This is a genomic window from Luteibacter sp. HAY1-4A, assembly GCF_056755355.1.
The window spans coordinates 1-56,303 of the sequence record NZ_JBNDHZ010000026.1; the positions used below are offsets into that span (position 1 = coordinate 1).

General features: G+C 66.9%; 54 protein-coding genes and 1 tRNA gene (1 of these 55 running past the window's edge). 36 read left to right on the plus strand and 19 right to left on the minus strand.

From position 1 onward, the window contains the following. Positions 1-225 precede the first annotated feature (225 nt). The 11 genes from miaA to ACPYOD_RS10535 all read left to right on the plus strand — a co-directional run bounded on the left by miaA (position 226) and on the right by ACPYOD_RS10535 (position 12,040). Entirely contained in the window at positions 226-1,182 is a 957-nt protein-coding gene (gene miaA, locus ACPYOD_RS10485) for a tRNA (adenosine(37)-N6)-dimethylallyltransferase MiaA (RefSeq protein WP_481301687.1), read from the plus strand. Between the two features lie 109 nt (positions 1,183-1,291). After that, complete coding sequence (hfq, locus tag ACPYOD_RS10490; protein ID WP_481301688.1) at positions 1,292-1,552, plus strand: RNA chaperone Hfq; 261 nt, start codon at positions 1,292-1,294, stop codon at positions 1,550-1,552. Between the two features lie 92 nt (positions 1,553-1,644). Then, positions 1,645-2,952, plus strand: coding sequence for a ribosome rescue GTPase HflX (gene hflX, locus ACPYOD_RS10495; protein ID WP_481301689.1), 1,308 nt, complete (start codon positions 1,645-1,647; stop codon positions 2,950-2,952). Positions 2,953-3,113: 161 nt separating this feature from the next. Next, positions 3,114-4,247, plus strand: a complete 1,134-nt coding sequence (gene hflK, locus ACPYOD_RS10500) for an FtsH protease activity modulator HflK (RefSeq protein WP_481301690.1) — start codon at positions 3,114-3,116, stop codon at positions 4,245-4,247. Beyond that, positions 4,247-5,116: a protease modulator HflC gene (hflC, locus tag ACPYOD_RS10505; protein WP_481301691.1), complete on the plus strand. Its 870-nt coding sequence runs from the start codon at positions 4,247-4,249 to the stop codon at positions 5,114-5,116. The genes hflK and hflC overlap by 1 nt, the downstream gene beginning before the upstream one ends. Positions 5,117-5,146: 30 nt before the next feature. Next, a complete protein-coding gene (locus ACPYOD_RS10510; protein ID WP_481301692.1) occupies positions 5,147-6,454 on the plus strand; it encodes an adenylosuccinate synthase in 1,308 nt (435 codons plus the stop codon). Between the two features lie 4 nt (positions 6,455-6,458). After that, a complete protein-coding gene (gene folC / locus ACPYOD_RS10515; protein WP_481301693.1) occupies positions 6,459-7,814 on the plus strand; it encodes a bifunctional tetrahydrofolate synthase/dihydrofolate synthase in 1,356 nt (451 codons plus the stop codon). A gap of 88 nt (positions 7,815-7,902) precedes the next feature. After that, complete coding sequence (locus tag ACPYOD_RS10520; protein ID WP_481301694.1) at positions 7,903-8,949, plus strand: SPOR domain-containing protein; 1,047 nt, start codon at positions 7,903-7,905, stop codon at positions 8,947-8,949. 36 nt (positions 8,950-8,985) lie between these two features. Further along, on the plus strand, positions 8,986-9,621 hold the full coding sequence (locus ACPYOD_RS10525) for a CvpA family protein (protein WP_481301695.1): 636 nt from the start codon (positions 8,986-8,988) through the stop codon (positions 9,619-9,621). A 12-nt stretch (positions 9,622-9,633) separates the two neighbouring features. Continuing rightward, the gene (gene purF, locus ACPYOD_RS10530; protein ID WP_481301696.1) at positions 9,634-11,112 is read left to right on the plus strand and encodes an amidophosphoribosyltransferase; all 1,479 of its coding nucleotides are present in this window, start codon (positions 9,634-9,636) and stop codon (positions 11,110-11,112) included. Between the two features lie 127 nt (positions 11,113-11,239). Then, positions 11,240-12,040, plus strand: coding sequence for a ferritin-like domain-containing protein (locus tag ACPYOD_RS10535; protein ID WP_481301697.1), 801 nt, complete (start codon positions 11,240-11,242; stop codon positions 12,038-12,040). Positions 12,041-12,137: 97 nt separating this feature from the next. Here ACPYOD_RS10535 and ACPYOD_RS10540 read toward each other — a convergent pair whose 3' ends face one another. The 9 genes from ACPYOD_RS10540 to ACPYOD_RS10580 all read right to left on the minus strand — a co-directional run bounded on the left by ACPYOD_RS10540 (position 12,138) and on the right by ACPYOD_RS10580 (position 22,928). Continuing rightward, positions 12,138-12,863, minus strand: coding sequence for a UDP-2,3-diacylglucosamine diphosphatase (locus tag ACPYOD_RS10540; protein ID WP_481301698.1), 726 nt, complete (start codon positions 12,861-12,863; stop codon positions 12,138-12,140). Then, on the minus strand, positions 12,860-13,624 hold the full coding sequence (locus tag ACPYOD_RS10545) for a peptidylprolyl isomerase (RefSeq protein WP_481301699.1): 765 nt from the start codon (positions 13,622-13,624) through the stop codon (positions 12,860-12,862). The genes ACPYOD_RS10540 and ACPYOD_RS10545 overlap by 4 nt, the downstream gene beginning before the upstream one ends. 65 nt (positions 13,625-13,689) lie before the next feature. Further along, positions 13,690-15,207 (minus strand): Ppx/GppA phosphatase family protein, encoded by a 1,518-nt coding sequence (locus ACPYOD_RS10550; RefSeq protein WP_481301700.1) that lies wholly within the window; start codon positions 15,205-15,207, stop codon positions 13,690-13,692. A 140-nt stretch (positions 15,208-15,347) separates the two neighbouring features. After that, on the minus strand, positions 15,348-15,854 hold the full coding sequence (locus tag ACPYOD_RS10555) for a hypothetical protein (RefSeq protein ID WP_481301701.1): 507 nt from the start codon (positions 15,852-15,854) through the stop codon (positions 15,348-15,350). Next, positions 15,851-16,996, minus strand: coding sequence for an MGDG synthase family glycosyltransferase (locus tag ACPYOD_RS10560; RefSeq protein ID WP_481301702.1), 1,146 nt, complete (start codon positions 16,994-16,996; stop codon positions 15,851-15,853). The genes ACPYOD_RS10555 and ACPYOD_RS10560 overlap by 4 nt, the downstream gene beginning before the upstream one ends. Then, positions 16,993-19,089 carry a polyphosphate kinase 1 gene (gene ppk1 / locus ACPYOD_RS10565; RefSeq protein ID WP_481301703.1) on the minus strand — a complete coding sequence of 699 codons (2,097 nt, stop codon included), beginning with the start codon at positions 19,087-19,089 and terminating at the stop codon, positions 16,993-16,995. Before ppk1 ends, ACPYOD_RS10560 begins: the two co-directional genes overlap by 4 nt. A gap of 57 nt (positions 19,090-19,146) precedes the next feature. Further along, on the minus strand, positions 19,147-20,424 hold the full coding sequence (gene phoR, locus ACPYOD_RS10570; protein WP_481301704.1) for a phosphate regulon sensor histidine kinase PhoR: 1,278 nt from the start codon (positions 20,422-20,424) through the stop codon (positions 19,147-19,149). A gap of 79 nt (positions 20,425-20,503) precedes the next feature. Continuing rightward, entirely contained in the window at positions 20,504-21,193 is a 690-nt protein-coding gene (gene phoB, locus ACPYOD_RS10575; RefSeq protein ID WP_331546514.1) for a phosphate regulon transcriptional regulator PhoB, read from the minus strand. A 118-nt stretch (positions 21,194-21,311) separates the two neighbouring features. Next, positions 21,312-22,928: a M48 family metalloprotease gene (locus ACPYOD_RS10580; protein WP_481301705.1), complete on the minus strand. Its 1,617-nt coding sequence runs from the start codon at positions 22,926-22,928 to the stop codon at positions 21,312-21,314. A gap of 156 nt (positions 22,929-23,084) precedes the next feature. On the opposite strand from ACPYOD_RS10580, the gene grxC reads away from it, so the two are divergent. The 3 genes from grxC to ACPYOD_RS10595 all read left to right on the plus strand — a co-directional run bounded on the left by grxC (position 23,085) and on the right by ACPYOD_RS10595 (position 24,872). Beyond that, positions 23,085-23,354, plus strand: a complete 270-nt coding sequence (gene grxC / locus ACPYOD_RS10585; protein WP_481301706.1) for a glutaredoxin 3 — start codon at positions 23,085-23,087, stop codon at positions 23,352-23,354. Further along, positions 23,354-23,743, plus strand: a complete 390-nt coding sequence (locus ACPYOD_RS10590; RefSeq protein ID WP_481301707.1) for a carboxymuconolactone decarboxylase family protein — start codon at positions 23,354-23,356, stop codon at positions 23,741-23,743. Before grxC ends, ACPYOD_RS10590 begins: the two co-directional genes overlap by 1 nt. Positions 23,744-23,849: 106 nt before the next feature. Further along, complete coding sequence (locus ACPYOD_RS10595) at positions 23,850-24,872, plus strand: isocitrate dehydrogenase (protein ID WP_481301708.1); 1,023 nt, start codon at positions 23,850-23,852, stop codon at positions 24,870-24,872. A 101-nt stretch (positions 24,873-24,973) separates the two neighbouring features. Here ACPYOD_RS10595 and ACPYOD_RS10600 read toward each other — a convergent pair whose 3' ends face one another. Together ACPYOD_RS10600 and thiD are read right to left on the minus strand one after the other, a co-directional pair. Then, on the minus strand, positions 24,974-25,897 hold the full coding sequence (locus ACPYOD_RS10600) for an aspartyl/asparaginyl beta-hydroxylase domain-containing protein (protein ID WP_481301744.1): 924 nt from the start codon (positions 25,895-25,897) through the stop codon (positions 24,974-24,976). Positions 25,898-25,997: 100 nt separating this feature from the next. Beyond that, complete coding sequence (gene thiD, locus ACPYOD_RS10605) at positions 25,998-26,771, minus strand: bifunctional hydroxymethylpyrimidine kinase/phosphomethylpyrimidine kinase (RefSeq protein WP_481301709.1); 774 nt, start codon at positions 26,769-26,771, stop codon at positions 25,998-26,000. Positions 26,772-26,892: 121 nt separating this feature from the next. Here thiD and ACPYOD_RS10610 point away from each other — a divergent pair, with 121 nt between their 5' ends. Beyond that, positions 26,893-28,620, plus strand: coding sequence for a hypothetical protein (locus ACPYOD_RS10610; RefSeq protein ID WP_481301710.1), 1,728 nt, complete (start codon positions 26,893-26,895; stop codon positions 28,618-28,620). 31 nt (positions 28,621-28,651) lie between these two features. Here ACPYOD_RS10610 and ACPYOD_RS10615 read toward each other — a convergent pair whose 3' ends face one another. From ACPYOD_RS10615 to ACPYOD_RS10625, 3 genes are all read right to left on the minus strand, one after another. Further along, positions 28,652-30,040 carry a PhoH family protein gene (locus ACPYOD_RS10615; RefSeq protein WP_481301711.1) on the minus strand — a complete coding sequence of 463 codons (1,389 nt, stop codon included), beginning with the start codon at positions 30,038-30,040 and terminating at the stop codon, positions 28,652-28,654. A gap of 82 nt (positions 30,041-30,122) precedes the next feature. Continuing rightward, positions 30,123-30,584, minus strand: a complete 462-nt coding sequence (locus ACPYOD_RS10620; protein WP_481301712.1) for a peroxiredoxin — start codon at positions 30,582-30,584, stop codon at positions 30,123-30,125. A gap of 25 nt (positions 30,585-30,609) precedes the next feature. Beyond that, a complete protein-coding gene (locus ACPYOD_RS10625; protein ID WP_481301713.1) occupies positions 30,610-31,185 on the minus strand; it encodes a glycine cleavage system transcriptional repressor in 576 nt (191 codons plus the stop codon). A 163-nt stretch (positions 31,186-31,348) separates the two neighbouring features. Between ACPYOD_RS10625 and dapA the strand changes: the two genes are divergently transcribed. Together dapA and ACPYOD_RS10635 are read left to right on the plus strand one after the other, a co-directional pair. Beyond that, positions 31,349-32,242: a 4-hydroxy-tetrahydrodipicolinate synthase gene (gene dapA, locus ACPYOD_RS10630; RefSeq protein WP_481301714.1), complete on the plus strand. Its 894-nt coding sequence runs from the start codon at positions 31,349-31,351 to the stop codon at positions 32,240-32,242. Positions 32,243-32,264: 22 nt separating this feature from the next. Next, on the plus strand, positions 32,265-32,858 hold the full coding sequence (locus ACPYOD_RS10635; protein WP_481301715.1) for a hypothetical protein: 594 nt from the start codon (positions 32,265-32,267) through the stop codon (positions 32,856-32,858). 152 nt (positions 32,859-33,010) lie between these two features. On the opposite strand, the gene fdxA is transcribed toward ACPYOD_RS10635, so the two are convergent. Next, positions 33,011-33,334, minus strand: coding sequence for a ferredoxin FdxA (gene fdxA / locus ACPYOD_RS10640; protein WP_481301716.1), 324 nt, complete (start codon positions 33,332-33,334; stop codon positions 33,011-33,013). 27 nt (positions 33,335-33,361) lie between these two features. Next, a tRNA-Glu gene (locus ACPYOD_RS10645) sits at positions 33,362-33,437 on the minus strand. Between the two features lie 180 nt (positions 33,438-33,617). Here ACPYOD_RS10645 and pcnB point away from each other — a divergent pair. The 8 genes from pcnB (at position 33,618) to ACPYOD_RS10685 (ending at position 41,798) form a co-directional block, all read left to right on the plus strand. After that, positions 33,618-34,979, plus strand: coding sequence for a polynucleotide adenylyltransferase PcnB (gene pcnB, locus ACPYOD_RS10650; RefSeq protein ID WP_481301717.1), 1,362 nt, complete (start codon positions 33,618-33,620; stop codon positions 34,977-34,979). Continuing rightward, the gene (gene folK / locus ACPYOD_RS10655) at positions 34,979-35,461 is read left to right on the plus strand and encodes a 2-amino-4-hydroxy-6-hydroxymethyldihydropteridine diphosphokinase (RefSeq protein ID WP_481301745.1); all 483 of its coding nucleotides are present in this window, start codon (positions 34,979-34,981) and stop codon (positions 35,459-35,461) included. Before pcnB ends, folK begins: the two co-directional genes overlap by 1 nt. Positions 35,462-35,546: 85 nt before the next feature. Continuing rightward, complete coding sequence (locus tag ACPYOD_RS10660; RefSeq protein ID WP_481301718.1) at positions 35,547-36,611, plus strand: GlcNAc-transferase family protein; 1,065 nt, start codon at positions 35,547-35,549, stop codon at positions 36,609-36,611. Positions 36,612-36,650: 39 nt separating this feature from the next. After that, complete coding sequence (gene panB / locus ACPYOD_RS10665; RefSeq protein ID WP_481301719.1) at positions 36,651-37,493, plus strand: 3-methyl-2-oxobutanoate hydroxymethyltransferase; 843 nt, start codon at positions 36,651-36,653, stop codon at positions 37,491-37,493. Positions 37,494-37,503: 10 nt separating this feature from the next. Beyond that, entirely contained in the window at positions 37,504-38,349 is an 846-nt protein-coding gene (panC, locus tag ACPYOD_RS10670) for a pantoate--beta-alanine ligase (RefSeq protein ID WP_481301720.1), read from the plus strand. A gap of 137 nt (positions 38,350-38,486) precedes the next feature. Then, positions 38,487-38,867, plus strand: coding sequence for an aspartate 1-decarboxylase (gene panD, locus ACPYOD_RS10675; protein ID WP_481301721.1), 381 nt, complete (start codon positions 38,487-38,489; stop codon positions 38,865-38,867). 92 nt (positions 38,868-38,959) lie between these two features. Next, on the plus strand, positions 38,960-40,594 hold the full coding sequence (pgi, locus tag ACPYOD_RS10680) for a glucose-6-phosphate isomerase (RefSeq protein ID WP_481301722.1): 1,635 nt from the start codon (positions 38,960-38,962) through the stop codon (positions 40,592-40,594). Positions 40,595-40,850: 256 nt separating this feature from the next. Next, positions 40,851-41,798 (plus strand): hypothetical protein, encoded by a 948-nt coding sequence (locus ACPYOD_RS10685; protein ID WP_481301723.1) that lies wholly within the window; start codon positions 40,851-40,853, stop codon positions 41,796-41,798. Positions 41,799-41,808: 10 nt separating this feature from the next. Here the strand turns inward: ACPYOD_RS10685 and parE are convergent, their stop codons facing one another. Both parE and ACPYOD_RS10695 read right to left on the minus strand, forming a co-directional pair. After that, the gene (gene parE / locus ACPYOD_RS10690) at positions 41,809-43,695 is read right to left on the minus strand and encodes a DNA topoisomerase IV subunit B (protein WP_481301724.1); all 1,887 of its coding nucleotides are present in this window, start codon (positions 43,693-43,695) and stop codon (positions 41,809-41,811) included. A 175-nt stretch (positions 43,696-43,870) separates the two neighbouring features. Then, the gene (locus tag ACPYOD_RS10695; RefSeq protein WP_481301725.1) at positions 43,871-45,670 is read right to left on the minus strand and encodes a M24 family metallopeptidase; all 1,800 of its coding nucleotides are present in this window, start codon (positions 45,668-45,670) and stop codon (positions 43,871-43,873) included. A 204-nt stretch (positions 45,671-45,874) separates the two neighbouring features. On the opposite strand from ACPYOD_RS10695, the gene ACPYOD_RS10700 reads away from it, so the two are divergent. The 9 genes from ACPYOD_RS10700 (at position 45,875) to truD (ending at position 54,129) form a co-directional block, all read left to right on the plus strand. Then, the gene (locus ACPYOD_RS10700) at positions 45,875-47,554 is read left to right on the plus strand and encodes a CTP synthase (protein WP_481301726.1); all 1,680 of its coding nucleotides are present in this window, start codon (positions 45,875-45,877) and stop codon (positions 47,552-47,554) included. Further along, positions 47,551-48,381: a 3-deoxy-8-phosphooctulonate synthase gene (gene kdsA / locus ACPYOD_RS10705; protein ID WP_481301727.1), complete on the plus strand. Its 831-nt coding sequence runs from the start codon at positions 47,551-47,553 to the stop codon at positions 48,379-48,381. The genes ACPYOD_RS10700 and kdsA overlap by 4 nt, the downstream gene beginning before the upstream one ends. Before the next feature lie 94 nt (positions 48,382-48,475). Continuing rightward, positions 48,476-48,859 (plus strand): hypothetical protein, encoded by a 384-nt coding sequence (locus ACPYOD_RS10710; RefSeq protein WP_481301728.1) that lies wholly within the window; start codon positions 48,476-48,478, stop codon positions 48,857-48,859. A 10-nt stretch (positions 48,860-48,869) separates the two neighbouring features. Beyond that, positions 48,870-50,168 carry a phosphopyruvate hydratase gene (gene eno, locus ACPYOD_RS10715; protein WP_481301729.1) on the plus strand — a complete coding sequence of 433 codons (1,299 nt, stop codon included), beginning with the start codon at positions 48,870-48,872 and terminating at the stop codon, positions 50,166-50,168. Between the two features lie 23 nt (positions 50,169-50,191). Continuing rightward, on the plus strand, positions 50,192-50,518 hold the full coding sequence (gene ftsB / locus ACPYOD_RS10720; RefSeq protein WP_481301746.1) for a cell division protein FtsB: 327 nt from the start codon (positions 50,192-50,194) through the stop codon (positions 50,516-50,518). Further along, on the plus strand, positions 50,518-51,207 hold the full coding sequence (ispD, locus tag ACPYOD_RS10725) for a 2-C-methyl-D-erythritol 4-phosphate cytidylyltransferase (RefSeq protein WP_481301730.1): 690 nt from the start codon (positions 50,518-50,520) through the stop codon (positions 51,205-51,207). The genes ftsB and ispD overlap by 1 nt, the downstream gene beginning before the upstream one ends. Further along, positions 51,207-51,680, plus strand: a complete 474-nt coding sequence (gene ispF / locus ACPYOD_RS10730; RefSeq protein WP_481301731.1) for a 2-C-methyl-D-erythritol 2,4-cyclodiphosphate synthase — start codon at positions 51,207-51,209, stop codon at positions 51,678-51,680. The genes ispD and ispF overlap by 1 nt, the downstream gene beginning before the upstream one ends. After that, complete coding sequence (mgtE, locus tag ACPYOD_RS10735; protein ID WP_481301732.1) at positions 51,677-53,104, plus strand: magnesium transporter; 1,428 nt, start codon at positions 51,677-51,679, stop codon at positions 53,102-53,104. Before ispF ends, mgtE begins: the two co-directional genes overlap by 4 nt. Positions 53,105-53,112: 8 nt before the next feature. Next, positions 53,113-54,129: a tRNA pseudouridine(13) synthase TruD gene (gene truD, locus ACPYOD_RS10740; protein ID WP_481301733.1), complete on the plus strand. Its 1,017-nt coding sequence runs from the start codon at positions 53,113-53,115 to the stop codon at positions 54,127-54,129. 68 nt (positions 54,130-54,197) lie between these two features. On the opposite strand, the gene ACPYOD_RS10745 is transcribed toward truD, so the two are convergent. After that, positions 54,198-54,740, minus strand: coding sequence for a Smr/MutS family protein (locus tag ACPYOD_RS10745; RefSeq protein ID WP_481301734.1), 543 nt, complete (start codon positions 54,738-54,740; stop codon positions 54,198-54,200). Between the two features lie 170 nt (positions 54,741-54,910). Between ACPYOD_RS10745 and surE the strand changes: the two genes are divergently transcribed. After that, a complete protein-coding gene (surE, locus tag ACPYOD_RS10750) occupies positions 54,911-55,693 on the plus strand; it encodes a 5'/3'-nucleotidase SurE (RefSeq protein ID WP_481301735.1) in 783 nt (260 codons plus the stop codon). 1 nt (position 55,694) lies between these two features. Then, positions 55,695-56,303, plus strand: partial view of a protein-L-isoaspartate(D-aspartate) O-methyltransferase gene (locus ACPYOD_RS10755; RefSeq protein ID WP_481301736.1) — the 5' portion only. Its footprint extends 75 nt past the window's final position; 609 of the gene's 684 nt are visible here — the first part of the coding sequence; its start codon is at positions 55,695-55,697; the stop codon falls past the right edge of the window.

Consider the following 56,303-nt stretch of genomic DNA (forward strand, 5'->3'; position numbering starts at 1 on the left):
GCATAAGCGTGTGGACAACTCCATTCCTCCCTTATGCGGCGAGCACTTGCGTTGCGCTGATCAAAAACGCGCCAGTGCTCTCTCGCTTATCCACAGCGGATGTGGATACTCACTGCATAAGCATGTGGACAACTTTGTTTCGGCCTTGCACGACATGCACTTGCGTTGCGCTGGTCAAGGCGTGGCCACCGCCGTAACCTTGCGTCGCCCACGCCACGCGCATCCATGACCGACCATCGCCCCCTCGCCATCTTCCTGATGGGCCCCACTGCTTCGGGCAAGACGGCGCTCGCCTGCGCGTTGGCCGACCGCTTTCCCGTCGACCTGGTGAGCGTCGACTCGGCCCTGGTCTATCGCGGACTCGATATCGGCTCGGCCAAGCCCGATGCGGCGACACTGGCGCGCTATCCACATGCGCTGGTCGACATCCGCGACCCGAGCCACGCGTATTCCGCCGCCGAGTTCAGGGAAGACGCGACCGGCGCCATGGAGCGCATCACCGCGAAGGGCAGGGTGCCGCTGCTCGTCGGCGGCACCGGTCTGTACTTCCGCGCCTTGCAGCATGGCCTGTCCGATCTTCCGGAAGCGCATGCCGCCACCCGCGCGCGCTTGTCCGCGGAAGCCTCGGTCGTTGGTTGGGAAGCGATGCACGCGCGCATGGCCGCCCTCGACCCGGCGGCCGGCGCGCGCATACGCCCGGGGGACGCCCAGCGCATCCAGCGGGCGCTGGAGGTCATGGAGCTGACCGGACGGCCGCTCAGCGAACTGCAACAGGGTGGCGCGACGGTCCGGTTTCCCTGGCGGGTGCTGAAGCTCGCCCTGCTGCCGGCAGATCGCGGCGTGCTCCACGAGCGCATCGCGCGGCGTTTCGACGGCATGCTGGATGCGGGCTTCCTCGACGAGGTGCGCGGCCTTCGAGCCCGCGGCGACCTCCATCCCGACCTCCCCGCGATCCGCGCGGTGGGCTACCGGCAGGCGTGGGAGCACCTGGAAGGCGAGTACGACGCCACGGAGTTCCGCAACCGTGGTATCTATGCCACTCGTCAACTCGCCAAGCGCCAGATCACCTGGTTGCGGAGCGAGGTGGACGCCCGAACGTTCGACCCGGACCGGGGGGATCCGTTGCCCGAGGCCGAGCGTGCGGTGGAGCAGTTCGTTGGAATGCCGAAGCCGTCACGGTAGCGGCTTCCAGCGGGCATTTAAAAGCAGTTAAGATTCCGGGCACTTGGGCCGGGGCGCCGCATGGCGTTTTTTACCCGGACCCGTACGAGTAGCGTAGGGGAGAAGAAGAATGTCCAAAGGGCAATCGTTGCAGGATCCATTTCTGAACGCACTGCGCCGCGAGCGCGTTCCCGTCGCCATTTACCTGGTGAACGGCATCAAGCTGCAAGGCACGATCGAGTCGTTCGACCAGTTCGTGGTGCTGCTGCGCAACCAGGTGAGCCAGATGGTCTACAAGCACGCCATCTCCACGGTGGTGCCGAGCCGGAACGTGCGGGTCGGCGGTCACGAAAACCACGGGGAAGCCGGTTCCGGCGACGGCGAGGGTTGAGGGGCCCTCGGCGGAATCCCATATGGGAACGACGGGTGCGCGTGAGCCCTCGGGCCACGCGCACCCCTTTCCACATGAGGTTATCTCCCTAAGTGTTCGATAGACAAAAGAAAGGCGATCGCGCCGTGCTGGTATTGCCGCATTCCCGCGGCGAAGGCGATGCGGTCCGTCGCGGCGAGGAATTCGCCGAACTGGTGTCCTCGGCCGGTGCCGAGATCCTGGCCAGCATTCCGGCGCGGGTCGAAGCGCCCAATCCCCGTTTCTATATCGGCAGCGGCAAGGCGGACGAAGTCGCCGAGGCCGTCCGCGCGCTGGATGCCGACCTGGTCCTGGTGGACCACGTGCTGAGCCCGGTGCAGGAGCGCAACCTCGAAAAACACCTGAAGGCGCGCGTCGTCGACCGTGCGGGCCTCATCCTCGACATCTTCGCCCAGCGTGCCCGTTCCCACGAAGGCAAGCTGGAAGTGGAACTGGCGCAGCTGAAGCACCTGGCTACCCGTCTGGTGCGGGGCTGGACCCATCTGGACGCCCAGCGCGGCGGTGCCATCGGCAACCGCGGTCCGGGCGAAACGCAGCTGGAAACCGACCGCCGCCTGCTCGCCGAGCGGGTGAAGATGCTGACGAAGCGTCTTGAGAAGGTGGGCGTGCAGCGCGACCAGCAGCGCCGGGCCCGCCTGCGCAACACCGTGCCTCGCGTGGCCCTGGTGGGCTACACCAACGCCGGCAAGTCCACGCTCTTCAACGCCCTGACCACTGGCGGCGTGTACGCGGCCGACCAGTTGTTCGCCACGCTGGACCCGACCGTGCGCAAGGTCGACGGCCTCGCCTGTGGGCCGGCCGTGGTGGCCGATACCGTCGGGTTCATCCGCGAACTGCCGCACGATCTCGTGGCCGCCTTCCGGGCGACGCTGGCCGAGGCGCGCGACGCCGACCTCCTGATCCACGTCAGCGACGCCGCCGACGAGGAGCGCGAGTTGCTCGGGCGCGTGGTGAATTCCGTGCTCGAGGAGATCGGTGCGGGCGACGTGCCCCAGCTGTCGGTGATGAACAAGATCGACCTCGTGGACACCGCTCCCCGTGTCGACCGCGGCGACGACGGCAAGCCGCGGCAGGTCTGGCTTTCCGCGGCGACCGGCGCCGGGCTGGCCGGCCTTCGCGAGGCGCTCGGCGAGCTGCTTGGCGGCGAACGCATTCGTGCGGGGCTTGAGCTTCCTCTCACTGCCGGGCGCCTGCACGCTCGCCTGAAGGCCGTCGGCGCCATCGCCGGGGAAGCCGTCGACGAGCACGGCTGGCACCTCGATATCGATGCGCCGCGCTCCGTCCTGGCCCCGCTGTTGAGCGACGGCGACCACTCCAGCCCGTTGCGCGACCTGATCGATCCGCCCGCCGCCGAGTTCTGAACGACCACTCGGCGGCAGCCATCTGGTAGAATTCACAGTGTTTGCGTGCCCCATCGGCGCGGCGACGGGTGTTCGCGCGCCTGACGCCTCTTCCGCCGTCGCGGGTCTGTCCCCAGGCTCAGAAGCCACCCACCTCCGGTCCCCGAAGGAGACTGCCGCCCATGGCTTGGAACGAACCCGGCAACGGCCAGAAGGACCCCTGGAACCGCAATCGGTCGAACGGGCGCAAGCCCGATATCGACGGTGCGCTGAAGAGCCTGAAGGCCCGTTTTGGCCGCTTCGGCGCCGGCAGCGGCGGCATCCTCGCCGTGGTGCTGGTCTTCATCGTGGCCTGGCTCCTGGTGTCCAGCTACACGGTGATCGACGCCCGCCAGGTGGGCGTGGTGCTGCGCTTCGGCCAGTTCTCGCGCATCCTCCCCCCGGGCTTCCACCTGAAGGCCCCGAGCCCCGTGGAAACCGTGACCAAGGTAGAGACCACCCAGGTCCGCTCCGTCTCGGACAACGTGTCCATGCTCACGCGCGACGAGAACATCATCGCCATCGACTTCAACGTGCAGTACCAGGTGTCCGACGCGCGCAAGTTCCTGTACTCCAACGCCGATCGCGAAGAGAACACCATCCATAACGCCGCCGAGGCCGCCGTACGCTCCGTGGTCGGCGCCAACATCATGGACAACATCCTGACCACGCCGGGCGTCGACACGCCGGCACCGACGCAGGCGCCCGTTGCCGGCGTCGCGCCGGCCGTGAAGGAAACCCTGCAGCAGCAGGCCCGCGACATCCTTCAGGACACGCTCGACAAGTACGACGCGGGCATCCTGGTCACAGGCGTCAGCTTCCAGAACGTGTCGCCGCCGAAGGAAGTGAAAGACGCCTTCGACGACGTGAACGCGGCACGCGAAGACAAGCAGAGCGAAGAGAACAAGGCCCGCGCTTACGAAAGCCAGGTGGTTCCGGTGGCCCGCGGCGACGCGGCGCGCATCGCCGCCGAGGCGGAAGCCGAACGCGTGGAACGCATCGCCCGTGCGAACGGCGACGTCGAGCGCTTCAACCTGCTCCTCAAGGAATACCGCGCCGCTCCCGAAGTCACGCGTCGCCGCCTCTGGCTGGAGACGGTAGAAGACGTGATGGCCGGCAACCCGAAGGTCATCGACGGCAGCAACGGCAAGAACATCATCCAGTTGCCCGTGGAGCCCAACAACGCCGCCGTGCGCAACGTGCCGGGTGTCGGCACGGTCATCCAGTCCGCCACGACGGACGCCAATCCGAATGCCTCGCAGGGGGGCGCCCAGTGATGAAGTTCGTTACCGGCATCATCGTCGCGGCCCTGATCCTGCTCGGGTTCAACAGCGTCTTCGTTGTGAAGGAAGGCGAGAACGCTCTGCTTCTGCAGTTCGGCCGCATCGTGCGGGCCGACTATGCGCCGGGCCTGCACTTCAAGCTTCCCGTCGTGCAGCAGGTCATGCGCTTCGACAACCGCATCCTCGGCCTCGACGCGCAGCCCGAGCGTTACTTCACGCTCGAGAAGAAAAGCGTCAACGTCGACTTCTACGTGAAGTGGCGCATTGCCGACAACGCGGCGTATTACCGCGCCACGTCCGGTGAGCAGGTGCAGGCCGTCCAGCGCCTCACGCCCATCGTGAAGGACGCCTTGCGCTACGAATTCAACGCACGTCCGCTGGAAGACCTGATCGCCGGCGGCCGCAAGGACATCACCGAGCGCGTGCGCCAGCAGACCGACGGCGTTGCCCGGAAGAACCTCGGCATTGCCGTGGTCGACGTGCGCATCAAGCGCATCGACCTGCCGGACGAAGTCAGCGGGTCCGTCTACAAGCGCATGCGGGCCGAGCGCCTGCAGCTCGCCAACGAGCTCCGTTACACCGGACAGGAAAGCGCCGAGAAGATCCGCGCCGATGCCGACCGCCAGAAGCTGGTGCTTCTGGCCGACGCCAATCGCGAGGCCACCAAGGTCAAGGGCGACGGCGACGCGCAGGCAGCGGCCATCTATGCGCAGGCCTATAGCCAGGACCCCGAGTTCTTCGCGTTCTATCGCAGCCTCGCGGCGTACCGGAAGGCTTTCGCCGACGGCAAGGGCACGTTCGTGCTGAAGCCCGACTCCGAATTCCTGCGCTACCTCAACGACGGCCCCGGCCGGCAGCGCTAATACCGAATCCTCATCAAAGAGACACAACACATGGGCAAGTCAGTCGTCATTCTCGGCGCGCAGTGGGGCGACGAGGGCAAGGGCAAGATCGTCGACCTCCTCACCGAGCGCGTGGGGGCGGTCGCACGCTTCCAGGGTGGCCACAATGCCGGTCACACGTTGGTGATCAAGGGCAAGAAGACGGTCCTCCACCTCATTCCCTCGGGCATCCTGCGCGACGACGCGCTGTGCCTCATCGGCAATGGCGTGGTGCTGTCTCCCGCCGCGCTGATGAGCGAAATCGCCGAGCTGGAAACGCAGGGCGTCGACGTGCGTCCGCGCCTGAAGATCTCGCCGGCCACGCCGCTGATCATGCCGTACCACATCGCCGTGGATAAGGCGCGCGAAGTCGCGTCCGGCGCGAAGGCCATCGGCACCACGGGGCGCGGTATCGGCCCGGCATATGAAGACAAGGTGGCCCGCCGCTCCATCCGCGTGGCCGACCTCATGTACCCGCACGAGCTGCCGGAGAAAGTGAAGGCCGCCGTGGACTACCACAACTTCGTGCTTACCCAGTGGCTGAAGGCCGAGCCGGTCGACTACCAGACCGTGCTCGACGAGGCCCTGACCTGGGGCGAATACATGCGCCCGATGGTCGACGACGTCGCCACCATCCTGCACGACGTGCGCCGCGACGGCGGCAACATCCTGTATGAAGGCGCGCAGGGCGCGCTGCTCGACATCGACCACGGCACCTATCCGTACGTCACCTCGTCGAACACCACGGTCGGCGGCGCACTGGCCGGCACGGGCGTGGGCGCGCGCGACATCGACTACGTGCTCGGCATCTGCAAGGCCTACGCCACGCGCGTCGGCGGCGGTCCGTTCCCCACCGAACTCAACGACGAGATGGGTGAGTTGCTGCGCAAGAAGGGCAACGAGTTCGGCGCAAGCACGGGCCGCCCGCGTCGCTGCGGCTGGATCGACCTCGTGGCACTGAAGCGCGCGGTGCAGATCAACGGCATCGACGGGCTCGCCATCACCAAGCTCGACGTACTCGACGGCCTGGAGACCATCAAGGTCTGCATCGCTTACGAATACCGCGGCAAGCGCCGCGAGCTTGCGCCGCTGGACGCGGACGGCTGGGCCGAATGCAAGCCGGTGTACCTCGAGTTCCCGGGTTGGGAAGAGTCCACCGCGGGTATCCGCGACTGGAACAAGCTTCCGCCCGCCGCGCGCGCCTACCTGCGTGCCGTGGAGGAACTGTCGGGTTGCAAGCTCGCGCTGGTGGCCACGGGTGCCGATCGTGACGACACCATCGTGCTCGACGACCCGTTCGGTGACGACGGCAACTGCTGATCCGATGAGCCGCACGCTCGGCGAGTGGCTCGCATACCAGGAGCGGACGCACCCGCGCGACATCGAGCTCGGGCTCGAGCGGGTGCGCGCCGTATGGGAGGCGATGGGCGCCCCGCGCCCCGCATCCATCGTGATCACGGTCGGCGGCACCAACGGCAAAGGGTCCACCGTGGCCCTGCTCGAAGGCATGCTGCGCGCCGCCGGTTACCGCACGGGGTGCTACACCTCGCCGCACCTGCTGCGCTACAACGAGCGCATCAGGATCGACGGTGACGATGCAAGCGACGACGCGCTCGTGGCCTCGTTCGAACGCATCGAGGCCGCGCGCGGCGACATCCCCCAGACCTATTTCGAGTTCGGCACCCTCGCGGCGCTGGACCTCATGGCGCGGGCGTCGCTCGACGTGGCCATCCTCGAGGTGGGGCTCGGCGGTCGCCTGGACGCGGTCAACATCGTGGACGCCGATGTCGCGGTGATCACCACCGTCGACCTCGACCATCAGGACTGGCTCGGCAACGACCGCGACAGCATCGGACGCGAAAAAGCGGGCATCGCGAGGGCAGGGCGGCCGGCAGTCGTCGGCGAACCGAATCCGCCGCAAGGCCTGCTGGACGCGCTCCGCGCCATCGGCGCGAATGTCGTCCGCGCTGGCGATGCATTCGACGCGCACGCCGACCTTGTAGGAGCCGCTTCCCTTGTGGGAGCCGCTTCAGCGGCGATCCCGCGGCAGCGGGCAAGCTCGCCGCAAGCACCCATCGCCGCTGAAGCGGCTCCCACAGGGTGGCGCTGGGAGCATCGCGACGGAACCTCGTTCGAACTGCCCTGGCCCGCCCTGGTCGCGCCGGTGCAGATCGCCAACGCCGCGGCCGCCATCGCCGCCCTCCACGCCCTCCGTCCCCGAATCGACGTGCCGGTCGCCGCCGTTCGTGCGGGGCTCTCCTCGGTGAGCGTTCCCGGCCGGTTGCAGCTCATCGCCGATCGTCCGCGCACGCTCGTGGACGTCGGTCACAATCCGCAGGCGGCGCGCGCGCTCGCCGCATGGCTGGACACCCAGTCCCATGGCGGGAAGGTGTTTGCCGTTTACGGTGCCCTCGCGGACAAGGACGTCGGCGGCGTCGTCGAGGCGCTGGGTTCGCGGATCGACCGGTGGTTCCTGGCTGGCCTGGATGCCGACACACCCAGGGGCCTCGAAGCCGACGCGCTCGCCGCGAAGGTCGCTGCCGCGCTACCGGACGCCGACGTCTCCGTCTTCACGAATGTCGCGGAAGCCCGAGTTGCCGCAGGGAAGGCCGCCGGCGAGGCCGATACGATCCTGCTGTTCGGTTCATTCTTCGTGGCATCGGCCGCCCTCGCGGGCTAGAGCACCCGTCGCTCCGCCAGCGCGGAGGGCACCCATTGCCGGGTATAATCGCCGTGATTCGCATTGCACCGGTCGTATGGAGCCTTCCTTGAAAACACGCCTGCTGGGTGCCGCTGTCCTGATCGCTCTCCTGGTGCTGATCGTGCCGATGTTCTTCTCCAGCACACCGCCGAAGACCGACACGGACCAGACCGTCAGCCTCGCCATCCCGCCGGCGCCTGACCGCGAACTGCAGACTCGTACGCTCGACGTCGCGCCCGCCGGTACGCCTGCCGCCGGCACGCCGCCCGCCGCGGCTCAGGCCGTGCAGCAGCCGGCCGCGCCGGCCACGGCACCGGCAGCCACCGTCACGCCGGGAAGCGGCAGTCGCCTGGCTTCGGTGGACATCGCTTCGCGCAAGCCCGCCGACGCCTTGCCCGAGGACCTCGCCGGTACGCCCGCCGCCAGCCCGCGTCCCGCCGCGGCGAAACCCGCACCTGCCGTTACGCCGCCACCGGCAGCGCCCGCCGCGGCAGCGCCGGCCCTGCCGGCCGGTACGGCCGCCCGCGGCAGCTACACCATCAACCTCAGCGCCTACGCCGATCGCGCCAAGGCCGACGCCCTCGTCCAGAAGGTGAAGGCCCTCGGCTACCCGGTGAGCACCGCCGCCACCAACCAGGCCGGCAAGGCGCTTACGCGGGTCAGCGCGGGACCGTTCGAAACCCGCGCCGCCGCTGAGGCGGCACGGCTGAAGATCGTCGCCGCCGCCCCGGGCGCGCCCGCCACCCTTTCATCCAGGGCCGAGTCGCAGACCGCCGACGTCCCGGCCCCGGCGCGCCAGGCCCCGGCCAAGCCCTCCAGCCCGACAGCCACGACGCCCGCGGCAGCGCCCGCCGTTCCCGCGGCAGCGCCCCGCGCCGGCGGCTTCGCGGTCCAGGTAGCCGCGGTCAGCAACGAGGCCGATGCCACGCGCCTGCGCGACAAGCTGCGCGGTGCGGGCATCCCGGGTTACGTGGACAGCATCGCCTCGGGCAGCGGCGCGAAGCTCTGGCGCGTACGTGCCGGGCCGCAGACCCAGCGAGACGACGCGGTACGGCTCAAAGACCAGATCAAGGCCAAGGTCGGCCTCGACGGCGTCGTCGTCACTGCGCCCTGACGGGCGCCCCGCCGTCGAACCGCCGAGGACCACCGAGTGAACTGGGCCGATTACGTCATCCTCGCCGTGCTGTTCATCTCCGTCTTGATCGGCCTGGCGCGCGGCCTCATCTCGGAAGTGCTTTCGCTCGTGATCTGGGTGGCCGCTTTCTGGCTGGCGTGGCTCTTCGGTCCGGAGGTGGCGCGGCATTTCGAGGGCAGCGTGTCGTTGCCCACGGCGCGCTACGCGATCGGTTACGGGCTCTGTTTCATCACGGTGCTGCTGGTGGGCGCCGTGCTGCGTTTCCTGATCTCGCGGCTGGTTTCGAGCACGGGTCTCGGGGGCGTGGATCGCCTGTTCGGGATGCTGTTCGGCCTGGCGCGCGGGGTGCTGATCGTCAGCGGCGTGGTGTTCCTGCTCGGCTTCACGGGGCTTCCGAACGAGCCGCTGTGGCGCGAGTCCACCATGCTCCCGCAGTTCGCCGCGCCGGCCGCATGGCTTGGCCAGCAGGTGCCGGCGAACGTGCGTGAATACATGCACCCGCCGGCGGCGCTGAAGGACATGAAGCTGCCTGACGTGAAATTGCCCAGCCGGGAAGAATTAATGAAACTGCGCGACCTCACGACGCCCGCGCAGCCCACGCAAGAACAGAACGCTCACCCCGCCGCCGCGACCACGGCGGCCTCTTCGTAGAAGGCAAGACCCATGTGCGGAATCATCGGCATCGTCGGTACCACGGAAGTGGCATCGGCCCTGTATGACGGCCTGACCGTCCTGCAACATCGCGGGCAGGATGCCGCCGGCATCGCCACCGTGGACGGCGCGCGCCTGCGCCTGCACAAGGGCAACGGGCTGGTCCGCGACGTCTTCAACTCGGCCGGCGTGAGCAAGCTGCGCGGACGCATCGGCATCGGCCACTGCCGCTACCCCACGGCAGGCTCGGAAGGCACCGAGGAGGCCCAGCCGTTCTACGTGAATTCCCCATACGGCATCGCCTTCGCGCACAACGGCAACCTCGTGAACACCGAGGTGCTGCGCAAGGAGATGTTCGAGGACGACCGCCGCCACATCGACACCGATTCCGATTCCGAAGTGCTGCTCAACGTGCTGGCGCACGAACTGCAGGTGGAAGATCGCGGCAACCTCACGCACGAACACGTCTTCAAGGCGGTGTCGCGCGTGCATGCACGCGCCCGCGGCGGATACGCGTGCATCGCGCTGGTACTGGGCTATGGCCTCATCGCGTTCCGCGACCCCAACGGCATCCGTCCGCTGGTGCTGGGCGAGCGCATCACGGCGGAAGGGCACGAGTACGCCGTGGCCTCGGAATCCGTCGCGCTCGACGTGCTCGGCTTCAAGCGCCTCCGCGACGTCGCCCCCGGCGAAGCGGTCATCATCACCGAGGGTGGCGAGCTGCTCGCGCAGCATTGCGCCGACGGCGCCGTGCACGCGCCCTGCATCTTCGAATACGTGTACCTCGCCCGCCCCGACTCCATGATCGAGGATGTCTCGGTCTACAAGGCGCGCCTGCGCATGGGCGAGAAACTCGCGGAGAAGATCCTTCGCGAGCGCGGCCCGGACCACGGCATCGACGCGGTCATCCCCATTCCCGACACCTCGCGCACGGCGGCCAGTTCGCTGGCGCAGGCGCTCGGCGTGCCGATGCGCGAGGGCCTGGTGAAGAACCGGTACATCGGCCGTACCTTCATCATGCCGGGCCAGGGCGAGCGCGTGAAATCGGTGCGCCGCAAGCTCAACGCCATCGACCTCGAGTTCCGCAAGAAGAACGTGCTGCTCGTGGACGATTCGATCGTGCGTGGCACCACGTCCAAGCAGATCATCCAGATGGCCCGCGACGCCGGCGCGAAGAACGTCTATTTCGCTTCGGCGGCACCGCCGGTGCGTTATCCGAACATCTACGGCATCGACATGCCAGCCGCGTCCGAACTGATCGCCGCCGGACGCACGGTGGAAGAAGTGGAGAAGGCGCTCGGTGCCGACTGGCTGATCTACCAGGACCTGGACGATCTCATCTGGGCGGTGAAGGACGGCAACGAGGAACTGCGCCATTTCGACACCTCGTGCTTCTCCGGCGAATACGTCACCGGCGTGGACGCACGTTTCCTCGAACAGCAGGAAGCCTTGCGCTCCGACGCGGCGAAGAACGAACGCCGCAGCGCGTGACGGCAGGGATAGGAGCGTGCTGTGGGAGCCGGCTATGCCGGCGATCCCGCGGCAGCGGGCCATGTTGGCGCGAGCTCCCATCGCCGCTGAAGCGGCTCCCACAGTTTGTCGACGGCATCTTGGTGCTATGAACGACCTTTACACAGCCGCTCGCCGCTGCCTCGACGCTACCGATCCGGTCGAGAAGGTGAGGCTCACGTTCGACACGTGGGCCGCGCTGGAAAGCGGGAGCCTCGCGCCCGATCCTTCCTCGCCACCACCGTTGCCGATCGGCCTGCCAGGACGGCCCGAACGGCCACGTCTGGTGCCGGCACGGGAACTCGCGCAGCGCGGACTCGGCACGGAAGCGGGCAGGGCGGCCCTGGTGCACGCCATCGCGCACATCGAGTTCAACGCGATCGACCTGGCCTGGGACGCGGTATATCGCTTCCGTGGCAAGCCCGCCTCCTACTATCGCGACTGGGCATCCTGCGCCAACGACGAGGCACGCCATTTCACGATGCTGTGCGGACGCCTCGCGGAACTGGGCCATGCCTATGGCGATTTCGACGCGCACAACGGCTTGTGGGAAATGGCCGAGAAGACGGCGCAAAGCGATACCGCCCGCATGGCGCTCGTGCCGCGCGTACTTGAAGCGCGAGGACTCGACGTCACCCCCGGCATGATGGAACGTCTGCGTCGTCAGGGCGACGAAAGGACGGTGGCTATCCTCGACGTGATCCTGCGCGAGGAAGTGGCGCACGTGGCCGCGGGAACACGCTGGTTCCACTGGTGCTGCGAACGCGACGGCATCGATCCGGAACGCACTTTCGCGCAACTTCTCGCCGACTACATGAACGGTTCGCTGCGTGGACCGTTCAATCTCGAGGCACGGCGAGAGGCCGGCTTTTCCGAATCCGAATTGGGTTGGCTGCAGACGCTCGGCTAAGTGAGCTTTTGTGGGAGCCGCTTCAGCGGCGATTCCGCGGCAGCGGCACGCTCGCGTGAGCACCCATCGCCGCTGAAGCGGCTCCCACACGAAAGTCTCAGAGCGTCAGGCCGCGCAGTTCGACGGTGTGGCCGTCGATACGCAGCACCGAGCCATGGTCGTACCAGTCGCCGAGCACGATCCGCTGCGCATCGGCACCGTCCAGCGCGAAGTCGTGGATGGCCGGGCGGTGCGTGTGTCCATGCACCAGCCGGCGAACGTTCGCACGCCGCATGGCGTCTTCCACGGCGCCCTGGTTCACGTCCATGATCGTCTCGTCGATGCGGCCGGTGCGCGACTTGCTGTCGCTGCGCGCTTTCGCGGCGAAGGCGCGGCGAGCTTCCAGCGGCATGGCCAGGATCTGCGCCTTCCATGCCTCGGTACGCACCTGGGCGCGCACGGCCTGGTATTCGGTATCGTCGGTGCAGAGTACGTCGCCATGCATCAGCAGCGTGGGTTCGCCTTCGATCGTGTGCACGGTGCCGTCGTCGAGCAAGGTCATGCCCGCGCGCTCGGCGAACGCGGGCCCGAGCAGGAAATCGCGGTTGCCGACCATGAAGTAGACCGGCACGCCCGCGTCGCGCAGGCCGCGTGTGGCGGCTGCGATGCGTCCCGGCAATTCGGCGTCGTCGTCGTCGCCGATCCAGGCCTCGACAAGATCCCCGAGGATGTAGAACGCATTCGCGGAACGCGCTTCATCGGAGCCGAGGAAACGTTCGAACAAGGTCGTGATGCCGGGACGTGCATCGTCCAGATGCAGGTCGGCGATGAACAGCGCGCTCATGCCGGCGTCGACGAGGCGGCGGGTTTCTTCTCGGCTTTCTTCGGCGTGGCGGATTTCGCAGGTTCCTTCGCGCCAGAGGCCGGGGCGGCCGTCCTGGCCGGCGCATTGGCCGGGCCAGCCGGTGTCGTCGCGGCCGCGGGCGTGGCCCTTTGCTCGCCGACCACGTTCGCCGATTCGATCACTACCAGCGGGTTCGGCACGTCTCCCACGAAAGGCCCCTGTGCGCGGGTGGGAAGCGCGGCAATCTTGTCGATGGTGTCCATGCCCGAGACGACCTTGCCGAACACCGCGAAGCCCCAGGTGAGGCTGCTCTGGTTGCCGACGTAGTCCAGCCGGCGGTTGTCGACGAGGTTGACGAAGAACTGTGCGGTGCCCGAGTTCGGGTCCGTGCCGCGCGCCACGGCCACCGTGCCGCGCAGGTTCGACAGGCCGTTGTCGGCCTCGCTGGGAATGGCGGCTCGGGTGCGGCGTTGCGTGAGGTCGCGGCTGTAGAGGCCGCCCTGCACCATGTAGCCGTTCACCACGCGATGGAACACGGTGCCGTCGTAGAACCCGTCGCGCACGTACTGGAGGAAATTGGCGACGCTCTTGGGTGCCTTTTCCGGATACAGCTCGAGGGTGAATTCCCCCTGGCTCGTATGCATGACCACTTTCGGATGCTCGACCGCGGCGGGAGGCGGCGTCGCCGGCTTGGCGGCCTGTTGCGCCAGGACGGCGGCGGGCAGGGCGAGGAGGGCGCTGGCGAGGACGGCTCTGAACATGGGCAACCGATCGTTACGTCGAAACATTCCCGCGATGATACGCCCCTTTGCCGGGCGTATCCCGCTCATTCGGTGACGATTTCGAGCTCCAGCCCCAGTTCGGCCAGCGGCTCGCGTTCCTGCTCCAGGTCGGCCTCGGTGAGAGGGTGCTGGTCCAGCCAGTCCGCGGGTAGCGACAGGCGCAGGCGCTGCCGGGTGGCAACGACACGAATGCGCGGCAGCGCTTCCGCGCGGCGGGCCCGACGGAACAGCACGCCGAGGCGGAGGATGGCGGTGATGTGCCGTGCCAGGGTCCGATAGCGCGCCGGCAGCGCCGAGATCACCGACTTCTCCGGCTTGCGCCGGTGCGATTCGACGATGGCCGCGAGCAATTGTTGTTCCTGACGCGAGAAACCGGCCAGGTCGGCGTTGCGCAGGATATAGCCGCCATGGCGATGGTGCTGGCTGTGCGCGATCGCAAGGCCCAGTTCGTGCACCCGTGCGGCCCACGACAGCCACTCCCGGGCGTCGTCGTCGAGCTTCCATACCTTGGCCACCTGGTCGAAGATGGCGAGGGCCGTGGTCTCGACACGGCGCGCCTGCGCGCGATCCACGCCATAGCGGGCCGCCAGAGAGTCGATGCTGGCCATGCGTGGATCGGTACCCGCCGAACGCCCGATGAGGTCCCAGAGCAAGCCCTCGCGCATGGAGCTTTCCGACACGCGCAGCCTGTCGATGCCCAGCGCGTCGAACGCGGCTTCGAAGATGGCCACGCCGCCGGCGAACACCGGAGCACGGTCCTCGGCAAGCCCAGGCAGCTTCAACGTGTCGGACGAACCTTGTTCGATCAGCGCCTCGCGCACCGCCGCCAGCGATTCCGGCGTGATGCCGTCGTCGGAGAGTTTCATGGCCCGCACCACGGCGCCGATCGACTTGGCGGTGCCCGAAGAACCATACGCATCCGCCCAGCCGGCTTCGCGGTAATCCTCGGAAAACTGCTGGAGCAGCACGCCGATTTCGCGGCGCGCGCGCAACCAGCGCTTGCGCGTGATCTTGCCACCCGGGAAGAAACGCATGGTGCTGGCGATGCAGCCGACCTGCACGCTTTCCGTGAGGACGGGCGAGGTGCCGCGGCCGACGATGAATTCCGTGCTGCCACCGCCGATGTCGATCACCAGCCTGTGATCGCGCGATGCGGGCAGGTCGTGCGCCGCGCCGAGGAAGATCAGGCGGCCTTCCTCGCGGCCGGACACGATTTCCACCGGATGTCCCAGCGCGGCCTCGGCGGCGGAGAGAAAGGCGTGCGGCGCGGCCAGACGGCGTACCGTGTTGGTGGCCACCGCGCGCACGTGGAGGGCGGGAATGCCCGCGATGCGCTGGCCGAAGCGGGCGAGGCTGGCGAGCGCCGCGGCCCGGTGGCTCGCGTCGAGCGTGCCGTCAGGACGCAGGCCTACCGCCATGCGTACGGAATCTCTCAGCCGGTCGATGACACGGGGCTCGCCGTGCTCGTAGCGCGCCACCACCATGTGGAAGCTGTTGGAGCCCAGATCGACAGCGGCGAGCAATTCGCCTTCGTTGATCTGCGATTTACCTGTCGATGCCATCGGCGAATTCTGTCACGGCTGGCCAAGTGTGTGTAGGAGCCGGCCTTTGTGTGGGAGCCGCTTCAGCGGCGATGGGTGCTTGCCGGAACGTTGCCCGCTGGCGCGGGATCGCCGCTGAAGCGGCTCCCACAGGAGGGGAATCAGAAGGGACCTTTCACCGTGCGCGACTTGGGCAACGCCGAAAGCACGAACAGCACAATGCACAGGAAGCCGAACACCCAGTAATCCGTCGGTGCGGGCCCCCACCAGTGGCGGTGCCACGGCACATCCACGGGATTGAAGCGGGCCAGGCCGAAAGCGGGATTCAGGGCGAACCAGAGGCCGTCCTCGGCCACCCAGAACAGCATCACGCAAGCAATCGCCCGCACCTGCGCGCGCCAGCTCCAGAAACCGCGGAACACCATCGGAAAATGGAAAAAGAGCGCGATGAAAGGGAACACCCACGCGTGGTATCCCGTCATGGCGCGCCCGCCCCACAGAAGATCCAGCAGCCAGTGGTTCTCCACGCGCCAGGTCGGCAGGCTGGTGGCCCAGCCGTGCGGACCTTCGATCTCGATCTCCACGTGCGCGAAGAAGAAGGCGAGCACGAGGGTGAAGAGCGCGGTCGCCACGGCGGCGGCGACGCGGCGACGCGGCGAATGGCTCATGCCTGGCCCACGTGGCCCAGGACGGTGGCGATCACGTCACGCGCGGCGTGGGGGCGGCCGATGGCACGGGCGTTCGCCGCCATCGTGGCGAGGCGCGCGGGCTCCGCCTGAAGGCGGGCGATCCGCCAGGCAAGCGATACCGCGTCGATGGCCTTCCACGCCGCGCCTTGTTCCATGAGGTAGTCGGCGTTCCGTTCTTCCTGGCCGGGAATGGGCGCGTTCACGATCATGGGCAGGCCCATCGCGAGACATTCCGAGGTGGTGAGGCCGCCGGGTTTCGTAATGGCAAGGTCGCAGCAGGCCATCAGGCGGTCCACATGCTGCGTGAAGCCCTGTGGAAAGAGGCGTCCGGGGTAGCGCGACGCCGCCAGCGTTTGCAGGCGTTCGAGCATCGCCGCGTTGCGGCCCGCGAGAACCACCAGCTGGAAATGGTCGCCTGTCGCGAGGAGTGCTTCCGCGAGATGGTCCAGGGCGCCCACGCCGGCACCGCCGCCCATCACGAGATAGGCCGGTCGCGCCGGATCGATGCCGAATTCCTCCGCGAGCGCGGCACGGTCATGGGGGCCGGCGAAGGCGGGCATCACCGGTATGCCCGTGGTGTGCACGCGCGCTTCCGGTAATCCCACCGTTCGCATGCGCTGGGCGATTTCGTCGTTGGCCGCGAAATAGCCGGTCATCCCGGGGATGATCCACATGCGATGCAGGTCGAAGTCGGTGACCTGCAACCAGACGGGAACGTCGATGCGGCCCTTGCGGATCTGCCGGGCGAGCAGTTCGGCCGGAAGGAAGTGCGTGCACACGATGGCATCCGGCGCGAAGTGCGCGATGGCCGTGCGCAGGCGCCGCGTGTGCAGGCGTTCGATGGTGCGGCGCATGCGCTGGGTGAGCGCATCGGGGTGCGTGTCGTCCGTGATGCGGTAGAGCATCCCCCACAACTGCGGATGGCGGGTGATCAGGCGCAGGTAGAAGTCGGCGTAGATGCGACGAAAGCTTGCGGGCACGTAGTCCATGACGTCGAGGTGGCGTGCCTCGACATCGTGTCCATCCGCCGCCAGTGTCGACACCGCCGCTTCGAGCGCCTGCGCGGCGCGAACGTGCCCCGCGCCCGCCGACACCGACAGGAGAAGGACGCGCCGCTTCACCCGCTATACGCCGCGAGCAAGGCTTGCTGCGCCGAATGCGGTGCCTCGCCCTTGGCCGGGTGGCTGCGCGTGTAGCGCCCGTCCCTGCCCAGGATCCACGCCTGCGTGTTGTCGCGCAGGTAGTTGTCCAGCGTTTCGTCGTACACGCGGCGGGCGAGTTCGGGCTGGAGGATGGGCACGCCGACCTCGATGCGCCGCATGAGGTTGCGTTCCATCCAGTCCGCGCTGGCACAGTACAGCTCGGGCGCGCCATCGTTGCCGAACCAGTACACGCGGCTGTGCTCCAGGAACCGGCCGACGATGGAGCGCACCCTTATGTTTTCCGACACGCCCGGGACGCCCGGACGCAAGGTGCATGCCCCGCGGATGATGAGATCGATCTGCACGCCGGCGATGGATGCGCGATACAGCGCCTCGACCACGTGCGCTTCGTTGAGCGCGTTCAGCTTCGCCACGATGCGGCCGGGACGTCCGTTGCGTGCGTGCTCCGTTTCGCGCTCGATCTTCCCCATGACGCTGGAGTAGAGCGTGAAGGGGGAATGCAGCAGGCGCTTCAGCTGGATCATCGGGCCCAGGCCGGACAGCTGCTGGAATACCTTGTGGATGTCCTCGCCGATTTCCGGGTCCGCCGTCATCAGGCCGATGTCGGTGTAGCCGCGGCTGTTGCCCTGGTGGTAATTGCCCGTCGAAAGGTGAACGTAGCGGCGCAGGCCGCCGCCTTCCCGGCGCACGATCAGCAGCATCTTCGCGTGCGTCTTGTAACCCACCACGCCATAGACGACCTGCACGCCCGCTTCCTGCAGGCGGTTGGCGAGGCCGATGTTGGCCTCCTCGTCGAAGCGCGCACGCAGTTCGACCACCACCGTGACGTCCTTGCCGTTCCGGGCGGCTTCCACCAGCAGGTCGACCAGCGGCGAGTCCTTGCCCGCGCGATACAGCGTCTGCTTGATCGCAAGGACACCCGGATCGTCGACCGCGCGGCGGAGCAGTTCCACCACCGAAGCAAACGACTCGTAGGGATGGTGCAGCAGCACGTCCCGCGTGCCGAGCACGTCGAACTCGTTCACGCTTTTTTCGAAAGCGGGCGAGAGGCGTGGCGTGAAACGCGGGAATTTCAGTTCCGGCCGATCGACCTGGTCGTAGATCACGCCGGCGCGGATGATGTTGACGGGGCCGTCGCAGCGGTAGACGTCCGTTTCCTCGAGCTCGAAGTTCGCAATGAGCATCTCGGTGATGGCACGCGGGCAGTCGGCCCCGACCTCGAGACGCACGGGACGCGCGTAGCCGCGGCCCGCCAGCTCTTCGCTCAGCGCGCGGGCGAGGTTCTCGACCTCGGCTTCCTCCACCACCAGTTCGCTGTTGCGAGTGACGCGGAACTGGTATGTGGCACACACCTGGAACCCAGGAAAAATCTCATCGGCGAACGCCTGCAACACCTCGGCCAGGAAGACGAAGTCGCCTTCGCCGCCAGAGACTTCCGCCGGCAAACGGATGATGCGCGGCAGCGAGCGCGGTGCGCGCACCAGCGCCATGTGTCCTTCCCGTCCGAAGGCGTCGCGGCCCTTGAGCACCACCGCGAGGTTCAGCGTCTTGTTGAGGATGCGCGGGAACGGATGCGCCGGATCGAGCCCGAGGGGCGACAACACCGGCATGATCTCGTTCTGGAAATAGCCTTGCAGCCAGCGCCGTTGCTTGTCGGTCCAGTCGTCTCGGGTAAGGAAGCGGATGCCTTCGGCTTCCATGGCGGGCAGCAGCTCATCGCGCCACGTGTCGAAGATTTCCGCGACCAACGCCAGAGCCCGCTCGCGGATACGCGCCAGGATCTCGCTGGAAGAAAGGCCGTCCGCGCCCGGCACCGCCACGCCGAGGGTGTGCTTGTGCTTGAGCACCGCTACGCGAACCTCGAAGTATTCGTCGAGGTTGTTGCTCACGATGGTGAGGTAGCGCAGGCGCTCCAGCACGGGTACGTCGGGATCGCGCGCCTGGGCGAGCACGCGGAAGTTGAACTCCAGCGCCGCCAGTTCGCGGTTGATGTACAGCTCGGGTGCGCCGAGGTCCACGGTCTTGCTCATGCGTTCCACTGTTTCGCTCATAGGGGCCGATGGTGGCTCATCGGCGATCTTGCGGGAAAGCGGCGACGCAGCAAGCCATCAGGGATGGATGCCGGCAACTTCCTGCAGTCGCGTCCCGTCCAGCAGGCGCTCGCTGCCGAAGACGCAGGCGAAGGTGGAGCCCTTGCCCGGCTCGCTCTCGATCGTCAGGCGCGCCTGGTGCAGGTTCAGCACGTGTTTCACGATGGACAGGCCCAGGCCGGTTCCGCCCGAATCGCGGGAGCGGCTCGAGGACACCCTGTAGAAACGCTCGGTGAGCCGGGCGATATGCGCCGCCGGAATGCCGAAGCCCGAATCGTGGACCGAGAACCGCGCGCCGCCCTCGGCCTCCGCCCAGCGGATGGCGATGCGTCCGCCGGTGGGGGTGTAGCGCACGGCGTTGCTCACCAGGTTGGAGAAGGCGCTGTGCAGGTCCTTCGGCGAACCGAGCAGGTCGTAGGACGTGGCGATGTCCAGCGACACGGTGTGCCGCCCCTGGCTGAGGGCCTCGGCTTCTTTGCGCAGGCTGGCCAGCAATGGCGGCATCTGCACGTGTTCCTCGGCCACGTGGTCCTGCGTTTCCAGGCGCGACAGGGTGAGCAGGTCTTCCACGATCTGGCCCATGCGCTTGGACTGGGCGCGCATCTCGTCGAGTACCGGTGCCAGTTCGGGTACGTCGTCCGGGTCGAGGAGTTCGAGGTAACCGTGGATCACCGTGAGCGGGGTGCGCAACTCGTGCGAGACGTTGGCGACGAAGTCGCGGCGAATCTGCTCCAAGCGGGTGAGGTGGCTGGTATCGCGCGCGAGCAGCAGGCGCTGCCGGCTGCCGAAGGGCAGGAGCGTGGCGGTGACGTGGCGGTTCGGGTGGCCCGGCGCGGTGACGTCGTTCAGCGGTTCACGCGCACCTTCTGCCAGCCATTCGGCCAGTTCCGAGTTGCGCAGCAGGTCAGCTATCGATCGGCCGCGGTCACGGGGCGCCCTGAGGCCGAGCAGGTCCTCCGCCGCGTGATTGAACCAGCGAACGTGCAGCCCATGGTCGAGGAGCACCACGGCGTCGGGGAGGGTGCCCGCCGCGCTGCGCAGGTCGCGCAGGCGGGAAGCGATTCGGCGGGTGCGGGTCATCAGACGGTCATGCTCAGGATGGGGCGTGGCGGACGATTGCAACATTGGCCGCGCCTTGTGACGGAACAGAGACAACAACACGACGGTTTGCGCCACGGCGACCACGGCGATGCCCGTGGCGGTCGAACCGGCGAGCGCGCCGACAAGCCCGCCCAGCACGAGCAGGGCGGCGCAGGCGGCGGGCAATCGCCAGGTGGTGATGAGACGGTCGGTCATGCGCTCGGTCGGTGACGGTCTGGTGTAACCCACCATAGCGCGGCTCGACGGCGAAAACCTAGGGATGCTCAGAGCATCCCTAGGTACTGGACGAGAACCGGTAGCCGGCGCCGCGAACGGTCTGCACCATGTCGTCCAGCTTCCAGGGTTCCAGCGTCTTGCGCAGGCGCCGGATGTGCACGTCCACCGTGCGTTCCTCCACGTACACGCTGCCGCCCCACACGTGATCGAGCAACTGGGCGCGTGAATAGACGCGCTCCGGGTGGGTCATGAAGAAGAAGAGCAGGCGGTATTCCGTGGGCCCGATGGGCACGGCGTCCTCGCCCGCGAACACGCGATGCGCCGGGCCGTCGATGCGCAGCCCGCCCAGTTCGACCACGCCGGAGCCGTCGTCGCCCTGGCTGCGGCGCAGTACCGCCTTGATCCGTGCGATCAGCTCGCGGGTGGAGAAGGGCTTGATGACATAGTCGTCGACCCCGGCCTCCAGGCCGTTCACCCGGTCCATCTCCTCGCCGCGGGCGGTGAGCATGATGATCGGGATCTCCCTGGAAAGCTCCTCCCGGCGAAGGCGCCTGGCCAACTCCAGCCCACTGGTGCCGGGCAGCATCCAGTCGAGCAGGATGAGGTCCGGGACCCGCTCCGAAATGGCCATCTGTGCGGCGCGGGCGTCGGCGGCGTGCGCCGCGTCCATGCCCGCCTTGCGAAGCGCGAAGGCGACCATGTCGCGAATCGAAGCTTCGTCTTCCACGATGAGGATGCGCTTATGCACGCTGTGACCATTCATTGGCTATGACGGTCATATTGCAGCCGTGCTGTGTTACACGGCAATGACAATCGTCACATTGGCCGGGAATGTGCCTACATGGCGCACAGGAGGAGCCCGGTTGCTACTGGCTGCGGCCGTCCGGGTTGTCATCGGTAGCCACCCGCTTCTTCCGTAGCTCCAGGAGGAGGGGCGTGAGGTCGCTGATGCGGGCCTGGATGCGCGAGCGCTGGTAATAATCGAGGTCGTCGCGCTTGAGCAGGCGGCGCAGCTGCTCCATCGCGTCGAACGGGCGGCCGGAAAGGTAGGCGCTGTCGGCGTAGGCCTCGGCAGCCCGCACGGTGTCGCCCGACCGTTCGCTGGCCCGGGCGAAGGTACGGAATATCTCGGGATCGTCGCTGTCGTCGAGCAACGGCCGGAGCATGGCGGTGGCGGCCCGGGCGTCGTCGGTGCGGCCGCTGTTGGCCAGCGCCCGCGCGTATCCCAGGGCCACGGCCCTGTTCCGGGGCGAGTTGTCGTGCAGGGCCTTGTAGATGGCCGTGGCGTTGCCGTGCCTGCCTGCGTCTTCGTAGGCGTCGGCCATGGCGAGCCGGATCACCACGTTGTCGGGCTGGCTGGCGAGCAACGGCTGGAGCTGGTCGACCGCCAGGGCCCCCTGGTTGCTTCGGATGAGGGCAAGCGCGTAACCGTACCGGTTGGCGGCGGTGTCGAAGTCCTTGCGCTTGAGACTGGTGGCGTAATAAGCGGTGAGCTTACGGGCATCGCCCGAGAGCACACGCACGCGCTCACGCATCAAGGCATAGGTGTCGCCCACGCTGTCCTTGGGGGCCTTCGACGCGGCGCTGACCAGGGTGGTGGGGTCTTTCACGAAAAGCACCGGTGCCGTGCTCTTTTCCCAGGTGGCCTTGTCGAGGGTGGGCAGGCGCGGTTTGTTCGCCTGGCGCTCCTCGAGCACCCGGGCCCGTGCCTTCGCGTCGCTGATACGGGCGAGGGTGACCGGGTGGGTCTGCAACAGGGCGGGCAGGGCTTCCTCGCCCTCGCCGACGCGGAGCGTGTCCTGCATGCGGCCGAAGAACCCCGCCATGGCGTTCGGGTCGAAACCGGCGTTGGCGAGCGTCTGGATGCCGACACGGTCGGCTTCGACCTCGTCCTTGCGGGTGAAGTTGATCTGCCGCTGCAGCAACAGGCCCTGGCCGCCCATCAGCACCGCCGGCGCGGCATCGCCGGCCCCTCCACCCGCGCCGGCGGCGATGGCGCCGAGCAGTACGAGGGCCATGAGCGGGGCGTTCTTCTTGGAGTCTTCGAACGCGCGGTAAAGGTGGTTCTGGGTGATGTGACCGATTTCGTGCGCGATGACGCCGGCCAGTTCACTTTCGCTGCTGGTGATGTCGATGAGACCGGCATTCACGCCGATATAGCCACCCGGGGCCGCGAAGGCGTTGATCTGGTCGTCGCGCACGATGAAGAACGCGAAATGGTCCTTCGGCCGGTCGCTCGCGGCGACCAGGCGATAACCCAGGTCGTTGATGTACTGGTCGAGCAGCGCGTCGTCGACGGTCATGTCCAGCGCGTGCATCTGGCGCAGCATCATCGCCCCGTACTGGTCGGCCTCGCGGGGGCTGATCAGCGCATTGGCGGAGCTGCCGAGGTCGGGCAGGCGGACGGCGTCCTGGGCGCCCGCGATGGAGGTCGCGAGGGCGATGGCGGCGGTGAGGGCGAGACGGGAAAAGGACGGGCGCATAGGTCGAACGACGATACCATCACCAAACGATGAGATGCCTTCCACGGGCGGGGCGGTGGGATGGCTTTGACCACGGTGCCGGCCGCGGGTTCGCCTGCCTTGCAAAATCCGCTCGTGGCCGCCATCTTGCGCCCATTCCGACCGGAGAAACCCTCCATGTCCACCCCCGACATCACCATTTATTCGACCGCCGTGTGCCCCTATTGCGTGGCCGCCAAGAACCTGCTGAAGGCCAAGGGCCTGGCCTGGAACGAAGTGCGCATCGACCTGGACAACGCCCAGCGCGACGTGATGCTGCAGAAGAGCGGCGGCCGCCGCACGGTGCCGCAGGTCTTCATCAACGGCACGCACGTGGGCGGGTTCGACGACCTGGCCGCGGCCGACCGCAGCGGCCGCCTGGCCGAGATCCTCGAGGCGACGCACTGATGGCCGGCGATCGCGTGGAGGAATTCACCGCGTTCCGCAAGCGGATGAACGAGCGGATCCTCGCCGAGGACAACCAGGTGGTGCGGCGCTTCTTCGCCCTCGACACCCAGACATACCGCGAGGGCGCCCTGGATGTGAAGACCAAGGAGATGCTGGGCCTGGTGGCCTCGATGGTGCTGCGCTGCGACGACTGCATCAGCTACCACGTGGCCCAGTGCAAGGAAGCCGGAGTGAATCGCGACGAGTTCTTCGAGGTGTTCAGCGTCGGGCTCGTGGTGGGTGGGTCCATCGTGATCCCGCACCTCCGCCGCGCCGTGGATTTCCTCGATTCCCTGGAAGGCGAGGCCTCCGCCGACGCGGCTGCCTGCGCGGACCACACGGCGGCCTGAACCGCCCGATCCTTGAAGGAAGCGGGGCAGATCGCCGATAATTGGGCGATTTTCCTCCCCGCCCGCGTCCCATTCGCGCGCTTCGCTTCCCTTCAGGAGTTTCCCCATGAGCAAGACCATTGCCGTGATCCCCGGCGACGGTATCGGCCCAGAGATCATGGACGCGACCATCCGCGTCCTCGACGCGCTCGACTGCGGCCTCACCTACGACTACGTGGACGCCGGCGTGGTGGCGCTCGAGAAGCATGGCGATCTCCTCCCGCAGGCCACGATCGACGCCATCGCCAGGCACAAGGTGGCCCTGAAGGGCCCGCTGACCACGCCGATCGGCGGCGGCTTCACCTCGATCAACGTGACCCTGCGCCGCAAGTTCGACCTGTACGCCAACGTGCGTCCGGCCATCAGCTTCCCCGGCACCAAGGCGCGCTACGAGAACATCGACATCATCACGGTGCGCGAGAACACCATGGGCGCGTACATGGCCGAAGGCCAGACGCGCGAAGGCGAGGGCGAGAACGAGGTGGCCGTGTCGGTCATCCGCAACACCCGCCCCGGCATGGAGCGCATCTGCCGCTACGGCTTCGAGATGGCGCGCAAGAAGGGCCGCAAGAAGGTCACCGCCGTGCACAAGGCGAACATCATGAAGACCTCGTCGGGCCTGTTCCTCGACGTGGCGCGTGAAGTCGCGAAGGATTACACCGATCTCGAATTCAGCGAGATGATCGTCGACAACGCCTGCATGCAGCTGGTGATGAATCCGTACCAGTTCGACGTGATCGTCACCACGAACCTGTTCGGCGACATCCTCTCTGACCTCTGCGCCGGCCTCGTCGGCGGCCTTGGCCTCGCGCCCGGCGCCAACATCGGCAAGGACGCGGCCATCTTCGAGGCCGTGCATGGCTCGGCCCCGGACATCGCGGGCCAGAAGAAGGCGAACCCCTGCGCACTGCTGCTCGCCGCGGCCGACATGCTCGACCACCTCGACATGGTCGCCAAGGCCACGCGCCTGCGCAGCGCCATCCGCGACGTCATGGACGCCCGCGACCGCACCACGCCGGACGTGGGTGGCACCGGCACCACGGACACCTTCGGCGACGCCATCGTCGAGCGGATCCGCGCCACGGCGTAAGTTGTCAGTCCGTCGACGCACGAAAGCCCCGCCATCGAGCGGGGCTTTTTTTAGGTTCTTCGCAGAAGTCCGGGGAATGCGCGTTGGAAGCCCGCGCCGCTTCAGCGAACGAGCGGATACGGCGCGAGGAATATGAGCCAGATCAACAGCACGATGCCGATGTACTTCAGCACGCGGAACAGCTTGGGATTCGCTTTCTTGAAGCGGCGCGTGCGTTCGCGGCCACGCTGGTTCAGCGCGAACATGCGATTGACGAAGCCGACCTGCTCCTTGCCGTCGTCGCTGTTGGGTGACGCGGTGATGGAACCCATGAACGCGCCCACGCGTTTGTTGACGGCGGTCATGAGGCCGCTCTTGAGCGGACGTTCCACATCCGCGAACAGGATTACCCGGGTCTGGTCGGTACGGTTCTCGGCCCAATGCACGTAGGTTTCGTCGAACACCACGTCCTTGCCGTCGCGCCACGCGTGCATCTCGCCGTCGACGAAGATCCGGCAGTCGTCGGAATTCGGCGTGATCAAACCCAGGTGGTAGCGCAGAGACCCCGCGAAGGGATCGCGGTGAGGGTTGAGTTTGCTGCCCGGGGGGAGGAGGGCGAACATCGCCGCCTTCACGCTGGGAATGGTGTTCAGCAGTTTCACCGTTTCCGGGCACAGCGCCTCGGCGGAAGCGAGCGGCTCGCCGTACCACTTCAGGTAGAAGCGCTTCCAACCCTGCTTGAAGAAGGAATTGAACGAGGCGTCGTTGTGCTTCTCCGCCGAACGGATGAAGCCCTCGTCGAACAGGTGCAGGGCCTCCTCGCGAATCGTGCGCCAGTTGGCCTGGAGGAGGTCGAGCTGAGGGAAGCCGCTACGGTCGAGGATCGGCCGCGCGGGCACCGCCGAGAAGGCATACATCAGCAGGTTGTACGGCGCGAAGATGGCCGAGTGGTCGACTAGCTGGCGGTCGAAGCGCAAGCGCGAGCGACCGCGCAGGTGCACCAGCAACACGCACAGCGTGAACAGGATCAGCACGTACAGGACGATGAAGCGTGGCCCGAGGAAATTCATGCGATGGACTCTGGGGAAACGGGCGATACATACGGCCGCGCGGGGCCCGTATCAACGTTCCTAGGATACTCCGGGCTCAGTGCCCGAGCACGTGGGCGGTGCCGCCACCCGGCCGCCAGGCGCGCCGGAAGGCCTTGTTCACCCAGGTGAGCGCCGCGCGGGCCGCGGCACGCGGAGGCTTGCCGCGAGCCAGCTCGGCCGCGAGGGCGGAGGCCAGCGTGCAGCCGCTTCCATGGCCTTCGAACGGCAGGCGCGGATGGCGGATCTCCAGCACGCCGTCGGTGTCGTAGTAGCGGTCCACCACGTCCCGTCCACGTGCATGCCCTCCCTTGAGGAGAACGGCCCGGGCGCCAAGGGCGAGCAGATCGGCCCCGGCGGCATCGATGTCGCGCCCCATGGGACGACCTAGCAAGGCCTCGGCCTCGGGCAGGTTGGGCGTGATCACGTCGGCCAGGGGGATGAGCCGGTTCACGAGCGCATCCATCGCATCCTCGTCCAGCAATCGCGCGCCGCTGGTGGCGATCATGACCGGATCGACAACGAGCCACGCCGGTTTGCGCCGCCGCATTTCCCGTGCCACGAGGTGGGTGACGGCGGCGCTGCCGAGCATGCCGGTCTTGACGGCGGCGACAGGGAAGTCGTCGAACACGGCATCGATCTGGCTGCGGATGTGGGGGAGGGGCAGGGTATGCACTGCAACGACCCCGCGCGTGTTCTGCGAGGTGACCGCGGTGATGGCGGTGAGGCCGTGCGTCCCCCGCGCGTGGAAGGTCTTGAGGTCGGCCTGGATGCCTGCACCTCCGCCCGAGTCGGAGCCGGCGATCGTAAGCGTATTGGGCTTGGAAGGCATACGCCCAGCATAGCCGAGGCCGCAAACGCGCGACGGTGCCCTACGTCTTCAGACGTATTGCTGGCACGCCTGCGTGGGCAGACTGTGATGTTGCGCGGCCAAGGATGGCTGGAGGTTCGACATGTCCAGGGAAAACAGGCTTGTGCCAAGGATCGTGGTGATGCTCGCGCTGATGGTTGCGGCATGCGAAGCGATGCCCAGCGACCTCGCCGGCGGAGAAGCACGAGGTGAAGACGTCGCCGCCCGGCTGCTCGAGCGCTTCAACGACACGGCCACAGGTTGCGTGGACTCCGCGGTGGCACCTGCGTTCCTGTGCAGCGGGGTTATCCTGCGCCCGTCGAAAGTCACCGACCAACGGCTCCATGCCTGGAATCCCACGCCGGAGGAACAGGTTTCCGGGGGCATGGCGGCCACCATCCTGCGCCGCGACATGGGCTTTTCGAAGCTCGCCCGGGGCGATACACACGGCCTCGTGCTCTACCCCGCCCTCGGCACGCCAGCAGGCAAGTTGCGGCCCGAGGTCGTCTGCGTGTTCCCCGCGTATGCGCGTTCGGAAGAACGTGACAAGCCAGGCTGCGGAAGGCATCCCACCTACTACAACCAGACGCGCTATTGCCAGGGGCAGGGCATTGCGACCGCGGGCGCATGGCTTGCCCATGTGCGACTGGCGCCAGGTGGCGATATCGGCCGTTACCAATGCAGCTTCGATGTGCGCAAGACGACCGCCGATACGACTCGCATCTTCGCCCAGGTGCCGCTCATCCGAACCGCCCTCGCCGAACAGGTGTTCGGCGAAGCGCCGGAACTGCTCTATGCGACATGGCCATCGGACGTCTCGACGCAGGTGCCGGTCGAAGCGATGTTCTATATCGCGGGAAGTAGCGGCCTGACGGCGGCCCAGAGCGACCAGCGAGATTTCTTCCACAAATCGGGCGGCAGCATCCTGCCCATCATCCGGATCACGCTGCCGACAAGGCCAGGTGGCGACGCCGAGTTCGATTTCCTCGTGTCGGACCAGATGCCGCTCTCTCGCAGCGGCGCAGCGCTGGCCGACGACCTGGAAGCGCGCGTTCGCTCGACGGTGACCGACTGCGGCGGCGCCACCCGGCCCGTGTTCCTGTGTACGGGGGTACTCCTGCGGGCAACTCGCGCCGGGAACTATCACGCATGGACGCCCAGTCCCAAGTCCGCAGCCAACAGGGGGATGTCTTTCACCTACCTCCGCCACGATTTTCCCGTTCAGCAGCTCTACCAGTCGAATGGCTTCGTCACCTATCCCCAGTTCGCCGCGCCCGACGCGAGGACACCGGCACAGGTGCGCTGCATTTACCCGGTGGATGGCTGGACAGGTGCCCGGAGCGACGCGTGCGGCCCTTCATCGAATTACCCCGCGGCCAGCAAACCTTGTCAGGATCACGTCCCTCCGATCGTGACCGCGAAGGCATGGGTTGCCCATTTCCAGAGCGTCGCATCAAGTCTCGACGTCTCGTACAGGCATTCGCATCAGTGCGGCTTCCGCATGGACATGGGGACACCGGCGAGCGCCGCGATCTTCCTCGAAGCCGCCAAGGGGATGGCGCTGGCACTGGCCGATCCCGCTGACGAGTTCACGCGTTACAACGAGGTGATCGTGCAGCCATGGGCGGCTGACATAGGAGCGAAGGTGCCGATGGAAGCGTTCTTCTACGTGGCCGGCCAGAATGGATTGGCGAACGCGCAGGCTGACCAGAAGGACTTTCAGGCCACGCTCGGTATCCGCTTGCCTATCGTCCGTCTTGTCCTGCCCGTACAAGTAGGGCGGCGAGCCTTCGAATTCGATCCGGCCGACCAGGTCGTGCCGTACCCGTGACGATGGACTCGCCGCCCCTCCAGCGGTATCGCTAGAGCGCTTCCGACGCGAAGTCAGCCAGCCTCGACCGTTCACCCCGCTTCAGCGTGATGTGCCCCGAGTGCGCCCACATCTTGAAGCGGTCCACGGCGTACGTGAGGCCGGAGGTGGTCTCGGTCAGGTATGGCGTGTCGATCTGCTCCACGTTGCCGAGGCAGACGATCTTCGTGCCGGGACCGGCGCGAGTGATCAATGTCTTCATCTGCTTCGGCGTGAGGTTCTGCGCTTCGTCGATGATGAGGTAGCGGCTGAGGAACGTACGGCCGCGCATGAAGTTCAGGGAGCGAATCTTCACCCGCGAGGCGAGCAGGTCGTTCGTGGCCTGGCGCCCCCACGATCCGCCTTCCTCCGGATTGGCCAGCACCTCGAGGTTGTCGGTCAGGGCGCCCATCCATGGCGTCATCTTCTCTTCCTCCGTGCCGGGGAGGAAGCCGATGTCCTCGCCCACCGAGACGGTGGCGCGCGTCATGATGATCTCGCGGTAACGCTGCTGGTCCATGACCTGCGCAAGGCCAGCGGCGAGGGCCAACAGCGTCTTGCCGGTGCCGGCGGTGCCGAGCAGGGTGACGAAATCCACATCTGGATCCATCAGCAGGTTGAGCGCGAAGTTCTGTTCCCGGTTGCGCGCCGCGATGCCCCAGACACCATGCGCGGCGTGGCTGTGATCGTCGAGCAGCACCAGCTTCGCCTTGCGTGCGTCCTCGTCGCCCGTGAGTTCGAGCACGCGCAATTCCACGTCGTTCTCGCCGGGCATGTAGAGGCACTGGTTGGGATACCAGAGCTCGTCGTCGCGAACGCTCACTTCGTAGAAGGTGCGGCCGCGCTCGTTCCAGGAGCGCAGTTCGGGGTGGAGGCTCCAGAAATCCTCGGGCAAGGCATCCGAGCCCGTGAACAACAGCGCGAAGTCATCGAGTGCGCGGTCGTTCTCGTAATCTTCCGCGGTGATTCCGTAGATGGACGCCTTGATGCGAAGGTTGATGTCCTTCGTGACGAGGATGACCGGACGGTCCGGGAACTGGTCGCGCAGGTCGATCACCGACGCCAGGATCTGGTTGTCGGCCTTGCCGTTGCCGTGCCCGGCGCGCTGCTGGAAGAACAGCCTGCCCACCGCGCCGCGTTTCAGGTTGACCCCATGCGGGTTGGTGAGTTCGAGCCCGTCGCGAATACCGTGGCCGTTGCCGCGCTCGATCAGTTCGTTGAGGAACCGGCTTACCTGGCGTCCATTGCGGGAAACTTCCGATCCGCCTTTCTTCTTCTCGTCCAGTTCCTCCAGCACCGTCATCGGTATGAAGACGTCGTGTTCCTCGAAGCGGAACAGGGCGGTCGGGTCGTGCAGAAGCACGTTGGTGTCGAGGGCGTAGATGCGCTTGCTTCCGGTCATGCGGAAGTGACCTCATGCGGAGGTTGCGGATGCCGGCCGCACGGCGACGGCCGGAGGGGAAAGCCGCGTGTCGCGGTATCCGTCACGCGGGTGGAACACTCTCGAGGACGGCCTGCGCATGGCCGGGGATCTTGATGCCGCGCCATTCCGCGGCCAGGCGGCCGCTGGGATCGATGAGGAAGGTGCTGCGAACCACGCCCATGTAGCGCTTGCCGTAGAGCACCTTCTCGTGGATGACGTCGAATGCCTTGCACCAGGTTTCGTCGGCATCGGAAACGAGCGGGAACGGAAGCTCGTACTTGGCAGCGAAATTCGCATGCGAACGCACCGAGTCCCGCGAGACGCCCACGACCTCCGCATTGCGGGCCTTGAAGGCGTCGTAGAGATCGCGGAAATCCTTCGCCTCGTTCGTGCAACCCGGCGTGTTGTCCTTGGGGTAGAAGAACACGACGACCCATCGGCCCTGGAGCGAACGCAGGGACAGCGTGGTGCCGTCGCCGAGGATGCCTTCGAGTTTGGGAAGCTTCTTGCCCTTGCCGGTCATGCGTACGTCTGTCGCTCCTCGTGGTTCAGAACTTTACCGGGTCCATGATGGCGTCGAGGTTCAAGCCATCGCACAGTTCGAGGAAATCGTCGCGCAACGCGGCGATGTGCGTTTCCGCGGGAATGCCGATGGTGATCTGCGCCTGGAACATCTCGGCGCCGGTCTGCATCGCCTGGTAACGCATGGATGAAAGCTGCTCCACGCTGATGTCGCGGCGGGAGAAGAATTCGATGATCTTCACCAGGATGCCGGGACGATCGGCGGCGATCACCTCGACGAGATAGGGGAGGAGGTGCGCGGTGGGCTCGCGCGGCGTGGTGCGGTAGTGGACGATCTGCAGTTCTTCGTCGCGTCCGAGCTTGCCCAGCGAGGTTTCGAGCTTGGCCACGGCATCCCAGGCACCGGCTGCCAGCAGCATGACGGAGGTGTCGTTGCCGATGGTGGAGACGCGGGCGTCGGCGAGGTTGCAACCGGAGTCCGCGATGCGCTTTGCGAGCGCCAGGATCGGCGCGCGATGCGCCGGCGACAGCGTCGAAATGAGGAGCTGGTTGTCGGAGGCGGCGTTGCGTGCTGCGGAACGATTCAAGGCGGGTTTACCCATGGCGCGTCCCGCGGGGCGCGGAACCAACGCTTTGGGGGCAGCTTACTTGCCCGTGTCGCACGCTAGCAAGACACACGTGCTCCCAGGCCGTCACGGCGCCGAATGGACGCGCCGGAACGGCCCCGGTAACATGCGAGAGGCTGATGACACAACGGGTTTCGCCTTGGATATCTCAGGAAGCATCACCGCGCTGGCGACGCCGTTCGCCGCCGACGGCTCACTCGATCTCGACGCCTTCGCGCGGCTGCTCGACCAGCAGCTGGCCGGCGGCACGCAGGGGGTGGTCGTGGCGGGCTCCACGGGCGAGTCGCACTTCCTGGAGCACGACGAGTTCGAGCGCCTGCTCGGTTTCGCAGTGGAGCGAGTGAACGGCCGCGTTCCCGTCATTGCCGGTACCGGCGAGGCGGGCACGGCGAAAACCATCGCCACCACCCGCCGCGCGAAGGCTCTCGGCGCCGACGCCGCGCTGGTGGTTGCGCCGTTCTACGTGCGGCCCACGCAGGAAGGGTTGCGCCGGCATTTCCTCGCCGTGGCCGACGAGGGTGGATTGCCCGTCATCCTCTACAACGTGCCCCCGCGCACCGGTTGCGACATCGCGCCCGAGACCGTGGCCGCGCTGCGCGACCATCCGGCCATCGTCGGCATCAAGGAGGCGCGGGGCGACGCCGAGCGCATCCGGGCCATCGCGGAACTTATCCGTGCCGATTTCGTCTACCTCAGCGGCGACGACGGCACGGCCCCAGAGGCCATGCTGGCGGGCGCCGCGGGGACTATCTCCGTCGTGGCCAACCTCGTGCCGGAAGCCTTCCGCACGCTTTGCGATGCCGCCCGTGCGGGTGACGCGGGGCGTACCCGGGACGCCGCGGCCCGGCTTGCCCCACTGGTGGATGCCCTCAATTGCGCGCCCAACCCCATCCCCGTCAAGGCCGGCCTGGCCGCGCTTGGGCTGGGTTTGGCGGCTCCACGCCTGCCTTTGGTAGAGCTCGAGCCCGGTCCGGCGCTGGCACGACTACGCGAAACCCTTGCGGCTCTGGCACCATTGGCGTCTGCCGCCTGAAGCACAACCCTACGGAACTCACATGAAGAAAACCTCGTACGCGCTGGTCGTCCCGGCACTGCTCCTCTCCGTCCTGGTCGTTTCCGGTTGCGGCGCGTTCCGCTCCAAGAAGGACTGGGAAAGGTCCAAGCAGGAAGCTCCGCTGGAGATCCCGCCGGGTCTCGACACGCCTTCGACGAGCGCCGCGCTGGTCATTCCCGACGTGGGTGCGGGCGCTTCGTCTGGCGGCGCGGCCAACCAGGGCGCGGCGCCCGTGTCGGACGGCTTCGTCCTGGCCGACGATGCCGACGCCGCGTATCGCCGTATCGGTGAACTCCTGAGCGTGGGCGATCTCGGTACGGTCACATCCCACGACGACGCCACGCACACCTACCAGATCGCCGTGAACCGCGGTAAGCCGGAAGGCCGCCCGGGCTTCTTCCGCCGCATGTTTGGCGCCGGCAAGAATGCCGACCAGGACGCCAAGGACGCCCCGGCATCCGCCTCGGGCGCCGCGCACGCCGTGCAGCTGGCCATCACGCCAAGTGGCAGTGGCAGCGAAGTTCGCGCCCAGGGCGATGCGGACGGCGTCCGCCGCGTCATCGATGCGTTGAAGTCGCGGATGGGCAGCAAGTAAGCACACGACGCCCTACGTAGCAAAACGCCGCCCTCGGGCGGCGTTTTTTGCCTGGTACTTACGCGGAACGTGTCGAATTCGCTTGTTGCCGACAGGGACATTCCGGAGTAACGCCAAGACCGCTCAAGTAGCGTTGCGAGCGGGTTGCGGACTCAGCGCTGGAGGAGGTCGATCTTGCCCGGCTTGCCTTCCCATTCTTTCGCATCGGGGAGGCCGTCCTTGCGCTCGGTGATGACGGGCCAGTCCTTCGACAGGTCCGCATTGAGCGCGACGAACGCCTCCTGCCCGGCCGGAACGTCGTCCTCGGGATAGATGGCGTTGATCGGGCATTCCGGCTCGCAGAGGGTGCAGTCGATGCACTCGTCCGGATTGATCACGAGGAAGTTCGGGCCTTCGTGGAAGGCGTCCACCGGGCAGACCTCGACGCAGTCCGTGTACTTGCACTTGATGCAGTTGTCGGTAACGACAAAGGTCATGCGAACGGTTCGGCGCCGGAAGGAAAGTGGCGCTCCCTACGAGGTTCGAACTCGTGTTCCCGCCTTGAGAGGGCGGTGTCCTGGACCACTAGACGAAGGGAGCGGGTCGTACATGGAGTACGAAGCGCGTTAGTATAGCGGAATTCGGCGGGTCGGCAACGGCTTTCACTGCGGCTCGTCGAACCGGGTCGAATTCGTTACATTTGGCCCATTCATCCCGACCGGCAGCCGGTGGGGGCAGCCACTTGAAGGGCGCTGGGGCGCTCGCCAGGACTTCGACCGCTTGAATCCCGATACCAGGAGTGACGTTTCGCCGGTGCTGCGCATCATACCGCGCGACCAGCACTCCATTTCCCGCAAGAACATCAGCAAGGCCGCGTTGCGCGTGCTGTATCGCCTGCACGACGCCGGCTTTGCCGCATACCTCGTCGGCGGCGCCGTGCGCGACCTGCTGCTGGGCGGGCACCCGAAGGATTTCGACGTCGCCACCGACGCCACGCCCGACGAGGTGAAGGGCCTGTTCCGCAACTGCCGGCTGATCGGCCGCCGGTTCCGCCTGGCCCACGTCGTGTTCGGCCCGGAGATCATCGAGGTCGCCACCTTCCGCGGCACCGGTGAGGAAGGCGGCGAAGGCGACCGCCACATCGTCGACGGGCGGATCGTCCGCGACAATATCTGGGGCACGATCGAGGAAGACGCGGTGCGTCGCGACTTCCGGGTGAACGCGCTCTATTACGACATCTCCGACTTCAGCGTGCGCGACTACGTGGGTGGCATGCGCGATCTCGAAGACCGCACCATGCGCCTGATCGGCGACCCCGAGTTGCGCTATCGCGAGGATCCGGTGCGCATGCTGCGCGCCGCGCGTCTCGCGGCGAAATTGGGGTTTACCATCGATCCGGCAGCCGCCGCACCGTTCGCGTCGCTCGGGCACCTCCTGGCCGACGCCGCGCCGGCTCGTCTGTTCGACGAGTCGCTCAAGCTGTTCCTGGCCGGCCACGGCCTGAAGAGCTTCAAGATGCTCGAGGCCTGTGGCCTCCTGAAATTCCTCTTCCCGGCCACCGCACGGGCCCTGGAGCGCGGCGACAACGCCTTGCGCGCCCTGGTCGAGCAGGGGCTCGCGAACACCGACGCCCGCATCGCCGAAGGCAAGTCGGTCACGCCGGCCTTCCTGTATGCGGTGCTCCTCTGGGGCGAGGTGCGCGATCAGGCCCATGGGTGGATCGCGCAGGGATACGACGACAACGAGGCATGGCAGCGCGCCGCCGTGCACGTGGTGGGTGAGCAGTGCCAGCGGGTCGCCATCCCGCGCAGGTTCACCTTCACCATGGAAGAAATCTGGGCGTTGCAGCCGCGCTTCGAGCAGATCCACCGCAAGCGCGTCTTCCGCCTGATGTCCCATCCGCGCTTCCGCGCCGCCTTCGACTTCCTGCTGCTGCGTGCGCACGAGTCGCCGCGCATGCGGGAACTCGGCGAATGGTGGGCGCATGCCCAGCAGCTTCCGCCGGAGATGCTGGCCGCCGCCCTGGGTGGCGGTGGCGTACCTGCCCACGAGCCGGCCGCGGCTTCGGGCGCGCCGGCGAGGAAGCGTCGCCGGCGGCGCAAGCCGGTGGGGCGTGGCAAGGGCGATTCGGGCGGCACGTGATCGCCCGCGCCTTCATCGGCCTGGGCGGCAACCTCGGCGATGCGCGACACACCCTGGAATCGGCCATCGCCCGGCTCGCGGATCATCCGGACCTCGCGTTGACCGGACGTTCGGGTTTCTACCGCACCCCGCCCTGGGGCGTCGTGGACCAGCCGGACTTCGTGAATGCCGCCATTGCCGTCGATACGGCACTGTCGCCCCATGCGCTGCTCGACCTGCTCCTGGCAACGGAGCGTGCATTCGGCCGCGTGCGGGACGGGGAACGCTGGGGACCGCGCACCCTGGATCTCGACCTCCTTCTCCACGGCGCGACGATCGTCCACGACGCGCGCCTGGATATCCCGCATCCGCGCATGGCCCAGCGTGCCTTCGTGCTGCTGCCGCTGGCGGACATCGATCCCGCGCTCATGATTCCCGGGCACGGCCCCGTGGCGAATTTGCTGGAAACGCTTGATACACAGGGCTGCGAACGTCTTTCCTGAGCGCGCCACTGCGGCGTAGCATGGTTCGGCGCCAGGACGGCGCCTGGTGGAATCCCGCATGGACGAGCAGGGGAATATGATTTTCATGCAGATTCCCTCCTATCGGGACCCCGAACTGCTGCCCACGCTTGTGGATCTCGTCGACAAGGCGCGGCATCCACACCGGTTGCACGTCTCGGTGTGCTGGCAGCACGATGAAGGTGAGCGTCCCAGCGACTTTGAGTCCGGCGGATTCACATTGAGCAGCCGCATCGCCTTCGGTCGCCTGCATCACGAGCTTTCGCGTCGCGGCGCCGCCGTGCGGTTTTTCGACTACGCCATGCACGAGTCGCGCGGCTGCGGATGGGCGAGGGCCAGCGCGCAGCAAGGCTTTTCGAACGAGCGCTACACGCTGCAGCTGGATTCGCACCATCGCTTCGCGCGCCATTGGGATGCCACCCTCGTGGCGATGCTCGAAGGCCTGCGTTCCCGCGCACACCCACGCCCCGTGCTCGTCGGACATCCACCCGCTTACGAACCGGGCGATTCGTTGCCCGAACACTGCGATTACGGCTATCAGATCGATTTCGTGGAGTTCGGCGGCCCCGGTGTCGTGCGCACCCGCTCCACGGTCATCGATTCCCCCGCGGGAAGGAGGGCGCCGGTTCCCGCGCGCTTCTTCAGCGGCGGATTCGCCTTCGCCGACGGCAGCTTCGTTCGCGACGTGCCCGCCGACCCCGACCATTACTTCAACACCGAGGAGATCACGCTCGCCGTGCGCGCGTACACGCATGGCTATGACCTCTTCCATCCGCACCGGCATGTGCTCTGGCATTACTACGGAAGAGAGGGCATGCCGAAGGTCTGGGACGACCAGGCCAGAGCCCTGGCGCGCGGCGAAACCGCGCTGAATGGCGCGCAGCTGGGCAGGCAGGCCATGCTCGCGGCGGAAGCGGCCTTCGGCATGCGTGACGCGCCGCAGCCGGGGCCGGTGCCCTGGCTCGGCCGGCACCGCAGTCTCGAGGATTACGAGCGCTACGCCGGCATCTGTTTCGCCCGGCGCGCGGCAACACCCGAGGTGTTCGCACGCATCGCACCGTCGGATGCGGATCAGGCCCTGTCGCGTGCGGAATGGGAGGCAAAACTCAGGCCGGCCATGGGTCTTCCTTGAGATACCGCGACTTTGGGCGGACAATTCCGGTTTCCACCCATGAGGCGACAGAGCGTGTACGTCGAAAATGCGAGTGCGCCGGCGCGCAAGCCGGTGACCGTGCCGGGCCTGAAGGCGATGAAAGCCGAGGGCCGGAAGATCGTGATGCTCACCGCCTACGACGCGAGTTTCGCCTCGCAACTGGAATCCGCCGGGATCGACGTGGCCCTGGTGGGCGATTCCCTGGGCATGGTGGTGCAGGGCCGGGCCAGCACGTTGCCGGTCACGATCGACGACATGGTCTACCACACGGCGGCCGTGTCCCGCGGGCTTTCTGCCACCCTGCTGGTGGCCGACCTTCCGTTCATGAGCGACCGCGACGTGGCCACGGCGATGGACGCCGCCGCGCGGCTGGTCGCCGAGGGCGGGGCGGCGATGGTGAAGATCGAGGGTGCCGGCCGCGTCTGCGAGCTGATTTCGGTCCTCGCCGAACGCAACATCCCGGTGTGCGCGCACCTTGGCCTCACGCCCCAGTCCGTGAACCGCCTGGGAGGCTACAAGGTGCAGGGGAAAACCGAAGAAGCTGCTACGCGCCTGCTGGCCGACGCCAAGGCCGTGGAAGCCGCCGGTGCCGATCTCCTGGTGCTCGAATGCGTGCCCGCGGCGCTTGCGGCACGCATCACGGCGGAGTTGTCCATTCCCACCATCGGCATCGGTGCGGGAGTGGATTGCGACGGCCAGGTGCTGGTGGTGTACGACCTGCTAGGCCTGACCCCGGGGAAGCGGCCCCGATTCTCCAAGGATTTCCTCGCTGGCCGTGGTTCCATCCAGGCCGCCATCGCCGCTTTTGCCGAGGACGTGCGGGAGAAGCGTTTTCCCGGACTCGAGCACAGCTTCACCTGAGGACACCAGCATGCAGACCGTTACCGATGCCGCAGCACTCCGCGCCGCGATTCGGGGCTGGCGCACCGCGGGCCAGACCGTCGGTTTCGTGCCGACCATGGGCAACCTCCACGCCGGCCATCACTCGCTGCTGAAACTGGCGCGTGCGCGTGCCGACCGGGTTATCGCCAGCGTCTTCGTCAATCCGACGCAGTTCGGTCCCGGGGAGGATTTCGAGCGGTATCCGCGCACCCTGGCCCAGGACCAGGCCGGGCTGGCGGAGGCGGGTTGCGACATCCTGTTCGCGCCGGACGTGGCCACGATATATCCGTTCGGCCCCGCCGCCAGCGTCAGCATCCATGTGCCGGTCATCACCGATACGCTCGAGGGCGCGCATCGCCCTGGCCATTTCGATGGCGTGGCCACCGTGGTGGCGAAGCTCTTCAGCCTCGTCCAGCCTGACCTCGCGGTGTTCGGGCAGAAGGATTTCCAGCAGCTCAAGGTCATCGAGCGCATGGTCCGCGACCTGTCCTTGCCGGTGAAGGTGATGTCCGCGCCGACCTTGCGGGACGCCGACGGCCTGGCGATGAGTTCGCGCAACCAGTACCTGTCGGCACAGGAACGGACCCGCGCCCCCTTGATCCACGCCACCCTCCTGCAGATGCGCGACCTCTTCCAGCAGGGGCATGCCCGGCAACCGCTGGAGGCCGCGGCCAGGGCGCGTCTGGAGCGCGCGGGCTTCGTCCCCGACTACGTGGCTATCCGGCGGGTGGACGACCTCGCCGAGCCCGGTGCGGACGAACGGGAAGGGCTGGTCGCCCTGGTGGCGGCCCGCCTGGGCAGTACCCGGCTCATCGACAACCTGCCGTTCGACTGAAGCCCTTCACAAACGGGGACTTGCGTTTCCGGGCCGGGTCCCCCATAAAGCGCACCGACAGAGGAAGCCCACGCGACGGACGGGCAACCCTCCGTTAGAATGGGCGTTTTGCAGCAACCCCATCCCCAGAGACCGCCATGCACCTCAACATGCTCAAGTGCAAGATCCACCGGGCCACGGTGACTCACGCAGAGCTGAACTACGAAGGTTCGATCGCCATCGACGGCATTCTTCTCGACGCCGCGGGCATCCGCGACTACGAGCAGATCCATGCCTGGAACATCAGCAACGGCGAACGCTTCGTGACGTACGCGCTTCGTGCGGAAGAGGGCTCGGGCATCATCTCGGTGAACGGCAGCGCGGCGCGCCGTGTATCCGTCGGCGACCTCGTGATCATCGCTGCCTTCGCGGGACTCTCGGAAGCGGAGCTGGCCAAGTACCAGCCCGATCTCGTGTACGTTGACGAAAACAACATCATCACCCACACGAACCATTCGATTCCGAAGCAGGCGGCCTGAGCCGCCTGCCGCTCGCGCGGCATCCATACAATCCACTTACGCTGCACTGCGGTAAGATTCCCGCTTCCCTCCGTTGCAGCCAAGTGGAAGCCATGGAATCAAAGCACGCCCCGTTGCCCTCGTTCGAGGAACACGCCTCCCGCCTTACCGGCACCCATCTCCGTGACCTCGTGCAGGACGACGCCCGTGGCGAACGTCTGCGCAAGCGCATGGGCCCCATCCTTCTCGACATCTCGCGGCAGAAGCTCGACATAGCCGCGCTCGATGCCGTGGGTGCCTATATCGAAGGCACGGGATGGAAGGCCGCACGCGATGCGATGTTCGAGGGCAAGCACATCAACACCTCCGAAGATCGCGCCGTGCTGCACACCGCGCTGCGCGGTGGCGCGTCGCGACATCCGGCGGCACCGGCGGAGGTTCGCAAGGACGTCGCCGACGCGCTCGACAAGATGGAGATCCTCGTCAACGCCGTGCACAAGGGCGAAGGCGCGTCGGTCGGACTGATCAGCGGCGTCACCGATGTGGTGAACATCGGCATCGGCGGGTCGGACCTTGGCCCGCGCCTCGCCGTCCATGCGCTGGAACAGTTCCACGTAAAGGGCATCACCAGCCACTTCCTCACGAACGTCGACGGCCAGGCCGCGACCGACCTGATGAAGAAGCTCGATCCGGCGCACACGCTGGTCATCCTCGTATCCAAGAGCTTCAACACGCAGGAAACCCTGCTCAACGGCGGCGTTTTCCGTAACTGGATCCTCAAGGCCAACGACGGCGACGAAAAGAAGACCTCGAAGCATTTCATCGCCGTGAGTTCCAATGTGGAGGCGGTGCAGAAGTGGGGCGCATCGCAGGTGCTCCCCATGTGGGACTACGTCGGCGGCCGCTTCTCGCTGTGGTCGGCCGTGGGCGCCTCGATCGCATTTTCCATCGGCATGCAGGGCTTCCGCGACCTTCTCGCCGGCGCCGCCGAGGCCGACGACCATTTCCGTACCGCGGAGTGGAAGGACAACCTTCCGGTTCTCCTCACCATCGCGGAAATCTGGAACCGCAACATCCTGGGCCGCAGCAGCCGCGCGGTCGTACCGTATGTCGATTCGCTGGCCGACCTTCCTTCCTACCTCCAGCAGCTGGAGATGGAAAGCCTGGGCAAGCACGTGCATCCGGACGACGGCAGCGAAGTGCGGCAGCCCACGGTTCCCGTGGTCTGGGGAAGCATCGGCACCAACGCACAGCACGCGTACTTCCAGGCGCTGCACCAGGGTACGGACACCGTGCCGCTGGAATTCATCGGCCTGGTGAAGCCGGCGCACCCGCTCCGCGAGAACCACGACGTGCTGCTGTCCAACTTGCTGGCGCAGGCCGCGGCGCTTTCGCTTGGCAAGACCTTCGAAGAGGCGCTTGCCGAGGCGAAGACGGGTACCGAAGCGGAGCGCCGCGCGCTCGCGGCGCAGCGCACCTTCAAGGGCGACCGTCCGAGCACGGTGTTCATGCTCGACTCGCTCACGCCGCATTCGCTGGGTGCGCTGATCGCGCTGTACGAACACAAGGTGTTCGTGCTCGGCCATCTGTGGGGCATCAATGCCTTCGACCAGTGGGGCGTGGAGTTGGGCAAGGTCATCGCGAAGCAGATCTACCCGTCATTCGCCAATGACAAGGACCCGGGCGACCTCACTCAGTTCGACGGCGCCACGCGCGCCTTGATAAGCGCCATTCGAGCGCGCCGTTGATCTGGAAAAACACTTAGGCGCTGAAACGGCCGCAAGCAAGAATGCCCTCGGAGACCCCGAGGGCATTTCTTTTATGTGCCATAGCGCCTGCGGACGAAGAATCATTCGAATCCACATAGTGTCTGCTTCGGTCCGGCCGGAAAAGCAGCTGCGAGGCTTACATCGTTCGACACATGGCGATCGGTGCGCGGCCGGCGCAAAGTGATGCGCGAAGGGCTTCCAGGGACGGGAGCTCGATGCCAGGGAAGGTATCCACATGGCCACTCCGCACAGATGGCTCGTCGCTGCATCGCTGGCGATGGCGGCGCTCGTTGTTCCGCTTTACGCAACGGCTTTTGCCGGATACCCAAGCAAGGATTTTTCCGGGGCTGCAGTTCAGAATCGATTGCAGCAGCGCTTCGACGAAAAGATCTACGACTGCGGAAAGGACGATGCAGGCCATCCGCATCCGGCATTCCTGTGTTCCGGCATCCTCATGCGAGCCACAGAGTATTCGAAGGCCTATCGCTCCTGGATTCCGAATCCCGCGACGGCGGGTTGGGGCGTCTCCTTTTCATGGCTGCGACAGGACTCGAACTTTCCCGAAAACTTCCCGACCGGCCATGGGTTCATCGTGTATCCGTGGTTCGGCACACCCAAGAAGGGATACGAGCACCTGATGGTGCGCTGTATTTACCCGCAAGATGCTTGGACAGGGGCACCCGACAGGTGCAACTCCAAAGGAGGCAAGCCCATCTGCCAGAGCCAGGGCGTCTATTCGGACACGGCATGGTTCGAACGGAAATACACGGCCGATCAGAACCAGTGTGCGTTCGGTGTAGAGGACAACCGATATACCAACACGGCCGAAGCCTTCATGCAGGCCGTGGACGTTCGTCGCAAAAGGCAGTTGTTCGTGCGCAACGAAGTGATCGTGGCGGCATGGCCCCAGGACGTTGGTGCGCGCATGCCGATCGAGGCCTTCTTCTATAGGAACAATTGCTTTGTGACCGACAAGGACTGTGGATGGTCGGCGACCAGCCTGAAGTTGAGCGCGAAAGAGGCGATTCCGGCGCGCATCCGCGATGCGCAGAACGACCAGAAGGATTTCCTGGCGGCAACGGGCCGCTGGGTACCGGTCATTCGCTGGATACCGGCAAGCGCCATCGGCGCACGGGCATACTTCAACTACAAGGCGGAAGATCAGGCGGTCAGGGAGCCATGATTCGCGACGCTCACACCTCGAGCGTCGCCAGGTCGCCCTTTTCCTCGAGCCACTGCTTCCGGTCCCCGGCGCGCTTCTTCGCCAGCAGCATGTCCATCAGCTTCAGCGTGCCGTCGTCGGTGTCGACGGTAAGCTGCACCAGGCGGCGCGTGTCCGGGTGGATGGTGGATTCGCGCAGCTGGGCCGGGTTCATTTCACCCAGGCCCTTGAAGCGGGTGACGCTGACGGCGCCCTTCATTTTCTCGCGTTCCACTTTCTCGAGCATCAGGCGCTTTTCTTCCTCGTCGAGGCAGTAGAACACCTGCTTGCCCACGTCCACGCGGAACAGCGGAGGCATGGCCACGAACACGTGGCCCTCGCGTACCAGCGCGGGGAAGTGGCGCAGGAACAGCGCGGAGAGCAGGGTGGCGATGTGCAGGCCGTCGGAGTCGGCGTCGGCGAGGATCACCACCTTGCCGTAGCGCAGGCCGGAGAGATCGTCCTTGCCAGGGTCGCAACCGATGGCCACGGCCAGGTCGTGCACTTCCTGCGAGGCGAGCACGGCGCCGGATTCGACTTCCCAGGTGTTGAGGATCTTGCCGCGCAGCGGAAGGATCGCCTGGAAATCCTTGTCGCGTGCCTGCTTGGCCGAGCCGCCCGCCGAATCGCCTTCCACGAGGAAGAGTTCGGTGCGGGCGAGGTCGGTGGCGGCGCAGTCGGCGAGCTTGCCGGGCAGGGCGGGTCCCTGGGTGATCTTCTTGCGCACCACCTGCTTTGCCGCCTTGAGGCGCGCGCTGGCGCGCTCGATGGCGAGCTGGGCGATCTTCTCGCCGAGATCGACGTGCTGGTTCAACCAGAGGCTGAAGGCATCGTGCACCACGCCTTCGACCACGCCGGCCGCGTTGCGCGACGACAGGCGCTCCTTGGTCTGGCCGGCGAACTGCGCGTCCTGCAGCTTGATGCTGAGCACGAAGGCGAGGCGTTCCCAGACGTCTTCCGGCGCGAGCTTCACGCCGCGCGGCAGCAGGTTGCGCAGGTCGCAGAACTCGCGGATGGCATTGGTGAGGCCGGAGCGCAGGCCGTTCACGTGCGTGCCGCCCTGCGCGGTCGGAATGAGGTTGACGTAGCTTTCCTGCACCAGCTCGCCTTCCGGCAGCCAGGCGAGGGCGACGTCGAGCGTGTCGGTGTCGCGTGCGAAGTGCTTCACGAACAGATCCGACGGCAGGGCTTCGGCGCCCTGCAGTTCGTCGCGCAGGTAATCCGACAGGCCGTCCTCGTAGTACCACTCGCTGGTTTCGCCGCCTTCCTCGACCAGGCGCACGGTGAGCCCGGCACAAAGCACGGCCTTCGCGCGGAGCAGGTGCTTCAGTTTCGAGACGAGGATCTTCGGCGTGTCGAAATACTTGGGGTCGGGCCAGAACCGGAGCGTGGTGCCGGTTTTCTTCTTCGGTACGGTGCCGATCACTTCGAGATCGCTGGCGCGGTCGCCGTTGGCGAAGGCCATGCGGTATTCGTGGCCGTCACGGCGGATGGTGACGTCCACGCGCGTGGACAGCGCGTTGACCACCGAGACGCCGACGCCGTGCAGGCCGCCGGAGAACGCGTAGTTCTTGTTCGAGAACTTGCCGCCCGCGTGCAAGCGGGTGAGGATCAGTTCCACGCCCGGCACCTTCTCTTCCGGGTGGATGTCGACCGGCATGCCGCGGCCGTCGTCGGTGACTTCCACCGAGCCGTCGTTGAAGACCGTGACCTCGATCGTCTTCGCATGGCCCGCCAGGGCCTCGTCGACGGAGTTGTCGATGACTTCCTGCGCCAGGTGGTTCGGGCGCGACGTGTCCGTGTACATGCCCGGCCGGCGCTTGACCGGGTCCAGGCCACTGAGGACTTCGATGTCTGAGGCGTTGTAGCGAGTGTTCATCGGGTGTGGTGCTCGTTCGTAGCCGGGCAGGATGGGGCGAGGGCACCGGGCGGTCAAGCCTGCGGGACAGACGTATCAGGAACCGAGACCGGTAAATGACCTGTGGGAGCCGCTTCAGCGGCGATCCCGCGGCAGCGGGCAAGTTTTATCGCCGCTGAAGCGGCTCCCACAACGATCACAAGGGGGCGCAGTGCCATTCGAGCCACGCTCGATCCGCGCCGTCCAGCAGCGGCGACAGCGCCGCGCGCACGGTTGCGTGGTAATCGTCCAGCCAGGCCCGCTCGGACGGTTCCAGGAGGCGGGGCTCCAGGCCGCGCCGGTCGAATGGGCAGAGCGTCAGCGTTTCGAACGCGAAGAATTCACCGAACTCGGTGCTGTCGGCCTGGGTGACCACGGCCAGGTTTTCGTGACGGATACCGTAACGTCCCGGCTTGTAAAGGCCCGGCTCGATCGACGTGATCATGCCGGTTTCCAGTGGCACGAGCGCGCCGCCGGTCACCGGAGGGCGGATGCCGTGCGGGCCTTCATGCACGTTGAGGAAATACCCGACGCCATGGCCGGTGCCGTGACCGAAGTCCATGCCGGCGGCCCAGAGCGGGGCGCGGGCCAACGCGTCCAGTTGCGGGCCGCTCGCGCCCTTGGGGAAGCGGGCGCGGGACAGCGCGATCATGCCCTTGAGCACCAGGGTGGAGTCGCGACGCTGCTCGTCGGTGACCGGGCCGAGCGCGAGCATTCGCGTGATGTCGGTCGTGCCGCCGAGATATTGCCCGCCGGAATCGACCAGAAGCAGGCCTTTCGCGGCAAGCGGGCTGAAACCCGCCTCGGTGGCCCGGTAGTGCGGCAGGGCGCCGTTGGCTTCGTAGCCGGCGATGGTGGAGAAGCTCTCGCCCACGAAACCGGCCTGGACCGCCCGCGCGTCGCGCACGATGGTGTCCACGTCCAGTTCGGTGAGCGGCCCCCCTGCGGCAAGGCCGGTCTCGATGCGCCGGAAGGCCCGAACGAGCGCCGCGCCGTCGCGGCGCATCACGTCGCGGATATGGTCCAGTTCTTCCGGCGTCTTGCGGGCCTTGTGGCCCGTGGACGGATTCGGCACGCGGACTTGCTTCACCGACGCCGGCAGGCCCTCGAGCAAGGCCACGACGACGCGCCCAGCGTCGAGCATCAGCACCGCGTCGTCGGGCAGGGCGGCGATGGCCGAACCCGCCGTGGCGTAGTCCGCGAGCGAGATGCCATCGGCGGCAAGCGCCGCTTTCACCTCGGGAGGAACCTTGGCGCCGTCGACGAAAAGCGTGGCCGCGGATTCGCCGATGAGGAGGTGCGCGAGGAATACCGGGTTGTAGTCGACGTCCGCACCGCGCAGGTTCGTCAGCCAGGCGACGTCGTCCAGGCTCGACAGCAGGTGGTGGGTGGCGCCAGCCTTGCGCATGGCCGCGCGCACGTGGCGCAGCTTGTCTGCCCTTGGGACGGCGGCGAAGGGCGCCGCATGGGCGAATACCGGCTTCGACGGCCGGGAGGGGCGGTCGCTCCAGGCGGCGGCGGGAAGGTCGAGATCGGTGCGGAGCGTCGCGCCGGCTTCTTCCAGCCGCCGGGCGAGGCTTTCCGCCGCCGCCACCGCGATGCTGTCGGCGGCGACGGCCACGACGTCGCCGTCGCTCAGTTGTGCGGCAAGCCAGGCCACATGCTCGGGCGTGTGCGCCACGTTCAGCTTCATGAGGGGCAGGCCGCTGCCGGCCAGTTCGGCCTCCGCCTGGGCGAAGTAACGCGAATCGGTCCACAGCCCGCCGCCGACAGCGGTGACGACCAGCGTACCGGCCGAACCCGTGAACCCGGAGAACCACTGCCGGGCCTGCCAGCGCTCGGGGAGGTACTCGGACAGGTGGGGATCGGCCGAAGGCACGATGACGGCGGCGACGCCTTCGCGGGCCATGGCGGCGCGAAGGGCCTGGAGACGGGCGGGGACTTGGGAGGGGCTCATCCTTCCATGGTATCGAAAAGGCCAAGGAGGCCGTTGTGGGAAGCGCGCTGGCGCGCGAAGGAGGCTTGCCGGGACACCCGTTCGCGCGCCAGCGCGCTTCCCACAGGGGACCAGGTGGCCCTCACTTGGGCTTTTCGTTCAGGTGACACTCGCGAGCGGGGCTTCGCTTAGGTAAAATACAAATTTCCAGCACTGGCTGCTCGCATGACTCCCCTGATTTTCGTCACCGGCGGTGTGGTGTCTTCCCTTGGGAAAGGCATCGCAGCGGCGTCGCTTGCCTCCATCCTCGAGGCGCGTGGTCTTTCCGTGACCATGATGAAGCTCGATCCATACATCAACGTGGATCCGGGCACCATGAGTCCCTTCCAGCACGGCGAGGTGTACGTCACCGACGACGGTGCCGAAACCGACCTGGACCTGGGCCACTACGAACGCTTCGTGCGCACGCGCCTGACCGGCAAGAATTCGATCACCGCCGGCAAGATCTACGAATCCGTGATCCGCAAGGAGCGCCGCGGCGACTACCTCGGCGCCACGGTGCAGGTGATCCCGCACATCACCGACGAGATCAAGCACTCCATCCACGAGGCTACCCGCGGCTTCGACGTGGCCCTGGTGGAGATCGGCGGCACTGTCGGCGACATCGAATCGCTGCCCTTCCTCGAGGCCATCCGCCAGCTGCGCATCGAGCACGGTCCGGAGAAGTGCATGTTCGTGCACCTCACCCTGGTGCCGTACATCAAGGCCGCCGGCGAAATCAAAACCAAGCCTACGCAGCACTCCGTGAAGGAACTGCGCTCCATCGGTATCCAGCCCGACGTGCTGCTGTGCCGTTGCGAAGAGCCGCTACCCGATGGCGAGCGCCACAAGATCGCCCTGTTCACGAACGTGCCCAAGAACGCCGTCATCAGCACGATCGACGTGGACGTCATCTACAAGCTGCCCATGTGGCTGCACGAGCAGGGCCTGGACGACCTGGTCATCCGCCGCCTCGGTCTCGATGCCGGTCCGGCCGACCTCTCCAGCTGGGTGCGCACGGTCGAAGCCGTGGAGCATCCGCGCGACGAAGTCACCGTGGCCATCGTCGGCAAGTACGTGGAGCACAAGGACGCCTACAAGTCCCTGGGCGAGGCCTTGCGTCATGGCGGCATCAAGCAGTCCACCCGCGTGAACCTGCGCTGGGTCGACTCCGAAGACGTCGAGGCCCGCGGCCCTCGCGCGGTGCTCGGCGACGCCGACGCCATCCTGGTGCCCGGCGGCTTCGGCAAGCGCGGCTTCGAGGGCAAGATCCTCGCGGCCCAGTTCGCGCGCGAAACCGGCGTGCCGTACTTCGGCATCTGCTACGGCATGCACGCCGCGGTGGTGGAGTTCGCCCGCAACATCGCCGGTCTTCCGCAGGCCGATTCCAGCGAGAACGACCGCAACACGCCCGATCCCGTCATTGCCCTCATCACCGAGTGGACCACCGCCGCGGGCGAGACCGAAGTGCGCAGCGAACGCTCCGACCTCGGCGGCACCATGCGCCTGGGCGCGCAGGAATGCCGCCTGAAGGCCGGCACGCTGGCGCGTGAGCTCTACGGCGAAGACGTCGTCCGCGAGCGCCACCGCCATCGCTACGAATTCAACAACCGTTACCGGCAGTCCTTCGAAGACCTCGGCCTCGTCATTTCCGGCAAGTCGATGGACGACCTGCTCGTGGAAATCGTCGAACTGCCGCGGCAGGTGCACCCATGGTTCCTGGGCTGCCAGGCGCATCCGGAGTTCACCTCCACCCCGCGCGAAGGCCATCCGTTGTTCATCGGTTTCGTGCGCGCCGCGCGCGAATACAAGGCCGTTCGCGAAGGCGAGCGCCTCGCCGTCCGCTCCGAGGAGTCCGCTGCATGAAGCTTTGTGGTTTCGAGGCCGGTCTCGACCAGCCCCTGTTCGTGATCGCCGGCCCGTGCGTCATCGAGTCCATGCAGTTGCAGCTCGATGTCGCCGGCAAGCTCAAGGAAATCACGTCCCGGCTGGGCATCAATTTCATTTTCAAGTCCAGCTTCGACAAGGCCAACCGTTCGTCGGGCTCCAGCTTCCGCGGTCCCGGCATGGAAGAAGGCCTGAAGGTGCTCGACGCGGTGAAGAAACAGATCGGCGTGCCGGTCCTCACCGACGTGCACGAATACACGCCGATGAACGAGGTCGCCGCGGTCGTCGACGTCCTGCAGACGCCGGCCTTCCTCGCCCGGCAGACCGACTTCATCCAGAACGTGGCGCGCGCCGGCAAGCCGGTGAACATCAAGAAGGGCCAGTTCCTCGCCCCGTGGGACATGAAGAACGTGGTGCAGAAGGCGTTCGACGTGGGTAACCACGACATCATGGTCTGCGAGCGCGGCGCGAGTTTCGGCTACAACAACCTCGTGTCCGACATGCGCTCGCTGGCGGTCATGCGCGAAACCGGTTGCCCGGTGGTGTTCGACGCCACGCACTCCGTGCAGCTGCCCGGCGGGCAGGGCACGAGCTCGGGCGGCCAGCGCGAATTCGTGCCCGTGCTTGCGCGCGCGGCGGTGGCGGTGGGCATCGCGGGGCTTTTCGCCGAGACGCATCCCGACCCGGCCAAGGCCCTGAGCGACGGTCCCAATGCATGGCCGCTCGACCAGATGGAAGAGCTGCTCGAGACCCTGATGGAACTCGACCAGGCCGTGAAGCGCCGGGGTTTCGCGAAACACGCCTGAGCCGTCCTTGGTGACGGTATGATTGACGGGATGCCGGCGCCCCGCGCCGGCACGCCAACAGGGGGCCGGTAAAGCCCCGGGGAGACTGGCTTCGATGACTGACGACAACGCGATCCACGACGCCGGCGGCCCTCGCCAGCGTGCGGCCCGCTTGCCGCAATCGGGTCACGGCATCGCCTCCTTCGTCATCGCTCTCGTCTCCGGCCTCGTCGTCCTCGCCTCCATCACTTTTTCCGCGCTGCTGGTCGCCTCCGGCGACGCGGAGCAGCACATGTCCGTGTTCGGCCTCATCGGCATCGTCATGTGCGCCTTCCTGGCGCTCTCGCTGGTGGGGCTCGTCCTCGGCTTCATGGCCCTGCGCCGCCAGGACCGCCGCCGCACGTTCGGCGCGATCGGCCTGGGCCTCAACGCACTCATCCTCGTCGGTACCGCGGGCCTCGTCCTCGTCGGCACCTTCTTCAGTCATTCCAACTCGTAACGGGAAGCGCATGACCACGTCCATCACCACCATCCACGCCCGGGAAATCCTGGACTCCCGCGGCAATCCCACCCTCGAGGCCGAAGTCACCCTCGCCGACGGTTCGTTCGGCCGTGCGGCGGTCCCGAGCGGCGCGTCCACCGGCACGCGCGAAGCCGTGGAACTGCGCGACGGCGACAAGAGCCGCTACGGCGGCAAGGGCGTGAAGAACGCGGTGGCGAACGTGAACACCACGATCGCGAAGGCCCTCGGCGGTTTCGACGCGGCGGACCAGAAGGGCCTCGACGCGAAGCTCATCGCGCTCGACGGCACCGACAACAAGGGCAAGCTGGGCGCGAACGCCTTGCTCGGCGTTTCCATGGCCGCCGCGCACGCCGTGGCCGCGTCGCGCAAGCAAGCGCTGTGGCAGTATCTGATGGTGGACGGCGGCGGTTCGTTGCCCGTGCCGATGATGAACATCATCAACGGCGGCGCACACGCCGACAACAACGTCGACGTGCAGGAATTCATGGTGCTGCCGGTAGGCGCGCCGACCTTCGCCGAAGCGCTGCGCTACGGTGCCGAGATCTTCCACGCGTTGAAGTCGGTGCTGAAGGGCCGCGGTCTCAATACGGCCGTGGGCGACGAGGGCGGCTTCGCCCCGAACCTGAAGTCCAACGTGGAAGCGCTCGACACCATCCTCGAGGCCGTGAACAAGGCCGGTTACAAGGTGGGTAGCGACATCCTGCTCGGCCTCGACGTGGCCAGCTCCGAGTTCTTCAAGGACGGCAAGTACGACCTCGAAGGCGAGGGCAAGGTCTTCACGCCGGAACAGTGGGTCGACACGTTGGCGTCGTGGTCCAAGCAGTACCCGATCGTCACGATCGAGGATGGCATGGCCGAAGGCGACTGGACGGGCTGGGCCCATCTCACGAAAGCCATCGGCGAAGGCATCCAGCTCGTCGGCGACGATCTCTTCGTGACCAATCCGAAGATCTTCCAGGAAGGCATCGACAAGAAGATCGCCAACGCCATCCTGATCAAGGTCAACCAGATCGGCACGCTCACCGAGACGCTGGAAGCCATCGCCATGGCCGATCGCGCGAAGTACGCGGCCATCGTGTCGCATCGCTCGGGCGAAACCGAGGACACCACCATCTCCGACATCGCCGTGGCGACCACGGCCACGCAGATCAAGACCGGCTCGCTGTGCCGCACCGATCGCGTGGCCAAGTACAACCAGCTGCTGCGCATCGAGGAAGCCCTGGGCGGCAAGGCGAAGTACGCGGGTCGCCAGGCGTTCCCGAGCCTGTCGAAGCTGCCTGGCTGAGTCCCGCCTTGAGTAACGCCGCCATCCTGCGCTGGGTCGGCCTGATCCTCGTCATTGTCCTCATCGCCCTCCAGCTGAAGCTGTGGGTCGGCGGTGGGGGCATGGCCGAGGTCGAATCCCTGCGCGAATCGGTCAGGAAACAGACCGAGGAAAACGCGGGACTGCAGAAGCGGAACCAGGCGCTGGCGGCGGACGTGGAAGACCTCAAGCACGGCGAGCAGGCCACCGAGGCGCGCGCGCGGCAGGAACTGGGCCTGATCAAGCCAGGCGAAACCTTCTACCAGGTGGTGGAACCGGGTGCCGCCACCAGCGCCCCGCCGCCGCCGCCCGTCGCCCCCGGCGGCCAGTGATGGACGCCCTGTGGTGTGTCCTGCCGGCCGCCGGAAAAGGCGTCCGCGCAGGCGGCGACCGGCCGAAGCAATACCAGGCCATCGGCGGGCGGCCGATGATCGAGCACACGCTCGAGCGCCTCGCCGCCCATCCGCTGATCGCGGGCCTGGTCGTGGCCATCGCGGCGGACGACCGGCATTTCGCGGCCATGGACAACGTCGGCGGCAAACCCCTCGTGGTCACCGTCGGCGGCGGCGAGCGCAGCGATTCGGTATTGGCGGGTCTGCTGGCGCTGCCACCCTCGGTGGGCGACCGGGATTTCGTGCTGGTGCATGACGCCGCACGGCCCTGCGTGCGCGCAGCCGACATCGCGCGTCTCGTGGAACTGGCGGGGCAGGGGGAGGGCGGTCTCCTGGGTGCGCCGTTGCGCGATACCCTCAAGCGCGCGGATGCCGCGTGTCACAGCATCGACACCGAACCGCGCGAGGGTCGCTGGCGGGCGTTCACGCCGCAGATGTTCCGGCGCGGGCCGCTGGTTCGTGCACTTCGCCTTGCCGGTGAAGCCGGTATCGTGGTGAGCGACGAGGCGATGGCGATGGAACGGCTCGGCGTGGCGCCGTTGCTGGTGGAAGGCTCGGAAGACAACATCAAGGTGACCACGCCGGCCGATTTCGCACTGGCGGAGTTCCTTCTAGGGAGAATCGGGTAATGCGCATCGGCCAGGGATTCGACGTCCACGCGTTCGGCGAAGGCGACCACGTGATGCTGGGTGGCGTGCGCGTACCGCACACGCGAGGCGTGCTGGCGCATTCCGATGGCGACGTGGTGCTGCATGCGCTGTGCGACGCGCTGCTCGGCGCGCTGGCGCTGGGCGATATCGGCAAGCACTTTCCTCCCTCCGACGACACGTGGCGCGGGGCGGACAGCCGTCGTTTCGTGCGCGCGGTGGCTGGCATGCTGGCCGAGCGCGGCTACGAACTGGGCAATGCCGACATCACCGTGATCTGCGAGGCGCCGAAGGTCGGCCCGCACGCGCAGGCGATGCGCGAGGCCATCGCGGCGGACCTGGACGTGGACATCGAACGCATCAGCATCAAGGCCACCACCACCGAGACCCTCGGTTTCACTGGGCGGCGGGAAGGTATCGCGGCGCTCGCCACGGTCCTGGTCCTGCGCACATGAGCGAGGTCGAACCACGCGCGTCCACGCCCCGCCTGCACGACAGGCTGGAGGCGATCACCGACCTGCTGCGCCGCCGGGAAGACCTGCTTGCCTTCGCCGGCGCCGCACCGGACGGCGATGAAGCCGCGTTGCAGGCAACCGATGCGGAATTGCAGGCGCGCCTGGACGAACTGCATCCCGCCGACCTCGCCGACGTCCTCGAATCGCTGCCGCTCGAAGACCGCCTCGCCGTCTGGCAGCGCGTGCGCTCGGACCAGGACGGCGACATCCTGCTCGAGGTTTCGGATTCCGTCCGCGAATCGCTGATCGCGGACATGGACGACCGCGAGATCCTTGCCGCCGTCGAACCCCTCGACGCCGACGAGCTGGCCGACCTGGTCGACGACCTGCCGACCGAAGTGCTGCCGGAGCTGATGGCCAGCCTCGACGCGCAGGAGCGCGAGCGCGTGCAGGCGGCCATGTCCTACGAGGACGACCAGGTCGGCGCACTGATGGACTTCGATATGGTCACCATCCGCGAGGACATCAGCCTCGAGGTGGTGCTGCGCTACCTGCGCCGGTTCGACGAACTGCCCGCGCAGACCGACAAGCTCTTCGTCGTGAACGCGGACAACGTGCTCACCGGCGTGCTGCCGCTGCATTGGTTGCTGGTGAACCCGCCGGAACGAATGGTCAACGAGATCATGGCGCCGGACGTCAACACGTTCCATCCGGAAGACGATGCCTATGACGTGGCGCAGGCCTTCGAACGCTACGACCTCGTGACCGCGCCCGTGGTCGACAGCCAGCAGCGGCTCATCGGCCGCATCGCGGTCGATGCCATGCTCGACTTCATCCGCGAGGAGAGCGAAACGGAGGCCTTGTCCCGGGGCGGTCTGCGCGAAGAAGAAGACATCTTCGCTTCCGTGTGGAAATCCGTGCGTAACCGCTGGGCATGGCTGGCGATCAATCTGATCACCGCCTTCATCGCCTCGCGCGTCATCGGCCTGTTCGAACATTCCATCGAGAAACTGGTGGCCCTGGCGGCGCTCATGCCGATCGTCGCCGGCATCGGTGGTAACTCGGGCAACCAGACCATCACGATGATCGTGCGGGCCATGGCACTCGAGCAGATCGGCGTGTCGCAGGCGCGGCGCCTGTGGCGGAAGGAACTGGCCGTCGCGCTGGTCAACGGCATCGTCTGGGGCGGCGCCATCGGCCTGGTGGCCTGGATGCTTTACGGCAGCATTTCCCTGGGTGCGGTGATGACCGCGGCCATGACGCTGAACCTCCTCCTCGCGGCCTTCATGGGCGTGGGCATTCCCATGCTGATGACGAAGCTCGGGCGCGATCCGGCGCTAGGCTCCAGCGTGCTCATCACGGCGATGACCGATAGCGGGGGGTTCTTCATCTTCCTCGGCCTCGCCACGCTGTTCCTGCTGTAGGGTTTTCCATGAGCGACACCGAGCTTCCCTTCGCCTTTGGCGCACCGCCGCTGCGCGCTCGTCTGCGTGCCGCGCCCGAGGATTTCTTCGTCGAGGAAGTGCTCGGCTACGAGCCTGACGGCACGGGCGAGCACGCGTTCCTGGTGGTGGAAAAGCGCGGCGCGAATACCGACTGGGTGGCGCGCGAGCTGGCCCGGTTCGCGGGTACGGCACCGATGAACGTCGGCTATGCGGGTCTGAAGGACCGGCACGCGGTGACGCGACAGGCCTTCACGGTGCAGCTGCCGGGGAAAGCGGACCCGGACTGGTCGGCGTTTCCGCATGCCGAGGTGTCGATCCGTTCCCTGGGACGGCACTCGCGCAAGCTGAAGCGTGGTGCATTGCGCGGCAATCGCTTCGTGCTGGTGTTGCGCGAGATCGAGGGCGATCGTACCGAAGCCGAAGCGCGTCTCGCCGCCATCGCGGCCCGCGGCGTGCCCAATTATTTCGGCGAGCAGCGCTTCGGCCTCGGCGGCGGCAATGTCGCGCAGGCGCGGGCGATGTTCGGAGGTCGACGGGTCGATCGCGACAAGCGCTCGATCCTGCTCTCGGCGGCGCGTTCGCACATCTTCAACGGCGTACTCGCGGAGCGTGTCGCGGCGGGTACGTGGGACGCGCCGATGGACGGCGAAATCTGGGCGCTGGAAGGTTCGCGCTCGTGGTTCGGCCCGGAAGGCTTCAATGACACGCTCGCGGAAAGGCTCGCGCGTTTCGATATCCATCCGTCCGGACCGCTGTGGGGGCGCGGCGACACGCCCGCCGCCGGTGCCGCCGGTGAACTGGAGCGGGCCGTCGCGGCGCGCGACGACGATCTTGCCCAAGGGCTCGCGGATGCGCGGATGGATCAGGAGCGGCGTGCGCTGCGGCTGCTGCCGCGCGATTTGGCGTGGCGCTGGGTGGAAGCCGATGCGCTGGAAGTGTCGTTCGGGCTCCCAGCGGGTGCCTATGCCACCACGGTGATCCGAGAACTGGCGGTGACCCTGTAACCATCGCCGCTGAAGCGGCTCCCACAGGGGCTCTGTGTGGGAGCCGCTTCAGCGGCGAAATCAGCCCCTCAGGCTTTCAGCAATACCACCACCGCGCCGGTGCCGCCTTGCATCGGCCGCGCCGAAGCAAACGCCACCACGTCGTCGCGCCGTCTCAGCAAGCGGTCCGTCAGCCCTTTCAACACGGGTCCGGCGGCCTTGGAGCGAAGGCCCTTGCCGTGGATGATCCGCACGCAGCGGATGCCATCGTGCCGGCATTCGGCGAGGAATTCGGCGATGGTGAGCTGCGCGGCCGCCGCATTCATCTGGTGCAGGTCCACGTCGGCCTGGATGCTGAACTGGCCGCGCTTCAATTGCTTCAGCAGGCGCGGTGGGTAGCCATCGCGCAGGTACGACAATTCCTCGCCGACCTCGAGATCGGCGGGATCGTATTCGAACAGCAGGGAGTCGGCAGGGACGGCGGCCTCGTCGGCTTCCCGCATGTGCGGATGCGGCGCCGGTTTCGGCTTTCCGGGCACGACCTCGGCCGGCTGCATGAGGCGGACCTCGCCGATCGCCTCGCGGAAGAGGCGGCTGTCGTCGTCGTGCACCTTGGGCGGGCGTCGCGTCATGTCTGCATCCTAAGGGAACCGTCGGTGGAAGTCGTGGCGGTGCCGTGACGGCGGTCGCACCGGCTTCCGTGTCCGTTCCGTGAATCCCGCTGCCCGCTCCGGTAGACTTGGAGGGTCGGGCGGCTCCTTCGAATTGGGGTCGCCCCGCCCGTTTTTCGATCTGGATCAGCATGCAAGTTCTGGTTAGCAACGACGACGGCGTGGAGGCCCCTGGCATCCAGGTGCTGGCCGAGCGTCTGGCCGAGTTCGGCACGGTGACGGTCGTCGCTCCCGATCGCGACCGCTCCGGCGCGAGCAATTCGCTCACCCTCGATGCACCCATCCGTGTGCAGCGGCTGGAAAGCGGTGCCTATCGCGTCGCGGGCACGCCGACGGATTGCGTGCACCTTGCGCTTTCCGGTCTGCTCGACCACGAGACGGACATCGTCGTGTCCGGTATCAACAACGCCGCCAACCTCGGCGACGACGTCATCTATTCGGGCACCGTGTCCGCCGCGATGGAAGGGCGCTTCCTCGGTCTTCCCGCCATCGCCGTGTCGCTGGTCACGCAGGAAGGTTCCGGCCGCCATTTCGACACGGCCGCAACCGCGGTGCTGATGCTCATGCGGCGCCTCATCGTCGATCCCCTGCCGGCCGACACCATTCTCAATGTGAATGTGCCGGACCTGGCGTGGGAGCAGGTGCGCGGCTTCGAGGTCACGCGGCTCGGCAAGCGGCACCGGTCCGCGCCGGCCATCCGCACGGCCGATCCTCGCGGCCGCGCCATGTGGTGGATCGGACCGCCGGGCGACATCGACGACGATGGCCCAGGTACCGACATAGACGCGGTACGCCGCGGATACGTCTCCGTCACACCGATCCATACCGACCTCACGCGCTACCAGGCGCTGGAAAAGGTCAGCAGCTGGATGCTGTCGCTTTCGGCGGCCATGGACGACGAGGAGGCGGCCTGACATGGTGAACATGCACGCGCTTCCACCCTCCGCCTTGCGCGGCGAAGGCATGACCTCGCAACGCGCCCGCGACCGGCTGGTGGCCAAGCTCATGGAAGAGGGCATCCGCGACGAGCGGGTGCTGGAGGTGATCCGCCAGTTGCCGCGCCACCATTTCATCGACCAGGCGCTGCACTCGCGTGCCTATGAGAACACCGCGCTTCCCATCGGCCACGGCCAGACCATCTCCCAGCCGTGGATCGTGGCGCGCATGACAGAAGCCCTGATCGAACACGGCATCCCGGAGCGTGTCCTCGAGATCGGCACGGGCTCGGGGTACCAGGCCGCGGTGCTGGCCGGCATCGTGCCGACGGTCTACACCGTCGAACGGATCGAGGAACTCCTGCGCCAGGCACGCCGCCGTTTCCGCCAGCTGGGCATCGCGAACCTGCGCTCGCGGCACGACGACGGCAAGCTCGGTTGGGAATCGGATGCACCGTTCGACGCCATCATCCTTACCGCCGCGGGCGATCGCGTGCCCACGGCCCTGTTCGACCAGCTCAAGCCGGGCGGCGTGCTCGTTGCCCCCGTGGGCAGCCCCAGCCAACAGGTACTCGTGCGCATGCGCAAG

Bases quoted from the DNA above. Each gene is read 5' to 3' on its own strand.
- panB (WP_481301719.1), top strand. From the start codon at position 36,651: ATGAGGCGACAGAGCGTGTACGTCGAAAATGCGAGTGCGCCGGCGCGC.
- panC (WP_481301720.1), top strand. From the start codon at position 37,504: ATGCAGACCGTTACCGATGCCGCAGCACTCCGCGCCGCGATTCGGGGC.
- truD (WP_481301733.1), top strand. From the start codon at position 53,113: ATGAGCGACACCGAGCTTCCCTTCGCCTTTGGCGCACCGCCGCTGCGC.
- ispF (WP_481301731.1), top strand. From the start codon at position 51,207: ATGCGCATCGGCCAGGGATTCGACGTCCACGCGTTCGGCGAAGGCGAC.
- ACPYOD_RS10660 (WP_481301718.1), top strand. From the start codon at position 35,547: ATGCAGATTCCCTCCTATCGGGACCCCGAACTGCTGCCCACGCTTGTG.
- mgtE (WP_481301732.1), top strand. From the start codon at position 51,677: ATGAGCGAGGTCGAACCACGCGCGTCCACGCCCCGCCTGCACGACAGG.
- hflK (WP_481301690.1), top strand. From the start codon at position 3,114: ATGGCTTGGAACGAACCCGGCAACGGCCAGAAGGACCCCTGGAACCGC.
- ACPYOD_RS10745 (WP_481301734.1), bottom strand. From the start codon at position 54,740: ATGACGCGACGCCCGCCCAAGGTGCACGACGACGACAGCCGCCTCTTC.
- ACPYOD_RS10685 (WP_481301723.1), top strand. From the start codon at position 40,851: ATGGCCACTCCGCACAGATGGCTCGTCGCTGCATCGCTGGCGATGGCG.
- parE (WP_481301724.1), bottom strand. From the start codon at position 43,695: ATGAACACTCGCTACAACGCCTCAGACATCGAAGTCCTCAGTGGCCTG.
- folC (WP_481301693.1), top strand. From the start codon at position 6,459: ATGAGCCGCACGCTCGGCGAGTGGCTCGCATACCAGGAGCGGACGCAC.
- ACPYOD_RS10540 (WP_481301698.1), bottom strand. From the start codon at position 12,863: ATGAGCGCGCTGTTCATCGCCGACCTGCATCTGGACGATGCACGTCCC.
- hfq (WP_481301688.1), top strand. From the start codon at position 1,292: ATGTCCAAAGGGCAATCGTTGCAGGATCCATTTCTGAACGCACTGCGC.
- ppk1 (WP_481301703.1), bottom strand. From the start codon at position 19,089: ATGAGCGAAACAGTGGAACGCATGAGCAAGACCGTGGACCTCGGCGCA.
- pgi (WP_481301722.1), top strand. From the start codon at position 38,960: ATGGAATCAAAGCACGCCCCGTTGCCCTCGTTCGAGGAACACGCCTCC.
- eno (WP_481301729.1), top strand. From the start codon at position 48,870: ATGACCACGTCCATCACCACCATCCACGCCCGGGAAATCCTGGACTCC.
- ACPYOD_RS10700 (WP_481301726.1), top strand. From the start codon at position 45,875: ATGACTCCCCTGATTTTCGTCACCGGCGGTGTGGTGTCTTCCCTTGGG.
- ACPYOD_RS10555 (WP_481301701.1), bottom strand. From the start codon at position 15,854: ATGAGCCATTCGCCGCGTCGCCGCGTCGCCGCCGCCGTGGCGACCGCG.
- grxC (WP_481301706.1), top strand. From the start codon at position 23,085: ATGTCCACCCCCGACATCACCATTTATTCGACCGCCGTGTGCCCCTAT.
- hflC (WP_481301691.1), top strand. From the start codon at position 4,247: ATGAAGTTCGTTACCGGCATCATCGTCGCGGCCCTGATCCTGCTCGGG.
- ACPYOD_RS10620 (WP_481301712.1), bottom strand. From the start codon at position 30,584: ATGACCGGCAAGGGCAAGAAGCTTCCCAAACTCGAAGGCATCCTCGGC.
- surE (WP_481301735.1), top strand. From the start codon at position 54,911: ATGCAAGTTCTGGTTAGCAACGACGACGGCGTGGAGGCCCCTGGCATC.
- ACPYOD_RS10535 (WP_481301697.1), top strand. From the start codon at position 11,240: ATGAACGACCTTTACACAGCCGCTCGCCGCTGCCTCGACGCTACCGAT.
- ACPYOD_RS10580 (WP_481301705.1), bottom strand. From the start codon at position 22,928: ATGCGCCCGTCCTTTTCCCGTCTCGCCCTCACCGCCGCCATCGCCCTC.
- ACPYOD_RS10625 (WP_481301713.1), bottom strand. From the start codon at position 31,185: ATGGGTAAACCCGCCTTGAATCGTTCCGCAGCACGCAACGCCGCCTCC.
- ACPYOD_RS10695 (WP_481301725.1), bottom strand. From the start codon at position 45,670: ATGAGCCCCTCCCAAGTCCCCGCCCGTCTCCAGGCCCTTCGCGCCGCC.
- panD (WP_481301721.1), top strand. From the start codon at position 38,487: ATGCACCTCAACATGCTCAAGTGCAAGATCCACCGGGCCACGGTGACT.
- miaA (WP_481301687.1), top strand. From the start codon at position 226: ATGACCGACCATCGCCCCCTCGCCATCTTCCTGATGGGCCCCACTGCT.
- ACPYOD_RS10615 (WP_481301711.1), bottom strand. From the start codon at position 30,040: ATGACCGGAAGCAAGCGCATCTACGCCCTCGACACCAACGTGCTTCTG.
- ACPYOD_RS10710 (WP_481301728.1), top strand. From the start codon at position 48,476: ATGACTGACGACAACGCGATCCACGACGCCGGCGGCCCTCGCCAGCGT.
- ACPYOD_RS10610 (WP_481301710.1), top strand. From the start codon at position 26,893: ATGTCCAGGGAAAACAGGCTTGTGCCAAGGATCGTGGTGATGCTCGCG.
- thiD (WP_481301709.1), bottom strand. From the start codon at position 26,771: ATGCCTTCCAAGCCCAATACGCTTACGATCGCCGGCTCCGACTCGGGC.
- ACPYOD_RS10635 (WP_481301715.1), top strand. From the start codon at position 32,265: ATGAAGAAAACCTCGTACGCGCTGGTCGTCCCGGCACTGCTCCTCTCC.
- ACPYOD_RS10550 (WP_481301700.1), bottom strand. From the start codon at position 15,207: ATGGCATCGACAGGTAAATCGCAGATCAACGAAGGCGAATTGCTCGCC.
- ACPYOD_RS10590 (WP_481301707.1), top strand. From the start codon at position 23,354: ATGGCCGGCGATCGCGTGGAGGAATTCACCGCGTTCCGCAAGCGGATG.
- kdsA (WP_481301727.1), top strand. From the start codon at position 47,551: ATGAAGCTTTGTGGTTTCGAGGCCGGTCTCGACCAGCCCCTGTTCGTG.
- phoR (WP_481301704.1), bottom strand. From the start codon at position 20,424: ATGACCGACCGTCTCATCACCACCTGGCGATTGCCCGCCGCCTGCGCC.
- ACPYOD_RS10510 (WP_481301692.1), top strand. From the start codon at position 5,147: ATGGGCAAGTCAGTCGTCATTCTCGGCGCGCAGTGGGGCGACGAGGGC.
- purF (WP_481301696.1), top strand. From the start codon at position 9,634: ATGTGCGGAATCATCGGCATCGTCGGTACCACGGAAGTGGCATCGGCC.
- fdxA (WP_481301716.1), bottom strand. From the start codon at position 33,334: ATGACCTTTGTCGTTACCGACAACTGCATCAAGTGCAAGTACACGGAC.
- ACPYOD_RS10595 (WP_481301708.1), top strand. From the start codon at position 23,850: ATGAGCAAGACCATTGCCGTGATCCCCGGCGACGGTATCGGCCCAGAG.
- ispD (WP_481301730.1), top strand. From the start codon at position 50,518: ATGGACGCCCTGTGGTGTGTCCTGCCGGCCGCCGGAAAAGGCGTCCGC.
- ACPYOD_RS10545 (WP_481301699.1), bottom strand. From the start codon at position 13,624: ATGTTCAGAGCCGTCCTCGCCAGCGCCCTCCTCGCCCTGCCCGCCGCC.